The organism is Streptomyces bathyalis, assembly GCF_015910445.1.
In the GTDB taxonomy this organism is placed as follows: domain Bacteria; phylum Actinomycetota; class Actinomycetes; order Streptomycetales; family Streptomycetaceae; genus Streptomyces; species Streptomyces bathyalis.
In genome coordinates this window covers 4,349,892-4,406,301 of sequence record NZ_CP048882.1, presented here as the reverse complement: position 1 = coordinate 4,406,301, position 56,410 = coordinate 4,349,892, and the positions used below count along the sequence as shown (strand labels likewise).

Here is a 56,410-nt window from a genome sequence, read left to right as displayed (position 1 = left end):
ACCTTCCGCCCCGTCACGGGCGCTCCCCGGGACGAGAGCTCCGCGGCCGGCGGCGGTGACACACCCACCGACGAATCGGGCCGCCCGGTGCGGCTCGGCGGCACCGCCATGACGGGTGACGAGGTCAAGTCCGCGGAAGCAGCCGTCGACCCGCAGCGCGGCTCAGGCTGGTTCGTCGACCTCGGCTTCCGCGACAAGGGCAAGGAGCGCTGGGCGGACCTGACCGGCAAGGCCGCGTGCCATCCGGCCGGCGACCCTCAGCGCCGCGTCGCGATCGTGCTCGACAAGAAGGTCATCTCGTCGCCGCAGGTGGATCCGTCCGTCTCCTGCGGTCACGGCATCGCCGGCGGAAACACCCAGATCACAGGGGACTTCAGCGAGGCCGAGGCGAAGGAGCTGGCCACGCTGGTCGAGGGCGGAGCCCTCCCCGTCCCGGTCGAGGTGATCGAGCACCATACGGTCGGTCCCACGCTGGGCGCCGAGGCGATCGAGGCCAGCGCCTGGGCCGCCGCGATCGGAGTGCTGCTCACCTCCGGTTTCATCGTCTGCGTCTACCGGCTCCTCGGCGCGCTCACCGCCGTCGGCCTGCTCTGCTACGGACTGATCGCCTACTCCGCTCTGCTGGCGTTCGGAGCCACGCTCACGCTGCCGGGGCTCGCGGGCTTCGTCCTCGCCATCGGCATGGCCGTCGACGCGAACGTCCTCGTCTTCGAACGGGCCCGCGAGGAATACGCGTACGGGCGCGGAAAAAGCCTGCGCACCGCCTCGGCCAAGGGCTTCCGCGGCGCGTTCGGCGCCATCGTGGACTCCAACGTCACGACCCTTCTCGCCGCCCTGCTGCTGTTCACGCTCGCCTCGGGGCCGGTGCGCGGCTTCGGCGTGACGCTCTCCATCGGTGTGCTGGCCTCGATGGTCAGCGCGCTGGTCGTCACGAGGGTGCTGGTGGACTTCGCCGTGGAACGCCGTACCGTGCGCGCCCGACCGCGGATCACCGGTCTCGCGGACCTGGGCCGCGTACGGACCCGGCTGACGAAGCGGAATCCGGACTGGATGCGCCACGGCAGGAGGCTGCTCGCGGTCTCGGCCGCGGCGGTCCTCCTCGCGGTGGGCGGACTGGCCCTGCGCGGGCTGGACTTCGGCGTCGAATTCACCGGCGGTCGCCTGGTGGAGTACTCGACGAGCCGAGCCGTCGATCCGGAGGCCGCCCGCACGGCGCTCGCCGACGCGGGCCTGCCGGAGACCGTCGTGCAGAGTTCCGGGTCCGGGAGCGGCGGCGGGGGTCACGAGATCACCATCCGGTCGGAGCAGCTCACCGCGGGCCAGGAGGACACGGTCCGCTCCACCCTGGACGGCCTCGGCGGTGACGCCGAGAAGGTACGCGACGAACTGTTCGGGCCGAGCCTCGGCGACGAGCTGCGGCGGCACGCGCTGATCGCCCTCGGGATCGCGCTCAGCGCCCAGTTGCTCTACCTGGCCTTCCGGTTCAGGTGGACGTTCGGTGCGTCGGCGGTGCTCGCGCTCGCTCATGACGCGGTGATCCTCGTCGGTGCCTTCGCCTGGCTCGGGAAACCCGTCGACGGGGTGTTCCTGGCCGCACTGCTGACCGTCATCGGCTACTCGGTGAACGACTCCGTCGTCATCTTCGACAGGGTCCGCTCGGAATGGCAGGGGCAGGCGCCCGGTGCGAGAGAGGGGCAGGGGCAGGAACAGGTGCTGGCTCGTGGAGACGGCGGACGGAGGAAATCGTTCCGGAGCGTGGTCAACAGCGCGGTCGTCCAGACGGTGCCGCGCACCCTCAACACCGGGATGGGCGCGCTGTTCATCATCGCCGCGCTCGCGGTGCTGGGCGGCGACTCGCTCGGGGACTTCGCCCTGGCACTGCTGATCGGCATCGCGGTGGGCTCGTACTCGTCGCTGTTCGTCGGTGCGCCGCTCGCCGTCGAACTCGAGGCCCGTACACACGGTTCGGCCCGCCCGGGAGGCGGGCCGAAGCCCGCGGCGGCCAGGGCGCGCCGTGCGCCGCACGACAACGGAGCGCGCGTCTGAGGAAGCGCCCCCACGGCGCCGAACCGGTGCCGGACCGGTGCCGGACGCACGCCGAGGGCGGCACCCCAACCGGGATGCCGCCCTCGGTCCGTTCCGTGCCGGGAGGCCACGGCTTCCGATCGCTGCGCGATCAGAAGTCCATGCCACCGCCCATGCCACCGGTCGGGTCGCCGCCACCTGCGGCGGCCTTCTCCGGCTTGTCGGCGATGACGGCTTCCGTCGTCAGGAAGAGCGCCGCGATGGAGGCGGCGTTCTGCAGAGCGGAACGGGTCACCTTCGCCGGGTCGTTGATGCCCTCGGCGAGCATGTCCACGTACTCCCCGGTGGCGGCGTTGAGGCCGTGACCCGGCTTCAGGTTGCGCACCTTCTCCGTCACGACGCCGCCCTCGAGACCGGCGTTGATCGCGATCTGCTTGAGCGGTGCCTCCAGCGCGAGCTTGACGGCCTGGGCGCCCGTCGCCTCGTCGCCTTCCAGCTCCAGCTTCTCGAAGACGCTGGACGCCTGGAGCAGAGCCACGCCACCACCGGCGACGATGCCCTCCTCGACGGCGGCCTTGGCGTTGCGCACCGCGTCCTCGATGCGGTGCTTGCGCTCCTTCAGCTCCACCTCGGTGGCGGCACCCGCCTTGATGACGGCGACGCCGCCGGCGAGCTTGGCCAGACGCTCCTGGAGCTTCTCGCGGTCGTAGTCCGAGTCCGAGTTCTCGATCTCGGCGCGGATCTGCGAGACGCGGCCGGCGACCTGGTCGCTGTCGCCCGCACCGTCGACGATCGTGGTCTCGTCCTTGGTGATGACGACCTTGCGAGCGCGGCCCAGCAGCTCCAGACCGGCGTTCTCCAGCTTGAGGCCGACCTCTTCGGAGATGACGGTGCCGCCGGTGAGGATGGCGATGTCACCGAGCATCGCCTTGCGGCGGTCGCCGAAGCCCGGAGCCTTGACGGCGACGGACTTGAAGGTGCCGCGGATCTTGTTCACGACGAGCGTGGACAGGGCCTCGCCCTCGACGTCCTCGGCGATGATCAGCAGCGGCTTGCCCGACTGCATGACCTTCTCGAGCAGCGGAAGGAGGTCCTTCACGCTGCCGATCTTGGAGTTGACGATGAGGATGTAGGGGTCCTCGAGCTCCGCCTCCATGCGCTCCATGTCGGTGGCGAAGTACGCGGAGATGTAGCCCTTGTCGAAGCGCATGCCCTCGGTGAGCTCCAGCTCGAGCCCGAAGGTCTGCGACTCCTCGACGGTGATGACGCCTTCCTTGCCGACCTTGTCCATCGCCTCGGCGATGAGCTCGCCGATCTGCGGGTCGCCGGCGGAGATGGAGGCCGTGGAGGCGATCTGCTCCTTGGTCTCCACGTCCTTCGCCTGCTCGAGCAGGGCGGCGGAGACGGCCTCGGTGGCACGCTCGATGCCGCGCTTGAGCGCCATCGGGTTGGCACCGGCGGCGACGTTGCGCAGGCCTTCCTTGACGAGCGCCTGGGCGAGGACGGTCGCGGTCGTCGTGCCGTCACCGGCGACGTCGTCCGTCTTCTTCGCGACCTCCTTGACCAGCTCGGCGCCGATCTTCTCGTAGGAGTCCTCGAGCTCGATCTCCTTGGCGATGGAGACACCGTCGTTGGTGATCGTGGGGGCGCCCCACTTCTTCTCCAGCACGACGTTCCGGCCCTTGGGGCCGAGCGTGACCTTGACGGCGTCGGCGAGCTGGTTCATCCCGCGCTCGAGGCCGCGCCGTGCCTCCTCGTCGAACGCGATGATCTTGGCCATGTGAAGTGGTCCCTCCCGGACTGGGGATCCCCCTGCACAACCAGGGGACGGGTATACCGGACCGCGCTGGCGCCCGCGACGGACGGCCCTTCGGCCGCGTGGTTCCTTGCTCCACCCGGCGAACGAGCCTCACCGACCCGGTCCTTGTCTGTCACTCTCACTCGGAGAGTGCTAACGCAATGATTAGCACTCGACCCCTGCGAGTGCAAGCGCCCCCAGGACATCACACCGGGCCGGGGCCGACGCAACCGATCGGTCCGGGAACGTCCCGCGGTGCACCGCCGGGCACGCGCCCGGCCGGGCCGGCCGCGGGAGGAGAAGTCCGAACAGCGAAGAGGGGCCGCACCTCTTCACGAGGTACGGCCCCTCTTACGGCTGTTGCTACGGCTGTTGCAGCTCTGCGCAGTGTTGCGGGTGCTCAGGCAGTCACACGGACCATGTCCGCCTGCGGCCCCTTCTGACCCTGCGAGATCTCGAACTCGACCCGCTGTCCTTCGTCCAGGGTGCGGTAGCCGTCCATCTGGATCGCGCTGTAGTGCACGAACACGTCCGCACCACCGTCGACCGCGATGAAGCCGTATCCCTTCTCCGCGTTGAACCACTTGACGGTGCCCTGAGCCATCCCTAACTCCCCTATTACTGGCCCTTGCACGAGCCCGCACTTCGCGGACCCGGGTCAGACCTCACCTCCGGTACGGCCCCGCAGATGTGCGGAGGCTTACACCGGAAGGCGTCGACCGCGGCTGAATGTATCTGCACGGACGCCCTCTGCAACAGGTCGCGAAGACGAGAAATCTGAGCACCGACCGAGGGCCCAAAAGCCCGCAATATGCGGAGAAGCGGGGCAAGCATGGCCGGGCATAGCGTGCCAACACGACAATTGCCGCCCCGAATTCGGGCACAACTTGTCGCGTTCTCACATGCTCCCGGCACATGCCGGGTGAGTCTCTGGGGTGGGATTGGGCGCAACCCTATCGCGTCCCCACACGCGGAACCGCCCCCTCCGTTTCGTTCGGCGTTCCCGGAGAAGGCGGTTCGACAGTAGGGGAATCGGAGCCCGGCTCAGGGGGCCTTCACCGACCTCTCACGAGACCTCAGCAGCCCCCCGCAACCGCGGGAATGATGGACACACCGGCACCGTCCGGCGTCGGCGTCTGAAGGCCCTGCTCGAAGCGGACGTCGTCGTCGTTCACGTAGACGTTGACGAATCGGCGCAGGTTGCCCGAGTCGTCGAGCACCCGCGCACCGATGCCGGTGTGGTTGTTCTCAAGATCGGTCAGCACCTCGGAGAGGGTCGCACCCTCGGCGCTCACCTCCGCCTGCCCGCCGGTGTAAGTGCGCAGGATGGTCGGGATACGGACGTTCACGCTCATGATGCGAGACCAGCCTCTCGGAAGGAATCCAGGTTGGGACGGATGACGGCGGTCGGCCCGGTGGTGGGAGCCACCGCATCCAGGGTCTTCAGGCCGTCGCCCGTGTTGAGGACGACGGTGGTGAGGGACGGGTCGAGCCGGCCCTCCTCGATCAGTTTCCTCGTGACGCCGACGGTTACGCCGCCCGCGGTCTCGGCGAAGATCCCCTCGGTCCGCGCGAGGAGCTTGATCGCGTCGACGATCCGCTGGTCGTCGACGTCCTCCACCGCACCGCCGGTACGGCGCGCGATGTCCAGCACGTAGGGGCCGTCGGCGGGGTTGCCGATGGCCAGCGACTTGGCGATCGTCTCCGGGCGGACCGGGCGCACGACGTCGTGCCCGTCCTTGAACGCGCGGGAGACCGGGGAGCAGCCCTCCGCCTGCGCACCGAAGATCTTGTACGGCTTGTCCTCGACGAGGCCGAGGGCGATCAGCTCCTTGAGGCCCTTGTCGATCTTCGTGAGCTGCGAGCCGGAGGCGATGGGAACCACGAGCTGGTCCGGCAGCCGCCAGCCCAGCTGCTCGCAGATCTCGTACGCGAGGGTCTTGGAGCCCTCGGCGTAGTACGGGCGCAGATTGACGTTGACGAAGCCCCAGCCCTCGCCCGCGGGGTCGCCGATCAGCTCGGAGCAGAAACGGTTCACGTCGTCGTAGTTGCCCTCGATGCCGACCAGTTCGCCACCGTAGACCGCCGCCATGACGACCTTCCCCTGCTCCAGGTCGTGCGGGATGAACACGCACGAGCGAAGGCCCGCACGGGCTGCCGCGGCACCGACGGCGCCCGCGAGGTTGCCGGTCGAGGAGCAGGAGAGGGTGGTGAAGCCGAAGGCACGGGCGGCCTCCACGGCGATGGCCACGACGCGGTCCTTGAACGAGTGCGTCGGGTTGCCGGAGTCGTCCTTGATGTGCAGGGAGCCCGTGACGCCGAGCTCGCGGGCGAGCCTGTCGGCCTTGACGAGCTTGGTGAAGCCGGGGTTGATGTTGGGCTTCGTGGCGACGTCGGCGGGCACCGGCAGCAGCGGCGCGTACCGCCAGATGTTGTCCGGACCGGCCTCGATGCGTTCACGAAGCGCCGCTGGGTCGCCGCCGGGGAACTCGTATGCGATCTCCAGCGGCCCGAAACACGCCTCACAGGCGAAGACCGGACCGAGCGGGATGCGCTCCCCGCACTCGCGGCAGGAAAGTGCAGCTGCGGGGCCGAGCGAGGCGCCGGCTCCGGCCTTGTCGGCGGTCGTGCTGGCGGCAGCTTGAACAGCCATGATTCGGCGAGGCCCTTTCTCCTCATCTTCCCCGTGACGTATCTCGCCACGAGACGGAATTGGCACCTTCCCGAGCCGGGAGCCTCGCGATGTCATTACTCGTGCTGCGAGACCGGCTGGAGGGTTGCCGGGGCTTCAACGGGCCGTTCCCTCTGCCCCTCTGGATGAGCGGTGTGAAGTTGTCGGCGGTGGCCGAGAGCGCCGGGCCGGGACCCGGCATGCGATCGCCGTCCGCGTTGTTCAAGACTGTAACCGACAGGCCTGGTGGTTGAGACAGGCGTCCGTACCGCGAGATGGATCACAGGGAGTGGCCGCGTGCTGGAGGAAGTCGAACAGTGGCTGGCGCGCCGGTCGTACTCGTGCGCCGACCGTCCCATGACGGAGCTGCTGGCGGCGAAGCGGGCCACCGGCTCGCGGGTGAGCGTCGTGCTGCCCGCGCTGAACGAGGAGCGGACCGTCGGCCGCATCGTGTCGGTGATCCGGCGCGAGCTGATGGCCGGGGCCCCGTCGCTCGTGGACGAGCTGGTGGTGCTGGACTCCGGTTCCACGGACCGTACGGCAGAGGTCGCCGCCGACGCCGGCGCGCGGGTCGTGCACAGGGACGAGGTGCTCCCGAGGCTGCCCGCGCTGCCCGGCAAGGGTGAGGTGCTGTGGCGTTCGCTGCTGGTGACGAGCGGCGACATCGTCTGCTTCGCGGACGCCGACCTGGAGAACTTCTCCGCCGACTTCGTCTCCGGCGTCGTGGGGCCGCTGCTCACCGACCCCCGGCTGCGGCTGGTCAAGGCGATGTACGACCGGCCGCTCGGCGACGACCCGGCGGGTGGCGGACGGGTCACCGAGCTCGTCGCACGCCCGCTGCTGAATCTCCACTGGCCGCGGCTCGCGGGGTTCGTGCAGCCGCTCGGCGGAGAGTACGCGGCGCGGCGCACGCTGCTGGAACAGCTGCCCTTCCCCGTCGGCTACGGCGTCGAACTGGGCCTGCTCATCGATTCGTTGCACACGGTGGGCCTCGACGCACTCGCGCAGGTCGACGTCGGCGTGCGGCGGCACCGGAACCAGGACGGGCAGGCGCTCGGCCGCATGGCCGCCGCGATCCACCACACCGCACAGCTCCGTCTGGCGCGTGGCAGCCACCTCGTCAGGCCGACGCTGACGCAGTTCGAGCGGGGCGAAGCGGGCCCCGGCGGGTTCGCCCCGCGCAGCCACGCGGTCGACACGGTGGAGCGTCCACCGATGCGTGAGATCGCGGAGTACACGGAGCGGCGGGCCGCGTAGGCGGGGCCGCCGGGAGCGCGCAGCGCGTCACGTTTGCGTGGATCCGGCCGCGGCTAGGCTCGGGCCATGGTCGTCGAACGCGCACCCCAGCAGGCCCTGGCGGACGTACTGGTCGCGTCGAACAGGGGTCCCGTCTCATATTCCGTCACCGGGGGCACCACCCAGGCCGGAGGCTCTGGGGGAGGAGTGCTCTCCGCGAAGCGCGGCGGAGGCGGACTCGTCTCGGGACTCTCGGCCATCGCGACGGAAGGCGCCGGCGGCTCAGGCGGCAACGCCGTCTGGGTGTGCGCCGCTCTCGGTGAGGGCGACAGGGAGGCGGTGCGCCGCTCGGGCGGCAGGCCCGACCCGGCCGACACCGGTGGTCAGACCGTACGGATGCTGGACATCCCCGAGGACACCTTCACCGACGCCTACAACGGCATCGCCAACTCCGTGCTCTGGTTCGTCCACCACATGCTCTACCAGACGCCTCTGGAGCCGTCCTTCGGCGCGGAGTTCGAGCGGCAGTGGGCGTCGTACGAGCGCTACAACGCGGCCTTCGCCGACGCCCTTGCGGAGGAGGCGGCGGAGGGCGCGACGGTGCTGGTGCAGGACTACCACCTGACGCTGGTGCCCGGGCTGCTCCGCGAGCGCCGCCCCGATCTGCGCATCGGGCACTTCTCGCACACGCCGTGGGCGCCGCCGGACTACTACCGGATGCTGCCCGACGCCGTCGCGCGGCAGGTCCTGCGCGGAATCCTGGGCACCGACCGCGCCGCGTTCCTCACACGGCGGTGGGCGCGCGGATTCGCCGACTGCTGCGTGGACGTGCTGGGCGCGGCGGTCGGGGAGGACGAGTCGACGGGCGAGCTCGAGGTCGTCTGCGACGGCCGGACCACCCGCCTCGGGGTGCACGGGCTCGGCGCGGACGCGGAGTTCCTGCGGGCGCGCGCGGGGCGGGACGACGTCGAGGAACGGATCGCCATGCTGCGCGAGGAGATCGGCAGCGACGAGGACGGGCGGCCGCGCCGCGCGATCGTACGGGTCGACCGCACCGAGCTGTCCAAGAACATCGTGCGCGGACTGCACGCCTACGGCCGTCTGCTCGCGGACCGTCCCGAGTGGCACGGGCGCGTCGTGCACCTCGCTCTGGCCTACCCGTCGCGTCAGGACCTGGCCGTCTACCGCGACTACATGAGCGAGGTCTCGCGCGTCGCGGACGAGATCAACTCCACGTACGGGACGCCGGGCTGGACGCCGGTCGTGCTCTTCCTCAAGGACGACTTCGCGCGCTCGCTGGCGGCGTACCGGCTGGCCGACGTCGCCCTGGTCAACCCGATCCGCGACGGCATGAACCTGGTCGCCAAGGAGGTGCCGGTCGTCTCCGACGACGGATGCGCCCTGGTCCTCTCGCGCGAGGCGGGCGCGTACGCGGAGCTCGGCGAGGACTCCTTCGTCGTCAATCCGTACGACATCGCGGACACGGCCCGCGCGCTGCACGAGGCGCTGACGCTGGACCACGGCCGGCGGGCGGAGCGCACCAAGCGGCTCGCGGCGGCGGCGACAGCGACGCCACCGACCCGCTGGTTCCTCGACCAACTGCACGCGCTGCGGGGCGAGTAGCACCCGCTCCGGGCCTAGCTGTATTGATCACGAGCGTTGTTGACGTTCGTGGGTCTTGATCATGGCGAAGACCTCCGGTGTGGTGGAGGTGTCTAGGCTTCACCGCACAACGGAGGTCTTCGTGTCCCACCGTAATGCCCGGCTGACCGTGCACGGCAGGCGGTTGCTGGTCGAACGTGTCCGCTCGGGGTTTCCGGTAGCGCATGTGGCTGCCCAGATGGGCGTTTCTCGCACCACCGCACACAAGTGGATGCGGCGATTCGCTGCAGAAGGCGATACCGGTCTGGCCGATCGTTCCAGCCGCCCGCACCGGCTGCCGAACCGCACTCCGCCGGACGTGGAGATGCGCGTTTGCGTTCTTCGCACCGAACACAAACTCGGGCCGGCCCGGATCGGACCGATCCTGGGCCTGCCGCCCTCCACGGTCCACCGTGTCCTGACCCGCAACCGGCTGAACCGTCTGTGCTTCCTTGACCGGCCCACCGGCCAAGTCATCCGCCGCTACGAACGTGACCGACCCGGCGAACTCCTCCACGTCGATGTGAAGAAACTCGGCCGTATCCCCGACGGGGGAGGCCACAAAGTCCTCGGTCGCCAAGCTTCCCGTGCGACCAAGACCGGAGTCGGCTACGACTACATCCACTCCGCCGTCGATGATCACACTCGCCTCGCCTACAGCGAGATCCACCCCGATGAGAAGGCCACCACCTGCGCCGACTTCCTCCGCCGAGCAGCAGTCCACTTCGCCCGCCTGGGCATCGACCGCATCGAACGCGTCATCACCGACAACGCCTTCGCCTACCGCCACAGCACCGCCTGGAAGCAAGCCCTCAGCCATCTGGGCGCCACCGGCAAACGCACCCGCCCCTACCGGCCGCAGACCAACGGGAAAGTAGAGCGCTTCAACCGCACCCTGCTCGACGAATGGGCCTACCTGCGGCCCTACACCAGCAACGCCCAACGCACCGCAGCCCTGACAGACTTCCTCCATAGCTACAACTACCACCGCTGCCACACCGCTCTCGGAAGCCAGCCACCCATCAGCCGCGTGAACAACGCATCAGGTCAATACACCTAGCGGCCCGGCTCTTCGAGGGAGTCGGCGAGGCCGCGCAGCAGCCGGACGACTCCGGCCGGTCCGTCGACGACGACGTCCGCCCGGTCGGCGATCTCCGGCACCGACTCGCCGGTGTCGCCGCCTCCGCTGCACACGAGGAGACCGGGCACGCCCTCGCCGCGGAGCTTCTCCACGGCCGCGAACGCGGCCAGGTCGCCCAGGTCGTCGCCCGCGTACAGCACGGATCCGGCGCCCACCTCCCGCAGGTACTCGGTCAGCGCCGCGCCCTTGTCGACGCCGGGTGCGCGCAACTCCAGGACCATGCGCCCCGGTTCGACGACGAGGCCGTGCCGGTCGGCGAGTTCGTGGAGCGGGGCGCGCAGCAGCTCGAAGGCAGCTGCCGGATCGTCCGTACGCCGCGTGTGCACCGCGACGGCGCGCCCCTTGTCCTCCGTCCAGGTGCCGGGCGGAACGCCCAAGTCGTCCAGGATCGCGGGCAGTTCGGCCCGCACGGCCTCGACGCCGGGGGGCGGCGGCGCGGTGCTCAGCCGGCCCGTGGCGGCGTCCCAGCGCTCCGCGCCGTACGCGCCGAGCACGGTGAGGTTTCCCAGAAAGTGCTCCCCCTCGCTGCGCTGGGGGGACCCCCACCCGGCGGAGCCAGGGGGGCCCTCGGCCCCTCCGAGGCCGCTCTGCCGGACGGCGGCCTCGGCCGGGCGCCCCGTCACCACGGCCACCGCGCACAGGCGCGGAGCGAGGCGGGAGAGCACCGGCACGGCGCCAGGGTCCGCGCGGGCGTCTGCGGGGTCGGCGACGATCGGGGCGAGCGTGCCGTCGAAGTCGAGGGCCACGACGGCGCGTCGGGGCTCCGAGACGATCGCGGCGAGCGCTTCCCGGCCTGCTTCGGTACGGGGGGTGGGAACGTCGGCCATGCCGCGACCCTACCCGCCGACCGGCGGCAGCTCGCGCGGCTCGATGCGCTCCTCGACGGCCGAATCGCCCTCCCGGACGACGGTGTACGCGGCCTTGCCCGGGACCTCCGTGACGGCCTCGGCCAGCCGGGTGCCGCGGTAGACGAGCCCCACCCCGTCGTCGGTGCAGTGCGAGGTGGGGAGGGTCCCTCCCCCAGAGCCTCCGGCCTGGGAGGTGCCCCCACGCGACCAGCCGGTGCACGAGGGGACGGCGGCCCGGGTCGCTGTCGTAGTGGACTCCGTTGCCGTACGGAAGGAAGCCCAACGCGTCGGTGAGCGGGCGCAGTTCGGGGCCGAACGAGTCGGTGACGCCGCCCTGGAACCAGCAGATCGACCCGGCGCTGACGCCGCTGAGCACCACGCCCGCCTCCCATGCGCGGCGCAGCACCTGACCGAGGCCGTGCACGCGCCAGACGGCCAGCAGGTTCGCGACCGAGCCGCCCATGACCCATACGACGTCCTGCCCGAGGACCGTGCCCTCGACGTCCTCGACGTTGGGCATGGGGAAGAGGTTCAGCGGGGTCAGGTCGAATCCGGCCACCCGTGCGGCCTCGGCCATTCGCGCGGCGAAGTGCTCGGCGTCGCCGATCGCCGTTCCGATGTACATGACGCGGGGACGGCGGCCGTGCACGCCGGACAGGTCGACCGCGTGGTGCACCAGCGCGTCGAAGAGCACCCGGCTGCGGTCGCCGGTGCGGTGCCCGCCGGAGGTGGCCAGAATGGTCGGTTCCGAAGCCGTCACCGCTCCGGCCCCCGCTGCAGGCGTGCTCCGGTGACGACGCCGACTCCCCTCATCGGCGGGCCCGTTGGGCCTCGCGGCGGCGGCGCAGCCGGTTGACCGTCACCGGGTCGTGGGCGAGGGCACGCGGGTCGTCGAGGAGCGCGTTGAGGAGCTGGTAGTAGCGCGTGGGCGACATCTCCAGCTGCTCGCGTATGGCCCGTTCCTTCATGCCGGGCCCGGACCAGCCGCGGCGTTCCACGGCGAGTACGGACAGATCGCGCTCGGAGAGGCCGGACTGCCGCGGCCCGCCGTCCCTCTGCGCCGGAACGTGCGGGCCGGCCCCGGCCCGCTCCTGGTCCTCGGCCTCGCCGTCCCCGGCCTCGTGGCTCATGCGTCCAACCTAACGCCGGTGTCCGACACTCAGCGCGCCCGAGCCTCCGAATCCCGCGCCTCCGCGCGGCGCTGGATGGCGCCGAGCACGCCGACCGGGCCGGTGTCCGGGGCCACGGCCTTGCCGATGCTCCTCTTGACGTCTGCGCTCACCTTCGCCCAGGAGACCTTGCCGACGGGATAGAACTCGGCGTTCATGAGCTCGTCCTGGAAGCGCCGCATCGGCTTGTGCTCGCGGCCCTCGCGCATCCTGTCGTTCGCGGAGGTCGTCACCGGGAGCAGGTCGTAGCGGTCGGCGAATCCGTAGTGGTTCCTCTCTCCGAAGAGGAAGTCGAGGAAGCGGCCCGCCTCTTCGCGTCTGCCGTTCTCCTTGAAGGCCATCACCCAGTCCGCCACGCCGAGGGTGGAGCCCGAGGGGCCGTCGGCTCCCGGCGGCACCGCGGTGCCGTACTTCACACCGCTGCGCCGCACCTGCTTCATCAGCGTCGGATGGCCGTTGAGCATGCCCACCTCGCCGCGCGCGAAGGCGTCGAAGAGCTCCTTGCGGTCGGTGCCGCCGGGATCGTGGTTGGTCAGCTTCGGCCGTACGAGCCTGTCCCGCAGCCAGTTGAAGGTCTTGATGTTCGCCGCGGCGTCGATCGTGTAGTTGCCGACCTTGTCGGTGTACGCGCCGCCGCCGCTGAGCATCCACATCAGGGCCTCGGCGGGCGCCTCCTCGGGGCCGAGCGGCAGCCCGTACGGGATCTTCACCCCCTTGGCCTTCAACCGCTCGGCGGCGCGCGCCAGTTGGTCCCAGGTCCTGGGCGGCGCGTCCGGGTCGAGCCCGGCACGTGCGAAGAGGGTCCGGTTGTAGAAGAGCAGCCGGGTGCTGGCGACGAACGGCATCCCGTACTGCACCCGCCGGACCTCGCCGGCCTCCGCGAGCGGCGGCAGGAAGTCGGCCTGCACGGGTATGGAGAGCAGCTCACCCGCCCTGTAGAGCAGGCCCTTCGCGGCGAAGTCGGCGTACGCGCCGATCTGCGCGATGTCCGGCGGGCGGCCCGCGGCCACCATCGCGGCGACCTTCCTGTCGACGTCCTTCCAGCCGTACACCTCGACGTCCACGGCGATGCCGGGATGCCTGTTGTGAAAGGAGCGGACGAGACTGTCCCAGTACCCCTGGGAGCTGTCGCCACGGCCCGGTTCGCCGTAGTCCGCCGCCACCACCTTCAATGCCGCGCTCTGTGTTCCCGTCCCGGTGCCGCATCCGGCGGCCGTGAAGGCCCCGCCTGCCGCCGCACCGGTCGCCGCTGCCAGACCGAGGAACTTGCGACGCTCCACAGCTTCTACCCCTCAACCCACGGGCACGGCACGCGCCGTGCTCCCCTCCCACCCCCGGCGTCCGGCCCGGCCGGACGTGTACGGAACGAGAGTCTCCACGGGCAGCCGTCTAAGGTCTAGGCCACCGGTGATATCACTTTCGCAACAGCCTCTCCCGTTTCATCCGGTACATGGGGCGAAGTGCGAGGACGCGGCAGATTTCCGTACCAGACCCGGACACTCCGCCGCCGCTCCACGGCGGGAAACCCGAACGGATGGCAAGAGTGGACTAGACCTGTTGCGGGGTGGCACGGGAGACTGGGCCCGTGAGTACGAGCCCACGGAAACCGGAGTACGTCGTCGCCCTCGACGTGGGCGGCACCGGCATGAAGGCAGCCCTCATCGGCCCAGCGGGCGGCGGCAGCGAGCTGCTGTACCAGACGCGCCGCGGCACCGGCCGCGAGGACGGACCGGACGCCGTCGTCGGGAACATCCTCGACCTCGCGAGTGCTCTGCGGGCCCACGGCGTCGAGCAGTTCGGCACGGAGCCGCTGGCCGCCGGCGTCGCGGTGCCCGGCATCCTCGACGAGGCCGCCGGCACGGCCGTGTACGCCGCCAACCTCGGCTGGCGCGACGTGCCGCTGCGCGCGCTGCTCACCGAGCGGCTCGGCGGAATCCCCGTCGCGCTCGGGCACGACGTCCGTACGGGAGGCCTCGCAGAAGGACGCATCGGCGCCGGGGAAGGCGTCGACAGATTCTTCTTCGTCGCGCTCGGCACGGGCATCGCGGGCGCCGTCGGAGCGGACGGAAGAGTGGAGCCCGGCGCACACGGCGGCGCGGGCGAGATCGGGCACGTCGTGGTGCGGCCCGACGGGCCGGAGTGCGGGTGCGGACAGCGCGGCTGCCTGGAGGCGCTCGCCTCGGCGTCCGCCGTGGGACGGGCCTGGGCCGCGGCGAGCGGCGACACCTCGGCCACGGCGGCGGACGCCGCCAAGGCGGTCGAGTCCGGGGACGAGCGCGCTATCGCCGTCTGGCGGGACGCCGTGGACGCCCTCGCCGCGGGCCTCGTCACCGCCGTCACGCTCCTCGACCCCCGCACGGTGATCATCGGCGGCGGGCTGGCCGAGGCGGGCGACATCCTCTTCGTACCGCTGCGGGACGCGGTGCGCGCACGCGTCACCTTCCAGCAGCTGCCCACCATCGTCCCGGCGGCGCTGGGGGACGCCGCGGGCTGCCTGGGCGCGGGACTTCTCGCCCGGGACCTACTCTCCGCGGAGGTTGCGAGCCGATGAGCCCCACGAGCCCGAAGAGTGAGCGCACAGTGCTGACCGGTGCCCGGGTTGTGCTGCCGGACGGCGTGGCAGAGGGCGCCACTCTGACCGTCGAGGGACGGCTGGTCGCCGCGAACGTGCACGGGGAGATGCCCACGCTCGATCTGAGCGGCCACTGGATCGTGCCCGGGTTCGTCGACATGCACGTGCACGGCGGCGGCGGCGCGTCGTTCTCCGCGGGAACGGCCGAGGAGGCCCTGACCGTCATCGGCACCCACAGGCGGCACGGCACGACCACCATGGTCGCCTCCACCGTCACCGGCGAACTCGCCGATCTGGCCCAACAGGCGGGCGCGCTCAGCGAGTTGGTCGAGCAGGGCGACCTGGCCGGCGTCCACTTCGAGGGCCCGTTCATCTCCCCCGGGCGCTGCGGCGCGCACGACCCGGCGCTGCTGCGCGACCCCGACCCGACGGAGGTGCGCAAGCTCGTCGACGCCGCGCGCGGCACGGCGAGGATGATGACCCTCGCGCCCGAACTCCCGGGCGGAATGGACTCGGTGAGGATCCTCGCGGACAGCGGCGTCATCGCCGCAGTCGGCCACACCGACTCGACATACGAAGCCACCGTGGAAGCCGTCGAGGCGGGCGCCAGTGTCGCGACCCACCTCTTCAACGCCATGCCCGCCCTCGGCCACCGCGCCCCCGGACCCGTCGCCGCGCTGCTGGAGGACGAGCGGGTCACCGTCGAGCTGATCAACGACGGCACTCATCTGCACCCCGCCGCCCTGGAGTTGGCCTTCCACCGTGCGGGCGCGGGCCGCGTCGCCTTCATCACCGACGCGATGGGAGCCGCGGGGATGGGCGACGGTCGCTACCCCCTCGGGCCGCTCGAGGTGGAGGTGCGGGACGGAGTGGCACGCCTGACGGAGGGCGGCTCGATCGCGGGCTCGACGCTCACCCTGGACGAGGCGTTCCGACGGGCCGTCAGGGTCGACGGGCTCCCGGTGGAGGACGCGGTGCGCGCCCTGTCGCTCAATCCCGCGCGGCTGCTCAGCGTGGCGGACCGCACGGGCTCCCTGGAGGAGGGCAAGTACGCGGACCTGGTCGTACTCGACGACGCGTTCGAGGTGGCGGGCGTGATGCGCCAGGGAGAGTGGGCGGTACGGCCTGACGTGCGGTGACTTCCGGTACGTCCGGCGAGCCGTCACATGCCGTCCCGCCCGGCCCGCAGGGGTCGCGACGCCGGGGGCCAAATGGCATGATCGCTCGGGCGGTTGCCGTCCCCAACGCCTGCGCGCGTACGCGTCCCCGCCTCTTCCCCCCAGGAGTGGTCCCCCGTGATCCTTTCGGTCACGCTCAACACCGCACTCGACCTCACCTACCGGGTGCCGCGTTTCCACGTGCACGACTCGCACCAGGTGCGGGAGGTGGTGCAGCGCCCGGGCGGCAAGGGTCTCAACGTGGCACGCGTGCTCGCCGCGCTCGGCCACGCGTCCGTCGTCACCGGCTTCGCCGGCGGACTCACCGGCTCGGAGCTGCGCGAACTGCTGGCCGGGGAACGGAACATCACGGACGAGCTCGTACCGACGGCGGGCAGCACGCGGCGCACCGTGGGCGTCGTCGACGAGTCGGGGGGCAGCTCCACGCAGTTCAACGAGCCCGGACCGCACATCTCCCCGGACGAGTGGTCCGCGTTCCAGGAGAGATACGCACGGCTGCTCGGCAACGGCCGCGTCGAGGCTGTCGCGCTGTGCGGGAGCCTCCCGCCGGGGGTTCCGGTGGGCGCGTACGCGCAGTTGACGAGGGAGGCGCACGCCGCCGGCGTGCCCGTCGTGCTCGACACCAGCGGCGAACCGCTGCGCCGGGGGCTCGCCGCACGCCCCGACCTCGTCAAGCCCAACGCCGTGGAGCTCGCCGGGATCACCGGTACGACCGAGCCGCTGCGCGCAGCGCGGGCGGCGCAGCGGCGCGGAGCGCACTCGGTGGCCGCCTCGCTCGGCCCCGAGGGGATGCTGCTGGTGACGCCGGACGGCACATGGCAAGCGGGGCCGCCCCGCTCCCTCGCGGGCAACCCCACCGGGGCGGGTGACTCCGCGGTGGCGGGCCTGCTGTCGGGGATGGTCGAGGGGCTGCCGTGGCCGGAGAGACTGGCACGCGCCGTCGCACTGTCGGCGGCGACCGTACGGGCGCCCACAGCAGGGGAGTTCGACGAGCAGGTCCACGCGGACCTGCTGTCACAGGTGACGGTCGAGGAGAGCAGCGAAGCCGCACCCGGATGAGGCCGGGGCCCGGCGGGCGGGCAGGCGGACGGGGACCTCAGCCCACCTTGCCGGCCCTCAGCCAGACCTGGTCGAGGTTGAAGTCGCAGTTGTTGCCCTGCTCGCAGGAGATCTTGAAGTTGTTGCTGCCCGGCTTCAGTACGACGTAGGCGTAGGTCCGGGTCCAGCCCTTCTCCCAGTCGCCCGGCTTGGCATTGCCGAAGTTCGACATGTTCAGCGGCTGCGAGGCCGGCTGCCCGTTGACCGACAGCGTCGCGTTCGCGTCCTTGCCCGGCACGCCGTACCGGACGTAGAGGGTGTAGGCGCCGCCCTTGGGCACGTCCGCGGACCACGTCGCCGAGGCACCGGTGACGTTCATGGACCCGACGTACGAGCCGTCCTTGCTCTCGGCGCCCGGGATGTCGCTGGCCGCGGCCGCCCCGCCCGCGAGCTGGAACCCGGAGGCGTCCTGCTTCTCGCCGATCGCCTTGCCCTTGCGCGGCTTGCCGGCGCCGGGCTTCTGCTCCTGGCCCTTGCCCCCGCCGGCACCGGCGGTGGCGCCGGCGTTCTGGCCCTCTTCGCTGCCGGAGTTGAAGTAGATGGCCGCGCTGATGCCGATCACGACGGCGGCGACGACGGAAAGTGCCCCGATGAGCAGGCCGTTGCGGCTGCGCCCGCCCGGGCCGCCGTGTCCGTTGCCCCCGCCGGGGCCGCCGGGGAACTGCTGAGTGACCGCCCGCCCGCCGGGCATCGTCTCGGGGGCGGCGTAGTGCGCGTTGGGCTGCTGGCCGTAAGCAGCGGTCTGCTGGGCGCCGGGAGCACCGCCGTACTGACTGCCGTACTGGCTGCCGTATCCGCCGTACTGGCGCTCGCCGACCGCGCGGACCTGGTTGTACGAGCGCCTGGGAGCACCGCTCTGAGGCGCCGGAGAGCCCTCACCGCCTTCCTGGCGGTACAGGTAGGCGAACGGGTCGTCGCCTTCCGGCGTCGCACCGGTGCCGTCGTTCTCGGCGGTCATCCCCTGTCACTCCCAACTGCGTCACGTATCCGGCCGAGCCTACCTCTACAGGGTGATGGCTACGCCAACGCTGAATGATCGCGCAATGGACGGGAGGGGTGAATCATCTCCGCCCTCCCCGCCGGCTTCCGCACGCGGTCAGCCGGCCCGGCGCTGCCCCTTCGAGCGGGAGCGCTTCTCGACGTACATCCGCTGATCAGCCGACTGCAGGACCTCTTCCGCGGTCATCCCGCAGCCCGCCCAGCCGATGCCGAAGCTGGCTCCCACACGCACCGCTCTGCCGTCGACGCGGATCGGGGGGATGATCGCGTTGCGCAGCCGGACGGCCAGGTCCTGCGCCTCCGCCGGGCCCACACCGTCCGTGAGCACCACGAATTCGTCGCCGCCCATGCGGGCCACCGTGTCGTTGTCACGCACACCGGCGGAGAGCCGGCGGGCGACCTCGACGAGGACGGCGTCGCCGCAGTTGTGCCCGAAGCGGTCGTTGATCGACTTGAAACCGTCCAGATCGCAGAAGAGGACTGCGAGACCCTTCTCACCCTGCACGGTCCCGGTCGGCGGCACGGCGTGCGTGTGGTGCGGGTCGTACATGCCCGTGGACGCCAGAACGCCCGAGCCCGCGTCCTCGAACTGCATCCCGGAGGCCAGCCCGCTGCTGCCGTTCCCGTTGAGGTCCGGCTGCATGACGCCGGAGATCGACGGTGCCGGGCGGGCACAGAGCCGCCCGTTCAGGCGGGTGCGCAGCTCGGCGCTGTTGGGCAGGCCGGTGAGGGAGTCGTGGCTCGCGCGGTGGGCCAGCTGCAGCTCGTGCCGCTTGCGGTCCTCGATGTCCTCGACGTGGGTCAGCAGGAAGCGCGGCCCGTCGGCGGTGTCGGCGACCACGGAGTTGCGCAGCGAGACCCACACGTACGAGCCGTCACGCCGGGCCAGGCGCAGCTCGGCCCGGCCGCCCTCCGCGGACGTGCGCAGCAGGGTGCCGATGTCCTCGGGGTGGACGATGTCGGAGAAGGAGTAGCGGCGCATCGCGGAGGCGGGCCGACCGAGGAGCCTGCACAGCGCGTCGTTGATGCGGATGAGACGGCCGTGCTGGTCGCCGCCCATCTCGGCGACGGCCATCCCGCTCGGTGCGTACTCGAAGGCCTGCCGGAAGCTCTCCTCGCTGGCGCGCAGCGCCGACTGCTCCCGCTCCAGGCGGACGAGCGCGCGCTGCATGTTGGAGCGCAGCCGTGCGTTGCTGAGGGCGATCGCGGCCTGTGACGAGTAGAGCTGAAGCGCCTCGCGGCCCCAGGCGCCGGGCCGCCGCCCGTTGCGGGGTCTGTCGACGGACAGGACGCCGAGCAGTTCGCTGTCCGAGGCGTACAGCGGGGCGAAGAGGCGGTCCATGGGGTGCCAGTCGTCGGGCGACTGGGGTGCGGGGCCGGTGGAGTGCCACTGCGGGACATCGTCGTCGTCGAGGACCCAGCCCTCCGTGTAGGGGACGAACCGCAGGTTGCCCCAGGCCTCCCCCATCGACAGCCGGCGGTCCCAGGAGGCGCGCGAGCCGACCCGGCCCGCCATCATCGCCTCGGCTCCCTGGCTGCCGGCCACGGCGGCGACCACGAGGTCGCCCTCCGGACGTACGAGATTGACCGCGGCTATCTCGAATCCCAGTCCGTCGACCACTCCGTCGGCGATGGTCTGCAGGGTGTCGGCAAGGCTGCGGGCGGTACTCAGCTGCGCCACGACGAGGTGCAGCTGACGCAGGCTGGCAAGGCGGACGTAGGGCTCCGACTCGGTATCCATCGCCCTCCCCCTGAGCCTCGTTCGTCAACTCCAGGTGTCCGCGGGACGTCATTGTCCGACTGCCACGGCCACTGAATCACAGCGAGCTGTGCTCCAGGTACACAGGGTCAACAATTATTGCCCGCTGTGACTCAAGTCACAACTGTACGCAGCCTGTTGACTCCTCTCCGTATGAGGCTGCCATGCATCGGGGCCTCGGCCGATGCTCTCGACCGAATGACCGGTCCAGTGACAGTACGGCCTTACCGGAGCGTAGAGCGTGGAATGCGCCCCTTTTCACGCCCCCTCTTTGCAACCTTCGCGCGCCCCAACTTCCGTGTCCGCAACGGACTCTGACCTCCCGGCAGGCTCCCGCCCTGGTCACGTCCCCGTTACCGCGAAGCCTTGTTGCGTACACACAAGGAACACAATTCGGTCACAGAGCCGCCCGGGTGCCGTTATGGATCATGGGTCTGAGGTCCTGGTCCCGGGGTCCGATGCGTCCGGCGCAGGCCAGCAGTTAGCGTTTTTGACGTGTCACACGCAGTGCAGCAGCAGACGAGCCCGGCGCCGGACCACCCGATGCCCCATGCTGATGGGGTGAGCGAGGACGAGTTCCGGGCGGCCATGGCGAGACTGGCAGCCGGCGTGGTGCTGGTGACGGCCTTCGACCCCGATGACGGCCCGGAAGGCGCGGACGTCGGCATGACCGCCACCGCCTTCATGTCCGTCTCGCTCGAACCGCCGCTCGTCATGGTCAGCGTCCGCGACGGGTCACGCATGGACGAACTGCTGGAGCGCCGGCCCCTCTGGGCCGCGTCCCTGCTCACCGAGAGCCAGCGCCAGACGGCCGGCCGCTTCGCGATGAAGGGACGTCTCAGCGACAGGCTCCTCTTCCGCGAGCTCCCCCACACCCGTGGCGAGGCCTCCGAGGCGCCGCTGGTGGACGGTTCGCTGGCCACCGTCGAGTGCTGCACCGAGCAGCGCGTACGGGCGGGCGACCACACCCTCGTCATCGGGCGGGTGCTGAGCACAAGGCTGCCGCACGCCCCGGACGCGGGACCCCTCCTCTACTTCAGGGGGCGCTACCACTCGCTGACCAAGGGCGGTTCCTGACCGGCGGCCCGGCCGCGCGCCGGGGCCGCGGTGGAGCCGTGCGGTCCGCGGAACGTCACGACCAGTCGCGTCCCGAGCGCCCGCGCTTGATGTCACCGCGCTGCTTCTTCTGGCGGAGCCGCCGCTCGTTCACCCCGCGCGGCACCTTCTTCTTGCGGCGCATCCGCGGCGGGGGTGCCGTCGCCTCCGCGAGCAGGGCCGCCATCCGCCTGCCGGCCGCCTCACGGTTCCGCCACTGGGACCGGTGCTCGCTCGCCCGTACGACCACGACGCCCTCGCCGACGAGTCTGCCCGTGCCCGCCAGCCGTTCCAGGGCGCGCTCCTTCCACACCTCGGGCAGCGCGTCACTGCCCGCGAGGTCGAACCGCAGCTCGACCTGGGTGTCGCTCGTGTTGACGTGCTGCCCGCCCGGCCCCGAGGAGCGCGTGAAACGCCACACCAGCTCGGCCTCGGGCAACGAAACCGATCCGCGGATGACATAAGGGGGCGTGGACATGTCTCCCATGGTCGCTCCCCGCCCATATCCGAGTCACCGCCTTTTTCCACCCTGGACCTGGAACCCGGTCACGTACGGGTTGCGTTGTGCAGGGGTAAGGAATGAGCTCCCGAGCGACTTCCGCCGACCGGCCGACCGGCCGGTTCCACATCGGATCTCACCAAACGGAAGGGCATCCCCATGGCTGTAAGCCTGTCCAAGGGCGGCAACGTCTCCCTCACCAAGGAGGCACCGGGCCTGACCGCCGTCACGGTCGGCCTCGGCTGGGACGTCCGCACCACCACGGGTACCGACTTCGACCTGGACGCCAGCGCCATCGCGGTGAACACGACCGGCAAGGTCTACTCCGACCAGCACTTCGTCTTCTTCAACAACAAGTCGACGCCGGACCAGAGCATCGTGCACACCGGTGACAACGTCACCGGTGAGGGCGAGGGCGACGACGAGCAGATCAACGTCAACCTGGCCGGCCTGCCCGGCGATGTAGAGAAGATCGTCTTCCCGGTCTCGATCTACGACGCCGAGAGCCGCAGCCAGAACTTCGGCCAGGTACGGAACGCCTTCATCCGCATCGTCAACCAGGCCAACCAGTCCGAGATCGCTCGCTACGACCTGAGCGAGGACGCGGCCACCGAGACCGCCATGGTCTTCGGCGAGCTGTACCGCAACGGCGCGGAGTGGAAGTTCCGCGCGGTCGGCCAGGGCTACGCCTCCGGTCTGGTCGGGATCGCGCAGGACTTCGGCGTCAACGTCTGACGCGATTCCCGCGTGCGTGCGTCCCTTCCCGGGAGTACGGAGCGAGGGCGGTGCTTCCCCGCCGGGGGGTACCGCCCTCGCCGTGCCTGCGGGCACGTCACCGACCTCGCCGTGTCCCCGGGCGCCTGCCCGCGGCGCGAGCGCGACGCCCGGCCCGTGACACGATCGCCCCCGTGCTCGACATCGGCTACTCCCTCTCCCGGCGCTTCCCCGACCCACCGCAGACGGACTACCGCACCGCGGACGTACGGGCTCTGCGCCACGACCTGTTCTGCGGGGACGTATATCTCGCCGACACGGATACGGACCGCGAACTGTCCACAGCCTGGGGATGGTTGCCCGTCCTGGACTTCGCCTGGGCGCTGTGCGACACGGTCGAGCTGATCGACGCCGATCCTCCCCCGACCTCCGGCCGGGTGGGGGTCCCCCCAGCGGAGCCAGGGGGAGTGCCCCCAGGCAGCCGCGCCGCGGGACCGCAGCACGCAGAGGTGGACTTCACCGAGAGCACCGAACGGATGCGCTTCGAGCGGCGGTTCGGCTGGGTGGACATCACCGCCGACTGGTCCGAGGCCGGCACCCCTCCGCTCACCTTCCAGCACACGGTGCTGCGCCGGGAGGCCCGCGACTTCCTCCACGATCTCCTCGCGGACCTGACGGACATGCACGAGGGCCTGGCGGACAACCCGACGGTGTGGACGCTGCGCGCCCGCTTTCCCCGCGTGTGAGGTGACCCGGGTCCAGGGACCGCCGCCGTCGCGCAGCCGGAAGAGCTCAGCCCACGACCCGCACTCCCAGTTCCGCCGCGAACGCCGGTGCCAGATCCATCAGTTGGGCGGAGTTGATCGCCGACCCTCCCAACTGCCCGATGCCGCCTGCGATGTCCAGCTCCGCCGCGTCCCGCAGATCGACGTCCGTGAGCTGCGCGCCGCTGAACTCGACGCCGCGCAGCACACATCCGGGGAACGCGACCCGTTCGAGCGTGGCCCCGCCGAAGTCCGGCTCCACGAGCACGCAGTTCTCGAAGGTGACGTCCAGCAGCCGGCTCTGGCGGAGATTGAGGAAGTCGATCTTCCCTCCGCGCACCAGCACCCTGGACAGCCGCGCCCCGTGCACCTGCACGCCGCCCAGCCGGGCGTCCAGCAGCTCGACGTCACGCAACTCCGCTCCGGCAAGGTCCGTACCCGCTCCCGTCACGGCCTCCAGCACGCTGTCGAGCAGCCGTGCGCGTTCCCATCTCGCCTCGTCCAGCGAGCAGTTGCGGATGCCGCACTCCAGGAAGCGGGCCCCCGAGGCGTCGGTGCGGCTCAGGTCCGCGCCCTCGAACTCCACGCCGTCGTAGTCCCCGTCCGGGGCCGGCGCCTCAGCACTGGCCCGCAGCTCCGGAAGGTTCACCTCCGGCCTGCGCGGGGCTCTGACCGCTCCCCCCGGCTTCTTCGTCGACCTCGATCTCATGCTCGCCATCACGACATCGTGCACCGGGCCACTGACAGGCCCGCGCATCACCGCCGCACACGAGGGCCGCGGACGACGCCATGTCCCGGCTTGCACGCCGCCCGCGACCCCGTTCTGGTGGTTCCTGCCGTCGTTCCCGGGACGGTCACCGGCATCCCGGAACGCGCTGGACTTCCGGTCGCGTCAGCCCTTCGCGTACTCGGTGGCCATCTGACCTGCGAAGTCGTACATGATGACCGGCTCGTCGCTGACGACCCATGCGTCATGGCCGGGCGGTGCGACGAACACGTCCCCGGGGCCGACCTCGGTCTCGGTGCCGTCGTCCATCCTCACTCGCATTCGCCCCTGCACCATGAATCCGTTGTGGTGCACCTGGCAGGTATCGGTGCCCGCTATCGGACGCAGCGATTCCGTCCAGCGCCAGCCGGGCTCGAAAGTGGCCACTGCGAAATCCAGGCCCGTGAGATGCAGGGCTTCTATGTGCCCGCGTGGGAAGTCGCGCCGTTCGTCTGCCTTGTCGACCGTCTTGACTTCGATCATGAGGTTTCCCTCCAATCAACCCCCTGCTCATTCCATGGTGCGTCGGCGGCAGCGAGAGCGGCGAACGTCCCGAGCGGCAATTTCCCGGCAGCCTTCGTGAGCCCCGCGGGATCCCGGCGGACCGGCGCAAACAAAGGAAAGGCGGCCCCCCGGTGGTGCTCCGGGGGGCCGCCGGCAGAGGTGAGTGGACACTCACCCCGTGGCGAGCACCTTGAGCCGCTCGTACGAGCCGTTGAAGCGGTCGTGGTCGCCGACGGTCTTACCGGTCGACGTGTACTGCCAGAACGTGTGGAACGGCCACCCGCCCGGGAGGCGGCCGACCGACTTGCCCCAGCTGGGGATCCACAGCGGGTTGGTCTTGCTGAACTTCGTGGAGTTCCCGGTGCACGTCTTCCACCAGGTGGCGGAGGTGTAGATGACGGCGTCACGGCCGGTACGCGTCTTGTACGTCCGCACGAAGTCGCTGATCCAGTCGACCATGCCCTTCTGTGACTTGCCGTAGCAGGCCGAGCCGTACGGGTTGTACTCCACGTCGAGGGCGCCCGGCAGCGTCTTGCCGTCCTTGCTCCAGCCCCCGCCGTGCGAGGCGAAGTAGTTCGCCTGAGCGGCGCCGCTGGAGTTCGAGGGCAGGGCGAAGTGGTAGGAGCCCCGGATCATGCCGCTCTTGTACGAGCCGTTGTATTGCTGCGCGAAGTTGGGGTTGCGGTAGCTGGTGCCCTCCGTGGCCTTCACGTACGCGAAGCGGGACCCGGCCTTCTTGAGCGTGGACCACGCGACGTTGCCGTTGTGGCTGGAGACGTCCACGCCTTCGACGGACGCGGCGAGGGTCCGTGACGAGGCCGGTGAGGCCGGTGCACGTCCTTCGTGGGCCTTGAGGGTGGAGCCCATCCAGTCCTTCTCTGGGTGAGCCAGTCGTTCATCGTCACCTTGGGCCTCGGCGATCCCGGGCAGTACGAACAGCAAAGTGAGGGCGGTGAGGAGAACGGCGGGCGTCCTCACCGAGCCGGTGGCGGCACGGCGTGACGGGCCGGACCTGGGCAGGGGCATGCGTGCCTCCGTAGATGTCGATGAGTCGCGGAGCAGCAGTCTCGAATGTATCGGGACAAAAACGTATTAAATGGTTGGCTCGCCGAGCGTGGAGCCTCGCGACGGGATCGCGCACGGACAGCCGACGGCGAGAGTGGACCGGGGGCGCGGCACGGATCGCCGCCGGGGCCGGACGAGATGGGCGGGGCTTTAGAGGTCGTCCGGTTCGTCTTCGAGACCGTGGCGCAGTACGGCACCCTCGCTGTGGCGATCGCGACCTGGCGCAAGGCGCACACCCCACCTGACGGCAAGTATCTGTTCGCGGGCATGGAGGGCGCCCTGCTCGGCGACGAGGACGTGCACGGACGTCACCAGGTACGCATCAAGCGCTACAAGGGCAGCCCGGGCGGTGAAAGCGGCCACGGTGATCGCGTCCGCACCCCGGGCAGGTCACGGCCTCGGCAGCCCCGCCGTCTCCGCTCCGCGGCGCAGGGCGTCGCGGAGCATCTCGGGGGTCACCGTGCGCGTGGACATGTTGCGCCGGCTCGGGTGGTAGCAGCCGACCAGCCGCAGCTCGCCCTCGCCCCGCTCGTCGCCGAGCAGCACCTCTGTGCCGTGCCCGAACGCCGGGCGGGGGCGTGGCAACCGCCAGCCCGCGTCGGCGAGCACGGGAAGCAGCGCCTGCCAGCCGAAGCCGCCGAGCACGACGACGGTGCGCAGAGTGGGGCGCAGAAGCTCCAGCTCGCGGGCGAGCCAGGGGCGGCACGTGTCGCGCTCGGTGGTGCTGGGCCGGTTGTCGGGCGGTGCGCAGTGCACGGGCATGGTGATCCGTACGCCGTACAGCTCCATGCCGTCGCCGCGGTGAGTGGCGGTGGACTGCGAGGCGAGACCGACGTCGTGCAGGGCGGCGAAGAGCGCGTCGCCGGAGGGGTCACCGGTGAAGACACGGCCGGTGCGGTTGCCACCGTGTGCGGCCGGTGCGAGTCCGACGATCGCCAGCGGGGCGTCCGGCGGGCCGAATCCGGGGACCGGGCGGGCCCAGTACTCCCAGTCGAGGAAAGCCTTCCGCTTCGTACGGGCCGCCTCCTCGCGCCAGGCCACCAGCCGCGGGCAGGCACGGCAGGTGGGCACCGCCGCGTCGAGTTCGGCGGTGCTCACCGCGCGAGGGGCGGTGGCCGCGGGGAAGCCGGGGGCCTCCTCGGGCCGTGCGGAAGCTGACGACGCCGGCACCACGTCCTCCTCGTCCTCCTCGTCCGGGCTCGTCGGCTGGTCTCTGTGGCCCGGTTCTCAGCGGGTCTCATCGGCCGGGCCTTGACCGGTCTGGTCGTATTCGACCGGCTCCTCGACCGGTCTTCGACCGGCCTTCGCCGGTCCTTCGGCTCTCCGTCGGGCGGAGGTCCGCGGCTCGCTGGCACACTCGGTCCCATGCGAATGCTCTCGTCGGACACGCGCCCACGGGAACTCCTCGAGCGTGACACCGCCATGCCCGCCGTGCTGCCGATGCCCAACCGGATCCGGTGACCGAGGCCGCCCCGCTGGTGACCTTCGGCCACGGCCTCGCCACCCGCGATGAGATCACCGCTCTTCTCCGGGGAGCGGGCGTCGCCGCCGTCGTCGATGTGCGTACGGCGCCGGGAAGCCGCCGCAACCCCGACGCCCGGCGGGAGCTGATGGCGCAGTGGATGCCGGCCGCGGGGCTGGAGTACCGGTGGGAGAAGCGGCTGGGCGGCTTCCGCAAAGCGGCGCCGGGCTCCGAGGACATCTTCTGGGAGCACGCCCAGTTCCGCGGCTACGCCGGCTACACGCGGGACCCGGGATTCCTCGCGGCCATGGACGAGTTGCTGCGGCAGGCTTCCCGGACGGAACGCACGGCGGTGATGTGCGCGGAGTCGCTGTGGTGGCGCTGCCACAGGCGGATCATCGCGGACTTCGCGGTCCTGGCACGCGGCACGCCCGTGCTGCACCTGGCGCACGACGGGCGGCTCACCGAGCACCCCCCGGCCCAGGGCGCGCGGCTGCGCGACGACGGTCTTCTCGTGTACGACCGGCTGTGAGGCGTGGCGTGCCTCGCCTCGGGCGCACGGCTCGTACGGGGCGCCGCCACCGCCACCCACCAGGAGACGCCCGCCGGTGGACGCCCCGGCGCCCTGGGAACGGCCCGCGGGGGACCGCCCGGCTCAGCCGCTCAGTTCGGGCTCCCCGAACATCGCCGCGTAGCCGGAGGGCAGCTGGGTGAGGAGCTGGTTGAACTCCCCTCCCGAAACCGCTTCGGCGAGTGTGGAGAGGACAGCACCGGCGTCCCATTCGGCCGTCCTGGGCCGGGCTCCCGTCAGCTCGGCGACCCGGCGGAGGAACTCGTTGACGCCGAACGACTCGGCCGCCTCGGTGGTCCCCTTCAGTAGTGCCGCGTCCAGTGGCGCGGGCAGCTGGGACGCCAGGTCCTTCGCCTCTCCCCCGGTGATCCGGGAGCTGAGCACGCCGAGGACCGCTTCGCTGATCCGCAGAGCCTCTGCGTGGTCGTGGTACTCGCCGCGCTCGCGGACCCGGGCAAGGAATGCGTCGCGTTTCATCACGGACCCCTCTCTCTTCCCGATCACACAGCTCGTGAGAGCTCCCGTCAGTGCCGGCGCCCGGTGGCAACTCCGTCCGTGCCCATCGCACTCACGCCGCCCTGGCGAGGGAGTCGTCGCCGCCCCGGGCCCCGGCCTCCGGCGACTCGTAGGTGACGGACAGTTCCCCGTCGGCCGCGTCGACGAGGACCGACGCGCCGTCCTCGACGGCGCCCCGCAGCAGGGCGCGGCCGACGATCGTCTCGACCTCGTGCGAGATGTAGCGGCGCAGCGGCCGGGCCCCGTACACGGGGTCGTACCCCTGGCGTGCGATCAGCCGGCGTGCCTCCTCGGTCAGTTCGACGCTGATCCTGCGTTCCGCAAGACGGGAGCGCAGTTCGTCGAACTGGAGCTCGACGATCTGCTCGATCTGCTCCTGGCCGAGCGGGCTGAAGAGCACGACGTCGTCGACGCGGTTGAGGAACTCGGGCCGGAAGTGGCCGCGCAGCTCGTCCATGACGCGGCTGCGGGCATCCGCCTTGATCTGCCCCTCGGCGGTGACGCCGTCGAGCAGGTGCACCGAGCCGATGTTGGACGTCAGGATGACGACGGTGTTGCGGAAGTTGACGGTGCGCCCCTGCGCGTCCGTGATCCTTCCGTCGTCGAGGATCTGGAGGAGGGTGTTGAAGACGTCGGCGTGCGCCTTCTCGATCTCGTCGAAGAGCACGACGGAGTAGGGCTTGCGCCGCACCGCCTCGGTCAGCTGACCGCCCTCCTCGTAGCCGATGTATCCAGGAGGTGCGCCGACGAGACGGCTGACGGTGTGCCGCTCCTGGTACTCGCTCATGTCGAGCCGCACGATGCTCTCCTCGGAGTCGAAGAGCGCGGCCGCGAGGGCCTTCGCCAGCTCCGTCTTCCCGACGCCCGTGGGCCCGAGGAAGATGAAGGACCCGATGGGCCGCCGGGGGTCGCGGATGCCCGACCGGGACCGGATGACGGCATCGGCGACCAGGCTCACGGCCTCGTCCTGCCCGACGACCCGCTCCCGCAGGATGTCGTCGAGCCGCAACAGCTTCTCCCGCTCGCCCTCCTGGAGACGTGTCACCGGGATACCGGTCCAGGCCGCGACGATCTCGGCGATCTCGTCCTCGGTGACCACCTCGCGCAGCAGCCGCGACTCGCCCTGCTTGGCTTCCAGTTGCTCCTCCTCCGTGCCCAGCTTGCGTTCGAGCTCGGTGAGCTTGCCGTAACGCAGTTCGGCCGCCCGGTTCAGGTCGTAGGAGCGCTCGGCCTCTTCCGCCTCCTGGCGCATCCGTTCCAGTTCCTCGCGCAGCTCCTGCACCCTGCGGATCGCCTGGCGTTCGGCCTCCCACTGGGCCTGCCCGGCGTCCGCCTCGGCCCGCAGATCGGCCAGCTCCCGCCGCAGCTCCTCCAGCCTCGCGGTGCTGGCCGGGTCCGACTCCTTGGAGAGCGCGGCCTCTTCGATCTCCAGGCGTGTGACGCGGCGGGTCAGCCCGTCCAGCTCAGCGGGCATCGAGTCCATCTCCGTACGCAGGCGGGCACACGCCTCGTCGACGAGGTCGATGGCCTTGTCGGGGAGGAACCTGTCGGAGATGTACCGGTGGCTGAGCGTGGCCGCGGCGACCAGTGCTGTGTCCTGGATGCTGACGCCGTGGAAGATCTCCAGCCGTTCGCGCAGCCCGCGCAGGATCGAGACGGTGTCCTCGACCGACGGCTCGTCCACCACGACCTGCTGGAACCTGCGCTCCAGTGCGGCGTCCGACTCGACGCGCTTGCGGTACTCGGCCAGCGTCGTCGCACCGATCATGTGCAGCTCGCCGCGCGCGAGCATCGGCTTGAACATGTTGCCCGCGTCCACCGCGCCCTCCGATCCGCCCGCACCGACGACGTTGTGCAGCTCGTCGACGAAGAGCAGGATGCTGCCCTCGGCGGCCTTCACCTCGGCGAGCACGGCCTGGAGCCGTTCCTCGAACTCGCCGCGGTACTTGGCTCCGGCGACGAGCGCGCTGATGTCCAGGGAGAAGATCGTCTTGTCCCGCAGACCCTCGGGAACGTCCCCGCTGACGATGCGCTGCGCCAGACCTTCGACGACGGCGGTCTTGCCGACGCCCGGGTCCCCGATCAGCACCGGGTTGTTCTTCGTCTTCCGGCTGAGGATCTGGGTCACGCGGCGGATCTCCGCGTCCCGGCCGATGACCGGGTCGAGGGTCCCGCCCCGTGCCTCGTCGACGAGGTCGCGGCCGTACTTCTCCAGCGCCTCGTACGCCCCTTCGGGGGTCGCGGATGTGACGCGCTGGTTGCCGCGGACCCGGGTGAGGCTGTCGAGGAAGGCGTCACGGGTGACGCCGTGTTCCTTGAGGGTCCGTCCCGCTCCGGTCGCGGAGCCCTCGTCCGTCATCGCGAGCAGCAGATGCTCGACCGAGACGTACTCGTCCTTGAGCCTGCGGGCCTCCTGGTCGGCGGCCTCCAGCAGGTTCGCCAGTCCGCGCGTCACATACACCTGGCCGGAGGCGGCTCCGGCGCCGGCACCGGTCTGGCTGGGTTTGCGGGCCAGTTCGCTCTCCACGTCCTCCCTCAGCGCCGGGACGTCGACGCCGGCCTGTTCCAGGAGGCGCGGTATGAGGCCGTCGCCCGCACCGAGGAGGGCCGACAGCAGGTGCTCGCCGTCGACCTCGCTCTGCCCCAGCCGTGTCGCCGTCGACTGGGCTTCCTGGAGCGCTTCCTGTGACTTCTGGGTCAGGCGATTCATGTCCATGGCGAGTCATCACTCCTCACGCCGCTGCGGCGCAGCCGGGCCTCGAGCTCGGCGATGCGGTCGAGCAGTTCCAGGACCAGCCCCAGCGAGGCGTAGTTCAGACAGAAACCGGCTCGCAGCCGCTGGATGCGGGCAAGAATCAGGGGCGCCGACGCGGGGAACCACAGACGGCCCTCGGCGTCGCGGTGCACGTCGTCGAGCAGGCCGAGCGCGACGAACCGCCGCACAAGTTCCGGGTGCAGCCCCGAGCGGCGCGCGACGGTCTCCAGGCTGAGCCGGTGCACGGGGGCCAGTACGTAGGACGGCCGTTCGGCACCGCTGCCGGCGCGGGGCGCGGTGAACCTCGACCGTGGCGTCGTCATGACTGCCTCCTCGGGTCGAAGTCGGAGGTGGCGGCGAGCTCTTCGAACAGCTCGCGTTCGCGGCGGTCCGGTTCGGGCGGCACCATGACGCGCAGCTCGGCGTAGAGGTCGCCGGGGGTCCCGCCGGGGTCGGGCATGCCTTCGCCGCGCAACCGGAGACGTCTGCCGCTGGAGGATCCGCCGGGGACGGTGACCTTCGCCGGCCCGTCGGGAGTGGGCACCGGGACGGTCGCGCCGAGCGCCGCCTCCCATGGCGTGACGGGCAGCTGGACGTGGATGTCGCGGCCATCGAGCCGGAAGCGGCGGTCCGGGGTGATCCGCACCCGCAGAAACAGGTCGCCGGCCGGGGCGTCCTGACTGCCCCTGCCGCCCTCGCCCGCGAGCCGGATGCGCTGACCTTCGACGACGCCGCGGGGGATGTTCACCTCGTAGGTGCGGGCTCCTTCCACCCCGCTGAGGGTGATGCTCCGGCGTCCCCCTCGGTAGGCGTCCTCGACGCTCAGCGGTATCTCCGCCTCCTGGTCCGCGCCTCGAACGGGTCCGCGGGCGCCGCCCGCGCCGAACATCGAACCGAAGAGGTCCTCGAAGTCGACCCCGACGTCCTGGAACGGCCCGAAACCGTCGCCGAGGTCCTCCGAGACCCGCACACGCGGGCCGCGGCCCCGCCGTCCACCGGCCCAGCCGGCCCCGGCTCCCGCGCCTGCACCCGCGCCCGCGCCGGCTCCCGCGGCCACACGCTCGTCGTAGTCCTCGGGGATCTGACGGAACGCCGGTCCGTAACGGTCGTACCGCGTGCGGCTCTTGGGGTCGGAGAGAACGCTGTAGGCCTCGTTGAGCTCCTTGAAGCGCTCCTCCGCCGCCGGCTCCGTGTTGACGTCGGGGTGGTAGTTCCTGGCCAGTTGCCGGTAGGCCTGCTGGATCTCGTCGGCGCTCGCGTCGCGGGACACGCCGAGCACGTCGTAGTAGTCCTGAGCCATGGCAGGTCACTCCTGCCGCGCGGTGACGGTGACGGCCGCGGGACGCAGCTGGCTCGGGCCGTCGCCGTATCCGGGGCGCAGGACCTCGCTGACGACACCGGGCCCGGACCCGTCGTCCTCGACGGTGCTCACCGCCTCGTGACGGGCCGGGTCGAAGGGCACGCCGGTCTCCTCGTGGCGGACGAATCCCAGCTTCTCGAAGGTGCCGACGGCCTGGTCCCGTACGGCCCTGACACCTTCGATCACGGACGACGGCTCGGACTCGGCGTGTTCGAGGGCCATCTCCAGGTGGTCGATGACGGGCAGCAGCGCGGCCGCCGTACGGGCACGCTCCGCAGCACGTTCGCGCTCGAGTTCGCGGACGTGGCGCTTGCGCAGGTTGTCCGCGTCGGCCAGGGCCCTGTGCCAGCGGTCGCGGAGCTCCTCCACGATCTCCGCCTGTGGCTCGGCCTCGGCCTCGGTTCCCGGCTCGGCCCGTGCCTCCGGCTCGGTCCGTGCCTCGGGCTCCCCGGCGGCCTGCTGCGCGCCGCCGTCGCCCTCGCGGGGAACGTCGGGCTCGTGGGCCCTGTCCCCTTCGTCCAGCGGGAACTCCGCTTCCGTGGGGTCGTTGTCCTTCGGCATGGCACCGCCTCAGCCCTTGTCGAACTCGGCGTCCACGACGTCGTCGTCGCCCGAGGTGCCCTCGCCGGGCCTGCCCTCCGGGGACGATCCGTCGGTCGAGGCCGCTCCGGATGCGGGCGCCGCTCCACGGGCTCCCAGCGCGTGGAAGAGCTGCTGCAGCTCCGAGGTGAGCGAACGGACGCCCTCGATCTCCTCCCCCTGCTCAACGGCCCTCCGGGCGTCGGCGACGAGCATCTCCGCACGGGCCTTCTCGTGCTGGGGTGCGTCGTCGCCCAGCTCCGCAAGGCGGCGTTCCACCTGGTACGCGACGGTGTCCAACTCGTTGCGGGCGTCCACGGCCTGGCGGAGAGCCTGGTCCTCGCTGCGGTTGCGCTCGGCCTCGGTGACCATCTTCTCGACCTCGCCGCGGTCGAGATTCGAGCTCTCGCTGATGGTGATGCCCTGCTCGGCGCCGGTGTCCCGGTCGCGCGCGGTGACGTTGAGGATGCCGTTGGCGTCGATGTCGAAGATGACCTCGATCTGGGGCTCGCCACGTGGCGCGGGCCGGATGTCGGTGAGCTGGAACCGGCCCAGCACCCGGTTGTCGGCGGCGTTCTCCCGTTCGCCCTGGAGCACCACGACGTCCACGGCCGGCTGGTTGTCCTCGGCCGTCGAGAAGGTCTCGGAGCGCCGGACGGGAATGGTGGTGTTCCGCTCGATGATCTTCGTCATCACGCCGCCGCGCGTCTCCACGCCGAGCGAGAGCGGAGTGACGTCCAGCAGCAGGACGTCCTTGACCTCGCCCTTCAGCACACCTGCCTGGATGCCGGCACCCACGGCGACGACCTCGTCGGGGTTGACGCTCATGTTCGGGTCCATGCCGCCGGTGAGGCGGCGGACGAGCGCCTGCACCGCGGGCATCCGCGTGGAGCCGCCCACGAGGATGACCTCGTCGATGTCGCTGTCGGTGATCTTCGCGTCGGCCATGGCCTGCTTCACGGGATCCAGGCAGCGCTCGACGAGGTCGGCGGTGATCTGCTCGAACGTGGAGCGCATCACCGTCTCCGTCAGATGCTTCGGGCCTGCGGCGTCCGCCGTGATGAAGGGCAGGCTGACCTGCGTCTGCGTGACCGAGCTGAGCTCCGTCTTGGCCTTCTCCGCCGCCTCGAAGAGCCGCTGGAGCGCCTGCGGGTCGTTGCGCAGGTCGATGCCGTTGTCCCGCTGGAACGCGTCCGCGAGGTGATCGACGAGCCGCCGGTCGAAGTCGTCGCCTCCGAGGTGGCCGTCTCCGGCGGTCGACCGGACCTCCACGACGCCGTCGCCGACGTCCAGGATGCTGACGTCGAACGTTCCGCCGCCGAGGTCGAAGACGAGCACGCTCTCGTGCTCCTTCTTGTCCATGCCGTAGGCGAGGGCGGCGGCGGTGGGTTCGTTGATGATCCGCAGGACTTCCAGCCCGGCGATGCGGCCCGCGTCCTTCGTGGCCGTGCGCTGCGAGTCGTTGAAGTACGCCGGGACGGTGATCACCGCTTCGGTCACCTTCTCGCCGAAGGCCTTCCCCGCGTCGTCCGCGAGCTTGCGCAGGACCTGCGCGCTGATCTCCTCCGGCGCGTACTGCTTCCCCCGTACCTCGAAGCGCGCGACACCGCCTTCGCCCTCGACGACGTCGTACGCGACGGCCTTGGCCTCGTCCGGGACCTCTTCGTAGTTGCGGCCGATGAAGCGCTTGGCCGAGTAGATCGTGCCCTTGGGGTTGAGAATCGCCTGACGTCGCGCCAGCTGCCCGACCAGCCGCTCCCCTGTGTCGGTGTAGGCGACCACGGACGGCGTCGTACGGGTCCCCTCCGCGTTCGGGACGACCGACGCTTCCCCGCCCTCCCAATAGGCGATGACCGAGTTCGTGGTGCCGAGGTCTATGCCCACTGCCCTGCCCATGAGGTGCCTCCTCCTCCAGCGGTCATTTACCGGCCGGAAGCCGTCACTCACGCGGCGGCATCTGCGAGGGCTCCCCTGGTCCTCCCAGGCGGGCCCGCCGCCACCGCCTTCGGCCCGCGCGATGCCGGCGCTCGCCATCAACGGTGCGGGACGGGAAAAGGCGGCGCTTGGGCCTCCCCGGGCAAAGAGACGGCCGGCGGGTCGCCCTGGCGGGGGCAGCGCCGCCGCTGCCACGAACAGGCGGACGGCTCGCGCCTTGACTAGCCTGAAAGGCGGGAAGGGGCGAAGCGGCACGAGGAGACATGGGGGCCACCCATGAGCGTCGACCCCACGAAGCAGCGGCAGAGCCTTCCCGCCCCCGCCACGTGGGGCACGGAGGGCCCGAACGGTCTTCGGGACCTCATCCTGCTCTCGATCGCGATGTTCGAGGGACGCGACGAGGAGGACGTCCTGCACCTGGCCATGGCCGCCGTGGCCTCCCTCGCACCATGCACCGCTGAAGCCGGCTATCTGCGCGGCGAGGACGGGTGGGTGCGCGCTCCTGACGAACGGGACGGAGCGCCCGGCACGGACCTGGACGACCAGGTGGCTGCTCTCGGCGCCGAAGACGGGATCGTGCGGGTGCCGGGCCGCAACTGGTGCGAAGCCATCGCGCTGCGCCCGGCGGGGACCACGATCGGATATCTCGTGGTCAGCGCGGCCACCCGGATCTCCGACGAGGAGCATTTCCTGATCCGGGCACTGGCGCAGCAGACCTCGGCGGCCCTCGGCAACGCCGCGGGCCGCAGGGCGGAGCGGGAGCACGCCTCGGCGCTGCGCCGCGCCCACCACGACCGCGGCAAGGCGATCGCCCAGCTGCGCGAGTCGGTGGCGGAGCTGGAGTTCCAGAAGTCCGTCCACGAAGGCCTCAGCCAGGCCTCAGCCGAGAGCGAGGAAGGCATCGCGGACATGGTCCGCGCCTTCACCGGCCTCCCCGTGGCCATCGAGGACCCCTTCGGGAACCTGCGGGTCTGGTCGGGCCCCGGCCGCCCGGACCCGTACCCGGAGCCCGGGCTCGTGCGGCACGAGCAGGAAGTGCACAGCGGCATGCGGCGCGCCGGCCCCGTACGTGCGGGAAGCCGCCTCACCTGCATCGCCCAGCACCGCGGCAAGGTGTTCGGAACGATCTCGCTCATCGACCCCGGCAGGACCGCCGGGGCACACGAGGAGTTCGTGCTCGACCACGCCTGCGTCGCGCTGGCCCTGGAGATGTCCCACCAGCGGCGTCTGGCGGAGACGGAGCTGCGGCTGCGCCGCGAGCTCGTCGAGGACCTGATCATCGGGACGGACGACGCCGGGGCTTACGCACGCTCCGAAGCCGTCGGGCACGACCTGCACGGACCGCACCGCGTCGTGGTCGTGCAGTGGGAGGACAAGCCGACGGACGCCGTCGCCGACGCCGTCGGGCGCTCGGCCACCGGCCTCGGCCTGAAATTCCTGCTCGGCCGCCGCTCGGGGACCACGGTGCTGGCCGTACAGGGCGCGGCTGCGCCGCACGCCCTGCACGAAGCCGTGGCGGAGGCACTGGACTCCGGGGCCGGAAGCGTCGGCATCGGCGGGCGGGCCGACTCTCCGGCGGCCTTCCCCCGCTCCTACGAGGAAGCGGTGCGCGCGTCGGAGTTCCGGCGTCACTCCAGCACCCCCGAGGGCGCCACCGCATACGACGAGCTGGGGTTCTACCGCATCCTCGCCTCCGGTGAGGATCAGCGGAAGGCCGAGGAGTTCGTACGCGAATGGCTCGGCCCGCTGCAGGACTACGACGCGGAGCACCACACCGACCTGGTGAGGACCCTGTCCCTCTACTTCGACTGCGGCGGCAACTACGACACCGCCGCCGCCGTGCTGATGATCCACCGCAGCACCCTGCGCTACCGGCTCGGCCGCATACGGGAGGTCAGCGGCCACGACCTCTCTGAGCCCGACACACGCCTCAACCTCCACGTCGCGACCAGGATCTGGCAGGTCGTGGACGCCTCGGCCTGAACGGGCCGGGAGCCGGAGCGCGATGTGCGCCGCCGGGTGTGCGCGGTGACCGCAGCGGGCAACGGGCGGTCACATGTCGTACCGGCGTGGCAGGGTGGACGCATGTGCGGCAGATACGCCTCGACCCGCAGTCCGGAAGACCTGGCCGGTCTCTTCGACGTCGACCAGTGGGACCGCGAGTCGGCCCTGGATCCGAACTACAACGTCGCTCCCACCGACCACGTGTGGGCCGTCCTGGAGAAGGCCGACCGTGAGACGGGGGCGGTGGAGCGGCAACTGCGTCCGCTGCGCTGGGGCCTGGTGCCGTTCTGGGCGAAGAACCCGGCCGTCGGCGCGAAGATGATCAACGCCCGGATGGAGACCGTCCACGAGAAGCGGGCCTACCGCCGCGCGTTCGCCAAGCGCCGCTGTCTGCTGCCCGCCGACGGCTTCTACGAGTGGCAGTCCGTCCCGGCGACCGAGACCCACAAGGCGTACAAGCAGCCCTACTTCATCCACCCCCACGACGGGCAGGTGATGGCGCTGGCGGGGCTGTACGAGATCTGGCGGGACCCCGATCGCGACAAGGACGACCCACAGGCCTGGTGGAGGACCTGCACGATCATCACCACCGAGGCCACCGACGCGGCAGGCAGGGTCCATCCGAGGATGCCCCTGGCCATCGACCCCGCCGACCAGGCCGCCTGGCTCGACCCCGCGCACGAGGACCCGGACGAGCTCCGCGGACTCCTGACCTCCCCCGCCGGGGGCGAACTGGACGCCCGCCCGGTGTCCACGGCGGTCAACAACGTCCGCAACAACAATCCCCACTTGCTGGACCCGGCCGACACGGGTGACCAGGACGAGGGCCCGGATCGCTCGTCCTGAGCCCTCGTCCTGAGCCCTCGACCCGAGCCCTCCGGCCTAGCGAGCGCCCGACTGTCCGCTGGGGATCACGCAGTTCTTCGGCTGCTCCTTGCCGGCCGGCCAGCCGAGGCCGACGAACTTCAGCTTGCCGCGGCCCTCCCGGCCCGGGTCCAGCTCGACCACCGCGGCCGGCTTGTCGTACGAATTGCCGCCGCTGGTGAGGCAGATCAGGCCGCTCGTGCCCGGCACCCGGTGCCGGGAGTGGAACAGCGACCACTGCCCGCCGACGTCCTCACGCCCGGGCACCGCCTCGGCGCCGCCCTTCTGCGCCTGGTGCAGCGCCTTGCCGATGGTGACGAGCCCGTCGTAGACGAGCATCGTCCGGGAGTCCTCCAGGTCCGGGACGGAGCCGATCCGGACGCCCTCGTCGCGCGTGCTGCGTATCCGCTGCTCAAGGTCTTCCAGGGCCGCTCCGGGCTCGGTGAGGTACTGGGGCAGCTCGTCCTTGGCGGGCTGCCGGTCGTGGTCCTCGTCCCACTTCTTCTTCCAGTCGGCCATCTCGGAACGCCAGGCGTCCGGGTGCGCGGGAGCGGCGTACTGCACCGTCACCTTCGGCTTCCCGTCCTCGCCCCGCAGCCGCGCCCACTTCTCCTCCGTCATGCCCAGCCGCAGCGACGCGGCGTCGGAGCCGCTGACGATGGTGTAGTGCCGGTGCTTGCACTCCACTTGGGCGAGCTTCAGCGCGAAGATCCGCAGATGCAGGGTGCGCCCCGCGAAGTAGACGGTGTCGGCGCCGGAGTCGCAGATGTTGTTGGCGGTCTGCGTGAACTGGTTGCCGGTCGAGCCCGGCTCGTCGATGGCCGGGGACTCGAAGGGCATCGCGGCGGGGCCGGGCGGGCCCTTCTCGTCGATCCCGCTGAACGCCTTCGCCAGCGACTCGTTGTAGCCGTCGCTGCGCTTGTCGTAGACCAGGACCGTCTTGCGGTCCTCCCGGCCCCGTTCGCCGTTGAAGTTGGCAAGGGCCTGAGCGGCGTCGTGGTTGGTGGGGATGATCCGCGCGAGGCCGGGGAACCGCAGCTTCGCCGTCCCGTCCTTCCGGTCCTCGTTGGCGATACGGTCCCCGCTGATCCGGGAGGCGAGCACCGGGACCTTGTGCTTCGTCAGACGCTCGATGGCCGCCTCGGTCTCGTCGAGGCTGAGGTTGAACCCCGTGACGGCGCGCAGCCGGTCCTTCTCCGAGTCGGCCATCCGCAGCAGGGTGCCCACGACCTTGTCCTGGTGCCCGTAGTACAGCCCGGGGTTGGCCAGAACCAGCCGGATCTTCGGCGGCTCCCCCTCGCCCTCGTTGGCCTCCCGCTGGCCCAGATACGCGCCCTGGAGATCGCTGCGCATCTGCCGGCGCAGCGTCGCCTGGTCCGACTGGAGCGGCAGCATCACCGCGACCGTGACGTGCGGCTGGCCGTCGATCTTCTTGTTCTCGCGTGCGATGGCCCGGGACACCTCGCGTATCTCAGGCGTGCCGAAGTCGTATCCCTCGCCGTTGACGCCGACGCACTCGTCGCCGATCCGCTCGACGCCCTCGAAGCACATCTCCGGCTTCTGGAGGAAGGACAGACCGAACCAGACCAACACCGTCGCCGCCCCCACGCCCAGCAGCGCGTAGAGGATCTTCTTCCAGTTGGGCATCCCCCGTCATCTCCTTCGCCCCAGCTGTTCGGTACAGGTGCAGCGCAGCAACGGCTGCTCGTTCGCGGCCAGTTCACTCCAGTGCGTGGCCGTCTTGCGGAGCTGTCCCGCGCCCTCGAAGTCCATGCGCGAGAGGCTGGAGAAGAGCTCGGTCAGCGTGCGGGCCGTCTCCGGTCCGGTCGGCCTGGTCCGCTCCTCGCAGAGCCACACCGCGTGCAGCAGCTCGTCGACGGTGCGGCGCAGCGCCGGTCCGCCCATGTCGGCAAGGCCCAGGGCGCGCTCCCGCCGGTTGTCCGTGCCGCCCGGGTACGGCGCCTGGGCGATGTCCAGCAGCTCCGCGCACCACTCACGTGGACGTCCGGGAAGCGTGTCGGCCAGATGGCCGACCACGTCGTCCACACCGCCGGACACCAGGTGGTGGTTCATCCGATGCGCCGTGACCGTACGGAACGCCCGCTCCTCCGGCGCCCGTTCGTCCCGTGCCTCCTCGTCCGCCGCCGCCCGTCCCGCGTAGTGGTCCCGCAGCAAGTGGTGGTCGGCGTACCAGGCGGCTCCGCCGGGACGCAGACCGTACAGCCGGTGCACCAGCAGCTGACGCAGACCGAAGTCCCCGATGAAATGGCGTTCGCAGCTGGACCAGCCGGTGTCCACGAGCAGCGCCGACACGTCATGCGCCGTCAAGTCGTGTACGTGGCCCGCCTGATGGTGGCGGAGCAGGACGTCCGCGCACTCCTCGTCGTGCGCGACCGACAGGTGGGTGAGCAGATCGAGCCAGTGTGGGAGGTGCTCACTCCGCAGCCTCACCGGCAGCTGGTCCTGGACCAGCTCCTTGAGCAGTACGTCGGCGACGGGCCGATCGGAGGCGTCGTCGCCGGGAAGCCGGAACGGGGCGTCCAGCAGGTCCCGGTCGTTGGCGTCCGCGGGCATGCGGAAGGCGGCGGCAGCGGCAGCCAGCCGGATCACCGTGTGGGGCCGTCCACCGCTCAGCCGCTCCACGGCGCTGTCGATGCGGAGGCGGTTCGCGCTGCCTTCCGGCTCGGAGGGCGCTTGCCGGCTCTCGGTCTCCCGGCGTTGCTCGTCCCCCGTGAGGAAGGGCATTCGCAGCAGCAGCACGCCGTCGGCCAGAGGCGCCGTGGCGGACCCTCTGTCCTTACGGACCCATTGCTCCGGAGGGCCGTCGGCGGGACGGAAGCTCGCCGGTGGCCGCACGGAGTCCGGTGGCAGGCCGCCGTGCAGGAAGGTGCCGCCGTCCGCTCTGCGCGCCGTGCCCACGATCACCACCCGGTCGCGCTGCCCGTCCCGGCGGTCGGTGAGCACGGATCTCAGCAGGAGCTCCCCGAGCGGCGACTCGGAGTGGTCCAGCAGCAGCGCCGGGCGCCCGACCCGGCGCAGCCAGCCGGACGCAGTCGGGTAGGCACCCTCCAAGTCCTCGCGCAGAGCCCGGAAGAGAAAGCCCTCCGCAAGCTTCCGCGTCTGTCCGCCGGCCCGGAAATCGGCCGCGAGATCCCTCAGCCCGTGCCTGGGCTGGCCGGCGGCGCCGGTGTAGGAGCCGTAGATCCGCGCCAGCTCCACCCTGCCCCGCGGAGCAAGCGGCTCGAAGAGGGCGTCGAGCAGCGCGCTGGTCACGGCAGCGGAGTACGGGTCGAGCTGCTGGCCGGCCAGGGCCGTCAGCAGGTTCCGTGCGACTCCGCGGGTCACGCCCTTCCAGAAGTCACCCGTACCCAGGCTGCGCAGACGCCCCCTCTGGGGCAGTTCCGCGTACCGTTCGACCTCGGTCGCGACCGCCGCGGGGGTGCCGTCCGTGGCTCCGGTCGCGATGACTGCGAGACCCGCGAAGAGCCGGGGAAACGCGAAAGAGCCGCCGGGCCCCTGCCACGTGCACAAACGCTCGGCAACCTCGAGCAGCGCCTCAGTCACCGCTGAGCGGGCGTCCGGCTGACGAGCCGCCCGTGCCTCGTACACCGGTGAGGCGCAGTCCAGATGGATCACCGGCACCTTGCTGGCGAAGCTGTCCCGCACCGCGCGCAGCAGCCGGCCCTTGCCCATGCCGGGGCCGCCGGTGAGCAGCACCACCGGGAGGTCGGGGCCGTACAGCGGCTCCCGGCCGGCACCGGACGGTGACCGCCCTAAGAGATGCGCGAAGAAGCCCTCATCCTTGAGCAGCTTCTCGAACCCAAGGTCTTCATGCACGAACTCCCCCCGTGGAGTGCTCTCCGCCCGGTAGCGGGTGACTGGTGATCGATGTTCCAGGCACGTCAGTGGAACATCAACCCATTCTTCGGGCGAACAGCGTTGATATGGAAGGGAGTTGACGTGCAATCAGTGAAGTGCCGACCCGTTTCGGAACGATTTCGCCACCGGTCCGGTCGTCGGCCGGTCGCCGCACCCTCGGCACAGCGGGGGGATCGCCGGTGGCAGGCCCGGTCGTCAGTCCGGGGCGCCGGGCCGCGGCATCACGCCGAGCTGCTGGAGCTGCGTCGCGGCGTCGAAGTACACCCGCTCGTTCATGAGCCGGTCCCCCTCGAATTCGAAGACGCAGGCAGCACGGAACCGCACCCGTCTGCCCGTCGCCGGTACGCCCATGAACGGACCCTCGTGCGTCCCGGTGATCTCGACCTCGAGGAAGACGACGTCGTCGGCGTGGTGCGTGGAGAGGACCTCGACGTGGAAGTCCGGGAAGGCCGCGAACTGTTCGTGCCACAGATCGCGGACCGCCTGTTCGCTGTCGGTCGGTTCGCCCAGCGCGACGAGCTCGTAGTGGGGCCGGTGGAATGTGTCGATGATGCCCTGCACGTCGTGGTCGTTCTCGACGGCGACGTGCCGCTCGACCAACCGGGCCCGGCGCTCCCGCAGTTGCGAGGCCCCGGTCCCGGGCAACCTGTCCCCGGGAGCCTGCGGCAGGCCGGATGCGGCGGTGTTCACAGGAACAGCCGCTCGTTGACGGGGAGTCCCTTCGCCTTGCAGTGGCTCTTGTAGTGGTCGATGAACCAGAAGACGTCGACCGTCTCCATGATGTGGTCGTCCTCGTCGAGGAATTCGAGGGCGCCGTTGAGCCAGAACATCGTCTTCATGCCCTCGTCGGACACGAGCGTGTGGCAGCGGCCGGGGCTCTCCCGTACGAAGTCGCCGGGGCCCGCGATCCAGTCGTACTCCAGATAGCGCCAACTGCCCTCGATCACATAGCCGGACACCGGTCCACGGTGGCGGTGACGGCCCAGGGTGCCGCCGGACTCGACCCACAGCACGTTCGCCGCGGAGTTGTTGCGGATGTCGAAGGTCAGATGGCGGATCCAGACGTTCTCCACGAACGGGACCCACGGCGAGACGTCCTCGGACGAGCCCACGTACCCCTCCTGGAGCGCGAACTCGTCGCGCACCCGGTCGAGTCGCCGCTCCGTCGCCAGATATGCCGGCTCGGACTGCTCGGTGACGCTCACGGTCTTCTCCCTTCGTCGGCCTCGCTGCCAGGCGCTGGGGCGTGTCCGGAAAGTCCCTCCCCCGGACTCCGTCCGGGAGGTGCTCCCAGGCCCGCAGGGTCTGGCACGCACGCTAGGGACGGGAGCACCGGACCGCTTGACACCGGCTGCACGGATACTTGACTGTGAGCGCACTCCACCGCCGGACTCCACGCAACGCGTATCGAGGCGGCAGCCATGGACATGAGCTATTCCACCAGTGCCGTCGACGAGGATTCCCAGCTCGACTACTGGCAGCGGCTCGTCTGCGACACCTTCCTCCAACTCGAATTCGAGCGCCCGGCCCGGCCGGCCGCCGGCTTCCACGGGGAACTCGCCGCGGCAGCCGGTCTCGACGTCATGCGCGTGGCAACGGTGACCTCGGACCCGCACGCCGTCTCCCGGTCCCGGGAGCTGATCCGCCGGTCCCTCGAGGACGACCTGCTGGTGAACGTCGTGGTGCGAGGACGGGTCGCGGTGGAGCAGGACGGACGCCGTGCCGATCTCCTCGCCGGTGACTTCACGCTCTACGACAGCGCGCGGCCCTGCCGGATCGCCTGCCCCGACCCGTTCCGGATGGTCGTCCTCCAGATCCCCCGGGACGCCTTCGCCGAGAACGGTCTGCCCCGGCCCGCCGCCGGGGCGACCGCGACCGCCGTACGCGGCGACCGCGGCGTGGGCGGCCTGGTCTCACCCTTCCTCCGGGCGCTCGCTGACCGCGGCGCGGCACTGACGCCGCGGACGGCGCACCGGATCGCGATCAACGCGCTCGGGCTGCTGACCACCGCGCTGTCGGACGACGCCGGCACGCGCACCCGGCCGCCCGCACTCACCCGGGCCTCCCAACTGGCCCGCGCGCGGCGCTACATCGCCGACCATCTCGACGATCCGCTGCTGACGCCGGCGGACGTGGCGGAGGGGCTGGGGCTGTCCGTCCGCTATCTCCACTCCCTCTTCCGCGCGGAGGGGGCGTCACCGTTGCGCTGGATCGTCGCTCAGCGGCTGGAGCAGTCGGCCCGGCTGCTCGCCGACCCCTTCCAGGGGCACCTGAGCATCACGGACATCGCCTTCGCCGTGGGCTTCAAGGACGCGTCGCACTTCAGCCGCAGCTTCAGGGGCTGCTACGGCGTCAGCCCGCGCGCCTACCGGACCCGCCACGCCCGCCCGCCGCCGGCCCGGGCCGTGCCCTGACCGTGCCCCGACCGGGGCAAGGGCGGACCACCGGGAAGAAGGCAACTTCACGCGAGGTCACTCGCGCTCACGCACGTCACGCGAGGGCGAGCGCCACGGCGCCGCGCAGCGCCGCGTCGTGGCTGTAGCGGGCCTGCCGCAGGTCCACGGGGAAGGGGGCCGCGTCCGCGAGCTGCGTACGCAGGACCGGCAGGATCACGTCGGCGGCGTGCATCATCCCGCCCCCGACCACGACGCGTTCCGGATCGATAGCCACGGCGAGGTTGGTGACGTGCACGGCCAGCTGCTCCAGGGCGTCGCGGACGAACGAGCGCACCCTCTCGTCGTCTTGGCGGGCGAAGAGATCGGCCGCCGTGACGGGACGGCCGAGCAGCTTCCCGCCCCGGTCCGCCAGTGCCCGTCCGGAGACGTGCTCCTCCAGGGGCGCGTGTCCCGCCGCCACGGCCGGCTCGCCGAAGCTCCGCACGTTGTAGCCGATCTCGCCCGCCGTCCCGTGCGCGCCGTCCAGGACGCGGCCACCGACGACCAGCCCGCAGGCCAGCCCGGTGCCGAGGTTGACGTAGATGCCGGTGTCCGCACCGGCGAGCTCTCCCCAGCGAAGCTCCGCCGCCGTCGCGGCCTTCACGTCGTTGGCCACCCGTACCGACCCCTCGGCCAGACCGGCCGGCTCGGCCAGGCCCTCCCGCAGCAGCGTCGGCAGGGCCAGCTCGTGCCAGCCGGGCACGTTCGGGGCGAGCAGGACACGGTCGGCGAGCGTCACGCCGAAACTCGCCACCCCGACGGCGGTGAGCTTCCCGCCGGTCGCCCCGGCGGTTCGGTCCGCGAGGTCGCGTCCGGCCGCCACGGCCCGGCGGACGACCTCCCGGGCCCCGTCCACCGCCCTTGTGTCGAGCCTGAGTTGATCGAGGACGCGGCCGTCGGCGTCCGCCGTCGCCAGTGCGACCTTGGTGGCGCCGAAGTCGATGGCCAGCACGTGGCCGGCGGCTGTGCCGTCCGCGGTGCCGTCCGAGGCGCCGTCCGCCGTCATGAGGACGGTGACGCTTCGGCGCCCTGCTCCGCCAGGTACTTCTCGCGGATCTCCTTCGGCCCGAACGGCCAGGTCCGCTCGACGCGCGCCCAGACGAGGAACGCCAGTACGCCGAAGGCGATCCAGGCAAGCGACAGCCAGATCGCCGAGGCACCGGCGGCGTAGTAGACATAGACCCAGCCGGCCACCGCGAGCAGGCTCGGCACGGGATACAGCCACTGCCGGTACGGACGCTTCAGGCCGGGCTGGCGGCGGCGCAGCACGGTCAGCGCGGCGACCTGCGCCAGGGACTGCACGAGTACAGCGACCGCCGTGAACATCTGGAGCACGGTCTCCAGCTCGAAGAACGAACCGGCCGCCGTGATCGCACCCATGACCAGCAGGGCGACGTGGGGGAAGTTCAGCCTGGGGTGCAGGCGCCCGAACACCGGCAGGAACAGGCGGTCGCGGGCCGCGTTGAAGGGCACACGTGAACCCCCGAGGAGTCCGGCGAACACCGAGGCGAAGGCCGTCACGACGACGAGAGCGGTGATGACCTGGGCGGCGCCCTTGCCCCAGGTGTGCTCCATCACCAGGGAGGCTATGGACTCGGACTCGGCGACTTCCTTCCACGGCAGCACACCCATGACGCCGATGTTCAGGGCCAGGTAGATCACCATGATGCCGGTGATCGACCAGACGATCGCCCGCGGCATGACCCGCCCCGGCTCGCGCAGTTCCTCTCCCATGTAGGCGACGGTGAAGTAGCCGAGGTAGTCGTACACCGCGATCAGCAGGCCGCCGCCGAGCCCCGCGAAGAAGGCGCCGTTCAGCTCGAAGGCGCCGGAGGGGAAGTCGAAGGCGAGCGCCGGGTCGAAGTTGGTCAGCGTCGCGACGATGATCGTGCCGACGCAGATCAGCATCACGCCCCAGAGCACGGCGGTGAGCCGCGCGATCGACTCGATGCGCCGGTAGAGGGCGGCGACCACCAGAACGACGACGCCGACACCGACCAGGTGCTGGACGGCCCAGCTCAGTGCGGGAAGTAGTAGCCCAGGTACTCGACGATGCCGATCGCGCCCGTGGACATGATGAGCGGAATGCTCAGCATCGCGGTCCAGATGAACAGGAACGGCATGAGCCGGCCCGTGCGGTACTGGAAGGCCTCGCGCAGATAGACGTAGGTGCCGCCCGCGCCCGGCATGGCGGCGCCGAGTTCCGCCCACACCAGGCCGTCGGCCATCGCCAGCAGCGCGCCGACGACCCAGCCGAGCAGTGCCTGGGGGCCGCCCATCGTGGCCACCATGACGGGGATCGTGATGAACGGCCCGATACCGCACATCTGCGTCATGTTGACCGAGATCGCGGGGAAGAGGCCGAGGGACCGCTTGAAGTGCCGTGCCTCGGGAGGAGCCTCGTCACCGGTGCGGTTCTTGGGCGGGGTCGCATCGGGAGTGCTCATGGCGGGCCCTTCGACGTCCAGACGCGCGGCCCCGCTGGTCGCACGTGCGGGCGAATGTATGGGCCACGCACTGACGGGATCAAGCCTCCGTGACCGGGAGATGGCGTGTATTCGCTGTCACGTACTGCCCCGCCCACGCTCACACGTCGAGCACTCGACCGCCGGTCCGCGAGGTGGCACGATTTCGCACGTGACCAGCACGCCCGCGACGGCACAGCACCTGCGCGACCTCGCGCGGCTGCGCCGCGTCCGCGACCGGATCGACCGGGAGTACGCGCAGCCGCTGGACGTCGAGGCACTCGCCCGAGGCGCGCACATGTCGGCGGGGCATCTCAGCCGCGAGTTCCGCCGTGCCTACGGCGAGTCCCCGTACGGCTATCTGATGACGAGGCGCATCGAGCGGGCGATGGCTCTGCTCCGCCGTGGCGACATGAGCGTCACCGAGGTCTGTTTCACCGTGGGCTGCTCGTCGCTGGGCACCTTCAGCACCCGCTTCACCGAACTGGTCGGGGTGCCGCCCAGCGTCTACCGGCGCGAGGCGGCACGTGCGACGGCGGGGATGCCGTCGTGCGTGGCGAAACAGGTGACCAGACCGGTCAGGAATCGAGAAGCGCGGGTGACGAAGCCACATCTAGCCTGACCGGCATGGACATCACCATTCATGCGAGTTTCCTCCCCCAGGACGACCCGGACGCGGCCCTGGCCTTCTACCGCGACACCCTCGGCTTCGAGGTGCGCAACGACGTCGGATACAACGGGATGCGCTGGATCACGGTCGGCCCTCCCGACCAGCCGAGCACGTCCGTCGTCCTGTATCCGCCGGCCGCCGACACGGGCGTCACCGACGACGAGCGCCGCACCGTCGCCGAAATGATGGCCAAGGGCACCTACGCCATGATCGTTCTGGCCACCAAGGACCTCACCGCCACCTTCGACCGGCTCCAGGCGAGCGGCGCCGAGGTCGTCCAGGAGCCGACCGACCAGCCGTACGGCGTCCGCGACTGCGCCGTACGCGACCCCGCGGGCAACATGCTCCGCGTCCAGGAAGTGCGCTGAGCCGTCCGGCCACCACGGCCTGACCCGCACACTCGGCACCGTGCGTACACGGCACCATGCGGAAGGGGCTCCGTGCGTACACGGCACCATGCACACTCGGCAGCGCACGGACACCCTGCGACCCCCGCCTGCCGGACGGATGGAGACCCGGCCGTTGCCGCGGCGGGGCTGGACGAAGTACAACCATACGGAGTAACAAGACGTACTGCCCGAAACCGATCGGATCGGGCAAGCGATGCTCGGCGACCGCGAGGAAGACGGCCCGCCTCACAGATGGAGACACGATGACCATGGACTCGAGGACGGACTCGCAGTCGCCCGCGTCGCACGCCGCCGACGCCCACGACCTGATCCGCGTGCACGGCGCACGCGTGAACAACCTCAAGGACGTCAGCGTCGAACTCCCCAAGCGCCGGCTGACGGTGTTCACCGGAGTCTCCGGCTCGGGCAAGAGCTCACTCGTGTTCGGCACCGTCGCGGCCGAATCCCAGCGGCTGATCAACGAGACCTACAGCGCGTTCGTGCAGGGCTTCATGCCGACGCTGGCCCGGCCCGAGGTCGACGTCCTGGACGGGCTGACCACCGCGATCATCGTCGACCAGGAGCGGATGGGCGCCGACCCCCGCTCCACGGTCGGCACCGCCACCGACGCCAACGCGATGCTGCGCATCCTCTTCAGCCGCCTCGGCAAGCCGCACATCGGCTCGCCGCAGGCGTTCTCGTTCAACGTCGCGTCGATCAGCGGCGCGGGCGCCGTCACCATGGAGCGTGCCGGGCAGAAGGTGAAGGAGCGCCGCAGCTTCAGCATCACCGGCGGCATGTGCCCGCGCTGCGAGGGGCGGGGCTCGGTCAACGACATCGACCTGACGCAGCTCTACGACGACTCCAAGTCGATCGCCGAGGGCGCGTTCACCATCCCGGGCTGGAAGTCGGACAGCTGGTGGACCGTGGGGATCTACGCCGAGTCGGGCTTCCTCGACCCGAACAAGCCGATCCGCAAGTTCACCAAGAAGGAGATGCAGGACTTCCTCTACCGCGAGCCGACCAAGGTGAAGGTCAACGGCGTCAATCTCACCTACGAGGGGCTGATCCCCAAGATCCAGAAGTCGTTCCTGTCCAAGGACAAGGAGGCGATGCAGCCGCACATCCGGGCCTTCGTGGAGCGGGCGGTCACCTTCACCACCTGCCCCGAGTGCGACGGCACGCGGCTGAGCCCGGAGGCCCGGTCGTCGAAGATCGACGGGGTGAGCATCGGCGACGCCTGCGCCATGCAGATCAGCGACCTCGCGCAGTGGGTGAGGGGCCTGGACGAACCTTCCGTAGCGCCGCTGCTGACGGCGCTGGGACGCACCCTCGACTCGTTCGTCGAGATCGGGCTCGGCTACCTCTCGCTGGACAGGCCGTCGGGCACGCTCTCGGGCGGCGAGGCCCAGCGCACGAAGATGATCCGCCACCTCGGGTCGTCGCTCACCGACGTCACCTACGTCTTCGACGAACCGACGATCGGCCTGCACCCCCACGACATCCAGCGCATGAACGACCTGTTGCGGCAGCTGCGGGACAAGGGCAACACGGTGCTGGTCGTCGAGCACAAGCCCGAGGCGATCGCGGTCGCCGACCACGTCGTCGACCTCGGCCCGGGCGCCGGCACCGAGGGCGGGCAGGTCGTGTTCGAGGGAACGGTCGAGGGGCTGCGGAGCAGCGACACCCTCACCGGGCGGCACCTGGACGACCGGGCCACGCTCAAGCCTTCGGTACGCAAGCCGTCCGGAAAGCTGGAGGTCCGCGGCGCCGGCACGCACAACCTGCGGGACGTGGACGTCGACATCCCGCTCGGCGCGCTGGTCGTGGTGACCGGGGTGGCGGGCTCAGGCAAGAGCTCGCTGATCCACGGTTCGGTGGCCGGACGCGAGGGAGTGGTGGCCGTCGACCAGACCGCGATCCGCGGCTCGCGGCGCAGCAACCCGGCGACGTACACGGGGCTGCTCGACCCGATCCGCAAGGCCTTCGCGAAGGCCAACGGCGTCAAGCCCGGGCTGTTCAGCGCCAATTCGGAGGGCGCCTGTCCCAACTGCAAGGGTGCGGGCGTCATCTACACGGACCTGGCGATGATGGCCGGCGTCGCCGTCCCCTGCGAGGTGTGTGACGGGAAGCGGTTCCAGGCCGCGGTGCTCGACTACGAGTTCGGCGGCCGCGACATCAGCGAGGTGCTCACGATGTCGGTGGCCGAGGCCGAGGAGTTCTTCGCCGCCGGCGACGCGAAGACCCCCGCCGCGCACAAGATCCTTGAGCGGCTCGCCGACGTCGGACTCGGCTACCTCACCCTGGGCCAGCCGCTCACCACGCTCTCCGGCGGCGAGCGGCAGCGGCTCAAGCTGGCCACACACATGGGAGAGAAGGGCGGGGTCTACATCCTCGACGAGCCGACCACGGGCCTCCATCTCGCCGACGTCGAGCAGCTGCTCGGGCTGCTCGACCGGCTCGTCGACTCCGGCAAGTCGGTCATCGTCATCGAGCACCACCAGGCCGTCATGGCGCACGCCGACTGGATCATCGACCTCGGTCCCGGCGCGGGCCACGACGGCGGCCGGATCGTCTTCGAGGGGACGCCCGCCGACCTCGTCGCCGACCGCTCCACCCTCACCGGCGAGCACCTCGCGGCGTACGTCGGCGGCTGACGGCGCACGCCCGGCAGCTGAACGGCGGCCGGCGCGGCGCCCGGCAGCACCGAGAGCGCCGGGTGCGTCACTTGCCGCCCAGTCCGGCAAGGCCCGCGACGATCCAGCGGCGGGCGAGGACGTACGCGATGAAGACCGGGGCGGCGGAGAGCAGGACAGCCATCATCAGTCCGGGGATGTTCACGCCGAACTCGGTCTGGAAGTTCCAGAGGTTGAGGGTGAGGATCTGCTGCTCCTCGGACTGGGTGAGGATCAGCGGGAACAGGAAGCCGTTCCACGCCTGGAGCGCCGCGTAGATGCCGACGGCGACGATGCTGCCGCGCGACATGGGTACGACGAGGGACCACAGCGTGCGCATCGGGCCGGCGCCGTCGAGCGTCATGGCCTCGTAGTTCTCGGCGGGCACGTCGCGCAGCGAACCGGCCAGGATGAGGACGGCGAAGGGCAGCCCGAAGGCGACCGTGGGCAGGATGATCGCGGCCTTGGTGTCGTACAGACCCATCCGGACGATCATCAAGTAGACGGGGATGATGACCGCCTGAGCCGGGATGGCGAGCCCCAGCAGAAAAACGGAGAAGGCACCGGCGACGAAGCGGCTCGTGGAGCGCACGACCGCGTACGCGGCGGGTACGGCGCACACGAGGGTCAGGGCGACGCTCACGACCGTGACGATCGCGGTGTTGACGAACGCCCTGGTGAATCCGCCCTCCAGCACCGTCTGCAGATTGACCGACGTCAGCTCGCGGGGCAGGCTCAGCGGCCCGCTGTCGAGGAAGCCGTCGCGGCTCTGCACGCTCCAGCTGAGCATGCACCACAGCGGGACGAGGACGATCGCCAGCCAGATCAGGGAGGCAGCGCCGCCCGGGATGTTGGCGCGGGAGAACAACGGGCGGCGCACGGCGGCCCGTTGCCTGCCCCCGCGACCGCCCGCGGGCCCGGGCCCCGGCCCGGACGACGGAGTGCGGGTCTGTCCTGCTGCGGCAGCCGGGGCGGTGGCCATCAGATCCCCTCCAGGGTGGAGCGCATCCTGCTGAAGCCGCTGAACCGGACGATCAGCAGGGACAGCGCGGTGCCGAACAGTACGAGCACGGTGGCCAGCGCGGAGGCGGGCCCCATCTCGAAGCTCTTGAAGGCCTGTTGGTACATCCGGAACGGCATGGACTGCGTGGCCGCGCCGGGCCCGCCGTCGGTGAGGATCAGGATCGTCTCGAAGGTGGTCATCGAGCCGACGATCATCAGGGTGGAGGACGTGACGACGGTGTTCCGCAGCTGGGGAAGCGTGACCGACCAGAACTGGCGTACGCGGCCGGCGCCGTCGATGGTGGCGGCCTCGTAGAGGTGTGCGGGGACGTTACGGGCCGCCGCCTGGTACATCAGCATGTGGAAGGGCACGTACTGCCAGGCACCGACGGCGATGATGGCCAGCAGGGCGCCGCCGGAAGTGCCGAGCACGTTGCCGCTGGGCACGCCGATCCACGGGCCGATGACGCGGGCGACGCCGAAGTTGGGGTCGAGCAGCGCCTTCCAGACCAGAGCGGTCGCCGCGCCCGAGAGCAGCAGCGGCAGGAAGATGAGCGCCGAGGCCAGTGCACGTCCGCGCTGCGCGCCCGCGGCCCACACTCCGAGGAGCATCGCGAGCGGCGTCTGCACGGCCCACCCGGCGACGGTGAGGACGGCGGTGATCCGCAGGGAGTGGAGCAGGCCCGGATCGGTGATCAGGTCACGCCAGTTGGCGAGTCCCGTCCAGCGGGGATCGCCGAGGCCGTTCCACGTCGTGAAGGAGAGCCAGCAGACGAGGACGAGCGGTACGAGCGCGAACACACCGAAGACGAGCACGGCCGGAACGGCGTAGAGCGCGCCGGGGCGTGCGGCGTTGTCGGAGTGCGGGGCGGCGCGCATGCGGCCGCGGAGCGCGGGGCGGGCGGGCGCCGGTGCGGGGGCGGTCACTGGATGACCTCCATGGCGTCGACGAACTGCCTCGGCGAGAGCTTCTCCAGGAAGATCTGCTGGAGGCTGGAGAGCATGGCCTCCTTCACGGCGGGGAGCATCGCCTGGTCCCAGGAGAGGGTGAAGTCGGGGGCGCCGGAGACGATTCGGTAGACGTACAGCGCGAAGTCCGGGTCGGGGGCGAGGTCGCGCAAGCGGTCCTCGATGCCGACGGCGGCGGGAACGTCACCCGCCTTGATGAGGGCGTCGATGAAGGGGCGCGCGGCGAGTTGGGTGCCGACCAGGTCGATACCCGCGTCGATGTCGGAGCTTCTGGTGTTGACGGACAGGTAGTTGGTGTTGTTTCCGACCAGGGCGCGGGGATCGCCCGTGCCGCCGGGGATCTCCGGAAAGGACACCCAGCTCAGACCGTCCTCGGTGAAACGCCTGTGGTCGTTGCGCAGGTTGGAGTACTCCCAGGAACCCATGAGGTGCATGGCGGCACGGCCCTTGGCGAAGAGTGCGCTGGCCGCGCCCGAGCCGTAGCTGACGGATCCGAATGCCCGGCCGAAGGCGCCGCGGCGGACCAGCTTCTGTATCCGGACCAGGGCTTCCTCGATGGCAGGGTGCCGCCAGCCGCCACGCTCCCCCGCGAAGATCTTCCGCAGGGGTCCGGTGCCGGTGAGCCGCCCGGTGATGCATTCCAGCCACATCAGCTCGCACCAGCTTTCCGCCCCGGCGAGCGCGACGGGTAGGACGTCCGCGTCGACGAAGGCGTCGACGACGTCGAGCAGTTCGTCCCAGGTACGGGGCGGGCGAAGGTCGTGCTCGTCGAAGAGGGTCTGGTTGCAGAAGAGGATGACCGGCTGCATACCGCGCACGGGCAGCCCGAGAGGTTCGCGGCCGTCGACGCGGGCGGCCTGGAGGGCCGCGGGCAGGAACGCGTCGCGCCACCGGGTGTCGCCGCCGAAGCGGTCCGCCAGGTCGACCACCAGCCCGGCCTCCTGGTACGGGCGCAGCGACTCACCGCCCCAGCTCCAGAACACATCCGGCCCGTCCGAAGTGCCCATGGCGATGCGGAGCTTCTGCGTGTAGCCGGTGTTGGGGAACGGCGTGAGCTTGGCACGCGAGGCGTGGCTGCGCTTGAGGCGGGCGAGGGCGGCGCGCTGGATCTTGTTCTGCACGGGGTCGGTGAGGGTCCACACGTCCAGGCCGCGGCTGTCTCTGCCCGCTGCGAACCCGACGGCCGAACAGCCGGTGAGGGCGGCTCCCATGCCGGCGGCTCCGATACCGGTGAGGCCGGTCAGGAAGCGACGCCGGCTGGGGGCCGTCCGCATCGCGGTGGATACCATGACACCTCCACTCCAGAAACTTTCGGCGAAACCCGAAATCAAGAGGTTGGCGTGGAACCTAGAGCGAGAGTCGTAGGGCCGTCAATAGCCGTGCAGAGTTGAGCTGTACGACCATTGACCTGTGGCAGCGTAGAGGCCAGACCCATAGAAAGTTTCCGAAATCATCGAGTAGCATCCCGCCCATCCCGCTCCACTCGACGAGGTGACGATGCAACAGGACGCGCATCACTCGGACCGCACGGACGGCAGCGACGGCGCCGCGCCGTGGCGCGACGGACGGCTGACGCCCGACGTGCGCGTCGCCGATCTGATCTCCCGGATGACCCTCGACGAGAAGCTCGCCCAGCTGGTCGGGGTGTGGGTGGGCGCCACCCACGACGGCCGGGGAGTCGCCCCGCACCAGGACGACCTCGCCGGTGAATCCCCGTCCTGGGAGGAGCTGATCAGGGACGGCCTCGGCCAGCTCACCCGCGTCTTCGGCACGCGCCCCGTCACACCGGCGGCCGGTGCGAAGGCACTTGCCGCGAGTCAGCGGGAGATCATGGCGGCCAACCGGTTCGGCATCCCCGCCGTCGCTCACGAGGAATGCCTCGCCGGGTTCACCACTTGGGGCGCGACCGTCTTCCCCGTACCGCTCGCCTGGGGAGCCACCTTCGACACGGCACTGGTGCGGCGGACGGCCGAGGCCATCGGGTTGAGCATGCGCGCGGTCGGCGTGCACCAGGGCCTGGCGCCGGTGCTGGACGTCGTACGGGACGCGCGCTGGGGCCGGGTGGAGGAGACCATCGGGGAGGACCCGTATCTCGTCGCCGAGATCGGCTCCGCGTATGTGGCGGGGCTCGAGTCGACGGGGATCATCGCCACGCTCAAGCACTTCGCGGGCTACTCGGCCGGGCGGGCGGGGCGCAATCTGGCGCCGGTGAGCATGGGGCCGCGTGAACTGGCCGACGTGATGCTGCCGCCGTTCGAGACCGCGCTACGCGAGGCGGGCGCCCGCTCGGTGATGCACGCCTACACGGACACCGACGGCGTCCCCGCGGCTGCGGACGAGCGGCTCCTGACCGGGGTGCTGCGCGACGAGTGGGGTTTCGAAGGGACCGTCGTCGCCGACTACTTCGGGGTCTCGTTCCTCGAACTGCTGCACCGCACCGCGGGCAGTCCGGGCGAGGCCGCCGTCCAGGCGCTGACGGCCGGTGTGGATGTCGAGCTCCCCACGGCACGCTGCTACCGGCGGCCGCTCGCCGAGCAGGTGCGCGAGGGCAAGGTGCACGAGGCTCTGGTGGACCGTGCGTTGACGCGCGTACTGCGGCAGAAGTGCGAACTGGGCCTGCTCGACCCGGAGTGGAGCCCCGAGCCGCCGGTGCGCGAGCCGGATCTCGACCCGCCCGAACACCGGGAGCTGGCACGGCAGTTGGCCCGTGAGTCCGTCGTGCTGCTGGCCGACGACGCCGAGTTGCTGCCCCTCGACGCCCCCGGAAGGGTTGCGGTGGTCGGGCCGCTCGCCGATGACGCCCTCGGGTTGCAGGGCTGCTATTCGTTCCCCGCGCATGTGGGCGTGCGTCACCCGGAGTGGGACATGGGCGTCGCCGTGCCGAGCGTGCTTGAAGGCTTGCGGGAAGGGCTGGGCGCGCGCCGGCTCACCCACGAGCGGGGCTGCCCCGTCCAGGAGGCGGACCGGTCGGGGTTCGCCGGGGCGGTGGCTGCCGCACGGGAGGCCGACGTCTGTCTGGCGGTGCTGGGCGACAGGGCAGGGCTCTTCGGACGCGGCACCTCAGGTGAGGGATGCGACGTGCCCGACCTGTCGCTGCCCGGGGTGCAGTCCGAACTGCTGGAGGAGCTGCTCGATACCGGCACCCCGGTGGTGCTGATCGTCGTCAGCGGACGTCCGTACGCGCTGGGTGCGGCGGCCGGGCGCGCGGCGGCGATCGTGCAGACCTTCTTCCCCGGCGAGGAGGGCGCGGCGGCGCTGACGGATGTGCTGACCGGCCGCGCGGACCCGTCGGGCCGGCTCCCGGTCGGCGTGCCGCGCTCGCCGGGCGGACAGCCCTCCACCTATCTGACAGCGCCGCTGGGGCTCGCCAGCGAGGTGAGCGCACAGGACCCGACGCCGCTGTTCCCCTTCGGGCACGGGCTGTCCTACACGCGGTTCGCCTACGAGGAGTTGACGTTGAGCGGCGAGGAGGTGCCTGCCGACGGCGAGTTGGAGATTTCCTGCACGGTCACCAACACCGGCGAGCGGACCGGCACCGAGGTCGTGCAGCTCTATCTCACCGACCCTGTCGCCCAAGTGACGCGGCCCTGGCGCGAGTTGGCCGGGTTCGCACGTCTGGAGCTCGCTCCGGGCGAGCGACGCCGGGTCACCTTCCTCCTGCACACGGACCGCACCGCCTTCACCGGCCGGGACGGGCGGCGCGTGGTGGAGCCGGGGGTGATCGAGGTACGGATCGGACGGTCGAGCACGGACACTCCGCTGGAGGGCGCGTTCCGCATCACCGGTACGGCACCGCGCGCGGCCGGACACGACCGGGTGCTGCGGACTCCGGTGCGAGTGACGAAGTCCCGTTGAACGGGGTCGAGTTGACCGGCCCCCGGTGACCGTGGCCCGGCCGGCGGGGTACGGGTGCCCCCGGCGTCCGGTCAGCGCCGTCGCGGAGGAGCCGTGCTGTCACGTACGACCAGTTCCGTGGACAGCTCCAGCCGGCGCGTCTCGAAGGAGCCGGTCTCCAGATAGCGCAGCAGCATCCGCATCGCCTGCGCCGCCATCTGCGCCACGGGCTGCCGGATGGTGGTCAGCGGCGGTGAGGACAGGCCCGCGGCGGGCAGGTCGTCGAACCCGACCACGCTCAGGTCGTCCGGGACGCGCAGCCCGAGCTGCCCGGCCGTCCGGTACACGCCCAGAGCCTGCTGGTCGTTGCCCGCGAAGATCGCGGTGGGCGGGTGCGGCAGGGAGAGCAGTTCGCGTGCCGCCTGCTCGCCGCGCGGTGCGTAGAAGTCGCCCTCGGCGATGAGCGCGTCGTCGACCGGCAGGCCCGCCGACTGCATCGCCGAG

49 protein-coding genes, 2 pseudogenes and 1 riboswitch (2 of these 52 only partly in view) are annotated in these 56,410 nt (G+C 70.8%); of the genes and pseudogenes, 19 read left to right on the top strand and 32 right to left on the bottom strand.

What is annotated here, in order from left to right:
• Positions 1-2,046, top strand: partial view of a protein translocase subunit SecD gene (gene secD / locus G4Z16_RS19195; RefSeq protein WP_197351962.1) — the 3' portion only. It extends 327 nt beyond the left edge of the window; the window shows 2,046 of its 2,373 coding nt (coding positions 328-2,373); the start codon falls outside the window, past its left edge; it ends in the stop codon at positions 2,044-2,046.
• Positions 2,047-2,176: 130 nt separating this feature from the next.
• On the opposite strand, the gene groL is transcribed toward secD, so the two are convergent.
• From groL to thrC, 4 genes are all read right to left on the bottom strand, one after another.
• Positions 2,177-3,805: a chaperonin GroEL gene (groL, locus tag G4Z16_RS19190; RefSeq protein WP_028436749.1), complete on the bottom strand. Its 1,629-nt coding sequence runs from the start codon at positions 3,803-3,805 to the stop codon at positions 2,177-2,179.
• Positions 3,806-4,223: 418 nt separating this feature from the next.
• A complete protein-coding gene (locus G4Z16_RS19185) occupies positions 4,224-4,427 on the bottom strand; it encodes a cold-shock protein (RefSeq protein WP_028429801.1) in 204 nt (67 codons plus the stop codon).
• A 472-nt stretch (positions 4,428-4,899) separates the two neighbouring features.
• The gene (locus G4Z16_RS19180; RefSeq protein ID WP_197351961.1) at positions 4,900-5,178 is read right to left on the bottom strand and encodes a MoaD/ThiS family protein; all 279 of its coding nucleotides are present in this window, start codon (positions 5,176-5,178) and stop codon (positions 4,900-4,902) included.
• Complete coding sequence (gene thrC / locus G4Z16_RS19175; protein WP_197351960.1) at positions 5,175-6,476, bottom strand: threonine synthase; 1,302 nt, start codon at positions 6,474-6,476, stop codon at positions 5,175-5,177. The genes G4Z16_RS19180 and thrC overlap by 4 nt, the downstream gene beginning before the upstream one ends.
• A gap of 19 nt (positions 6,477-6,495) precedes the next feature.
• A riboswitch (SAM riboswitch) is annotated at positions 6,496-6,647 on the bottom strand.
• A 144-nt stretch (positions 6,648-6,791) separates the two neighbouring features.
• On the opposite strand from thrC, the gene G4Z16_RS19170 reads away from it, so the two are divergent.
• From G4Z16_RS19170 to G4Z16_RS19160, 3 genes are all read left to right on the top strand, one after another.
• Positions 6,792-7,751, top strand: a complete 960-nt coding sequence (locus G4Z16_RS19170; RefSeq protein ID WP_197351959.1) for a glucosyl-3-phosphoglycerate synthase — start codon at positions 6,792-6,794, stop codon at positions 7,749-7,751.
• 66 nt (positions 7,752-7,817) lie between these two features.
• On the top strand, positions 7,818-9,353 hold the full coding sequence (locus G4Z16_RS19165; RefSeq protein WP_197351958.1) for an alpha,alpha-trehalose-phosphate synthase (UDP-forming): 1,536 nt from the start codon (positions 7,818-7,820) through the stop codon (positions 9,351-9,353).
• Positions 9,354-9,474: 121 nt separating this feature from the next.
• Entirely contained in the window at positions 9,475-10,431 is a 957-nt protein-coding gene (locus tag G4Z16_RS19160) for an IS481 family transposase (RefSeq protein ID WP_197354751.1), read from the top strand.
• On the opposite strand, the gene G4Z16_RS19155 is transcribed toward G4Z16_RS19160, so the two are convergent.
• The 4 genes and pseudogenes from G4Z16_RS19155 to G4Z16_RS19140 all read right to left on the bottom strand — a co-directional run bounded on the left by G4Z16_RS19155 (position 10,428) and on the right by G4Z16_RS19140 (position 13,809).
• The gene (locus G4Z16_RS19155; RefSeq protein WP_197351957.1) at positions 10,428-11,339 is read right to left on the bottom strand and encodes a trehalose-phosphatase; all 912 of its coding nucleotides are present in this window, start codon (positions 11,337-11,339) and stop codon (positions 10,428-10,430) included. The two genes, G4Z16_RS19160 and G4Z16_RS19155, sit on opposite strands and share 4 nt — an antisense overlap.
• Before the next feature lie 9 nt (positions 11,340-11,348).
• Positions 11,349-12,120: pseudogene (locus tag G4Z16_RS19150) on the bottom strand (Type 1 glutamine amidotransferase-like domain-containing protein).
• 49 nt (positions 12,121-12,169) lie between these two features.
• A complete protein-coding gene (locus G4Z16_RS19145; RefSeq protein ID WP_197351956.1) occupies positions 12,170-12,490 on the bottom strand; it encodes a DUF3263 domain-containing protein in 321 nt (106 codons plus the stop codon).
• A gap of 29 nt (positions 12,491-12,519) precedes the next feature.
• Complete coding sequence (locus tag G4Z16_RS19140; RefSeq protein ID WP_197351955.1) at positions 12,520-13,809, bottom strand: extracellular solute-binding protein; 1,290 nt, start codon at positions 13,807-13,809, stop codon at positions 12,520-12,522.
• Between the two features lie 365 nt (positions 13,810-14,174).
• Here G4Z16_RS19140 and G4Z16_RS19135 point away from each other — a divergent pair, with 365 nt between their 5' ends.
• The 3 genes from G4Z16_RS19135 to G4Z16_RS19125 all read left to right on the top strand — a co-directional run bounded on the left by G4Z16_RS19135 (position 14,175) and on the right by G4Z16_RS19125 (position 17,338).
• Positions 14,175-15,080, top strand: coding sequence for an ROK family protein (locus G4Z16_RS19135; protein ID WP_197354750.1), 906 nt, complete (start codon positions 14,175-14,177; stop codon positions 15,078-15,080).
• Entirely contained in the window at positions 15,077-16,240 is a 1,164-nt protein-coding gene (gene nagA / locus G4Z16_RS19130; protein WP_197351954.1) for an N-acetylglucosamine-6-phosphate deacetylase, read from the top strand. Before G4Z16_RS19135 ends, nagA begins: the two co-directional genes overlap by 4 nt.
• Positions 16,241-16,396: 156 nt before the next feature.
• A complete protein-coding gene (locus G4Z16_RS19125) occupies positions 16,397-17,338 on the top strand; it encodes a 1-phosphofructokinase family hexose kinase (protein WP_197351953.1) in 942 nt (313 codons plus the stop codon).
• A gap of 37 nt (positions 17,339-17,375) precedes the next feature.
• Here G4Z16_RS19125 and G4Z16_RS19120 read toward each other — a convergent pair whose 3' ends face one another.
• The gene (locus G4Z16_RS19120) at positions 17,376-18,335 is read right to left on the bottom strand and encodes a carbohydrate-binding protein (RefSeq protein ID WP_197351952.1); all 960 of its coding nucleotides are present in this window, start codon (positions 18,333-18,335) and stop codon (positions 17,376-17,378) included.
• A 138-nt stretch (positions 18,336-18,473) separates the two neighbouring features.
• A complete protein-coding gene (gene cdgB, locus G4Z16_RS19115; RefSeq protein WP_197351951.1) occupies positions 18,474-20,117 on the bottom strand; it encodes a diguanylate cyclase CdgB in 1,644 nt (547 codons plus the stop codon).
• A 561-nt stretch (positions 20,118-20,678) separates the two neighbouring features.
• On the opposite strand from cdgB, the gene G4Z16_RS19110 reads away from it, so the two are divergent.
• The gene (locus G4Z16_RS19110) at positions 20,679-21,212 is read left to right on the top strand and encodes a flavin reductase family protein (protein WP_197354749.1); all 534 of its coding nucleotides are present in this window, start codon (positions 20,679-20,681) and stop codon (positions 21,210-21,212) included.
• Positions 21,213-21,267: 55 nt separating this feature from the next.
• Here the strand turns inward: G4Z16_RS19110 and arfB are convergent, their stop codons facing one another.
• Positions 21,268-21,717, bottom strand: coding sequence for an alternative ribosome rescue aminoacyl-tRNA hydrolase ArfB (arfB, locus tag G4Z16_RS19105; protein WP_197351950.1), 450 nt, complete (start codon positions 21,715-21,717; stop codon positions 21,268-21,270).
• A 171-nt stretch (positions 21,718-21,888) separates the two neighbouring features.
• Here arfB and G4Z16_RS19100 point away from each other — a divergent pair, with 171 nt between their 5' ends.
• Both G4Z16_RS19100 and G4Z16_RS19095 read left to right on the top strand, forming a co-directional pair.
• Positions 21,889-22,464 carry a TerD family protein gene (locus G4Z16_RS19100; protein WP_197351949.1) on the top strand — a complete coding sequence of 192 codons (576 nt, stop codon included), beginning with the start codon at positions 21,889-21,891 and terminating at the stop codon, positions 22,462-22,464.
• A 173-nt stretch (positions 22,465-22,637) separates the two neighbouring features.
• Entirely contained in the window at positions 22,638-23,189 is a 552-nt protein-coding gene (locus G4Z16_RS19095; RefSeq protein ID WP_197351948.1) for a hypothetical protein, read from the top strand.
• A 46-nt stretch (positions 23,190-23,235) separates the two neighbouring features.
• Here G4Z16_RS19095 and G4Z16_RS19090 read toward each other — a convergent pair whose 3' ends face one another.
• From G4Z16_RS19090 to G4Z16_RS19080, 3 genes are all read right to left on the bottom strand, one after another.
• Positions 23,236-23,925 (bottom strand): pentapeptide repeat-containing protein, encoded by a 690-nt coding sequence (locus tag G4Z16_RS19090; protein ID WP_246530943.1) that lies wholly within the window; start codon positions 23,923-23,925, stop codon positions 23,236-23,238.
• 174 nt (positions 23,926-24,099) lie between these two features.
• Positions 24,100-24,456, bottom strand: a complete 357-nt coding sequence (locus tag G4Z16_RS19085; RefSeq protein WP_197351947.1) for a cupin domain-containing protein — start codon at positions 24,454-24,456, stop codon at positions 24,100-24,102.
• Positions 24,457-24,648: 192 nt separating this feature from the next.
• The gene (locus G4Z16_RS19080; RefSeq protein ID WP_197351946.1) at positions 24,649-25,503 is read right to left on the bottom strand and encodes a lysozyme; all 855 of its coding nucleotides are present in this window, start codon (positions 25,501-25,503) and stop codon (positions 24,649-24,651) included.
• Between the two features lie 45 nt (positions 25,504-25,548).
• Here G4Z16_RS19080 and G4Z16_RS33320 point away from each other — a divergent pair.
• Positions 25,549-25,767: pseudogene (locus G4Z16_RS33320) on the top strand (effector-associated constant component EACC1); the annotation flags it as partial.
• A 165-nt stretch (positions 25,768-25,932) separates the two neighbouring features.
• On the opposite strand, the gene G4Z16_RS19075 reads toward G4Z16_RS33320, so the two are convergent.
• Positions 25,933-26,712 (bottom strand): uracil-DNA glycosylase, encoded by a 780-nt coding sequence (locus G4Z16_RS19075; protein WP_197351945.1) that lies wholly within the window; start codon positions 26,710-26,712, stop codon positions 25,933-25,935.
• A 287-nt stretch (positions 26,713-26,999) separates the two neighbouring features.
• On the opposite strand from G4Z16_RS19075, the gene G4Z16_RS19070 reads away from it, so the two are divergent.
• A complete protein-coding gene (locus G4Z16_RS19070) occupies positions 27,000-27,536 on the top strand; it encodes a DUF488 domain-containing protein (RefSeq protein ID WP_197351944.1) in 537 nt (178 codons plus the stop codon).
• A 123-nt stretch (positions 27,537-27,659) separates the two neighbouring features.
• On the opposite strand, the gene G4Z16_RS19065 is transcribed toward G4Z16_RS19070, so the two are convergent.
• The 6 genes from G4Z16_RS19065 to dnaK all read right to left on the bottom strand — a co-directional run bounded on the left by G4Z16_RS19065 (position 27,660) and on the right by dnaK (position 34,681).
• Positions 27,660-28,052 carry a DUF2267 domain-containing protein gene (locus tag G4Z16_RS19065; protein ID WP_197351943.1) on the bottom strand — a complete coding sequence of 131 codons (393 nt, stop codon included), beginning with the start codon at positions 28,050-28,052 and terminating at the stop codon, positions 27,660-27,662.
• A 91-nt stretch (positions 28,053-28,143) separates the two neighbouring features.
• Positions 28,144-30,807 carry an ATP-dependent chaperone ClpB gene (gene clpB / locus G4Z16_RS19060; RefSeq protein ID WP_197351942.1) on the bottom strand — a complete coding sequence of 888 codons (2,664 nt, stop codon included), beginning with the start codon at positions 30,805-30,807 and terminating at the stop codon, positions 28,144-28,146.
• Positions 30,798-31,169, bottom strand: a complete 372-nt coding sequence (locus tag G4Z16_RS19055) for a chaperone modulator CbpM (RefSeq protein ID WP_246530942.1) — start codon at positions 31,167-31,169, stop codon at positions 30,798-30,800. Before G4Z16_RS19055 ends, clpB begins: the two co-directional genes overlap by 10 nt.
• Positions 31,166-32,146: a DnaJ C-terminal domain-containing protein gene (locus G4Z16_RS19050; protein WP_197351941.1), complete on the bottom strand. Its 981-nt coding sequence runs from the start codon at positions 32,144-32,146 to the stop codon at positions 31,166-31,168. The genes G4Z16_RS19055 and G4Z16_RS19050 overlap by 4 nt, the downstream gene beginning before the upstream one ends.
• Positions 32,147-32,152: 6 nt before the next feature.
• Positions 32,153-32,767 (bottom strand): nucleotide exchange factor GrpE, encoded by a 615-nt coding sequence (locus G4Z16_RS19045; protein ID WP_197351940.1) that lies wholly within the window; start codon positions 32,765-32,767, stop codon positions 32,153-32,155.
• A gap of 9 nt (positions 32,768-32,776) precedes the next feature.
• On the bottom strand, positions 32,777-34,681 hold the full coding sequence (gene dnaK / locus G4Z16_RS19040) for a molecular chaperone DnaK (RefSeq protein ID WP_197351939.1): 1,905 nt from the start codon (positions 34,679-34,681) through the stop codon (positions 32,777-32,779).
• Between the two features lie 315 nt (positions 34,682-34,996).
• Here dnaK and G4Z16_RS19035 point away from each other — a divergent pair, with 315 nt between their 5' ends.
• Together G4Z16_RS19035 and G4Z16_RS19030 are read left to right on the top strand one after the other, a co-directional pair.
• Complete coding sequence (locus G4Z16_RS19035) at positions 34,997-36,703, top strand: PucR family transcriptional regulator (RefSeq protein WP_197351938.1); 1,707 nt, start codon at positions 34,997-34,999, stop codon at positions 36,701-36,703.
• Between the two features lie 102 nt (positions 36,704-36,805).
• A complete protein-coding gene (locus tag G4Z16_RS19030; protein WP_197351937.1) occupies positions 36,806-37,570 on the top strand; it encodes an SOS response-associated peptidase in 765 nt (254 codons plus the stop codon).
• A 36-nt stretch (positions 37,571-37,606) separates the two neighbouring features.
• On the opposite strand, the gene G4Z16_RS19025 is transcribed toward G4Z16_RS19030, so the two are convergent.
• The 4 genes from G4Z16_RS19025 to G4Z16_RS19010 all read right to left on the bottom strand — a co-directional run bounded on the left by G4Z16_RS19025 (position 37,607) and on the right by G4Z16_RS19010 (position 42,672).
• Complete coding sequence (locus tag G4Z16_RS19025) at positions 37,607-39,235, bottom strand: ABC transporter substrate-binding protein (protein ID WP_197351936.1); 1,629 nt, start codon at positions 39,233-39,235, stop codon at positions 37,607-37,609.
• A 6-nt stretch (positions 39,236-39,241) separates the two neighbouring features.
• Positions 39,242-41,425: a DEAD/DEAH box helicase family protein gene (locus G4Z16_RS19020; RefSeq protein ID WP_197351935.1), complete on the bottom strand. Its 2,184-nt coding sequence runs from the start codon at positions 41,423-41,425 to the stop codon at positions 39,242-39,244.
• 237 nt (positions 41,426-41,662) lie between these two features.
• Positions 41,663-42,157: an ester cyclase gene (locus G4Z16_RS19015; protein WP_197351934.1), complete on the bottom strand. Its 495-nt coding sequence runs from the start codon at positions 42,155-42,157 to the stop codon at positions 41,663-41,665.
• A complete protein-coding gene (locus G4Z16_RS19010; RefSeq protein WP_197351933.1) occupies positions 42,154-42,672 on the bottom strand; it encodes a 2,4'-dihydroxyacetophenone dioxygenase family protein in 519 nt (172 codons plus the stop codon). Before G4Z16_RS19010 ends, G4Z16_RS19015 begins: the two co-directional genes overlap by 4 nt.
• Positions 42,673-42,888: 216 nt before the next feature.
• Between G4Z16_RS19010 and G4Z16_RS19005 the strand changes: the two genes are divergently transcribed.
• The gene (locus G4Z16_RS19005) at positions 42,889-43,881 is read left to right on the top strand and encodes an AraC-like ligand-binding domain-containing protein (RefSeq protein WP_197351932.1); all 993 of its coding nucleotides are present in this window, start codon (positions 42,889-42,891) and stop codon (positions 43,879-43,881) included.
• 76 nt (positions 43,882-43,957) lie between these two features.
• On the opposite strand, the gene G4Z16_RS19000 is transcribed toward G4Z16_RS19005, so the two are convergent.
• The 3 genes from G4Z16_RS19000 to G4Z16_RS33090 are packed head-to-tail and all read right to left on the bottom strand — an operon-like array spanning position 43,958 to position 46,349.
• A complete protein-coding gene (locus G4Z16_RS19000) occupies positions 43,958-44,908 on the bottom strand; it encodes an ROK family protein (protein ID WP_197351931.1) in 951 nt (316 codons plus the stop codon).
• A complete protein-coding gene (locus G4Z16_RS18995) occupies positions 44,905-45,876 on the bottom strand; it encodes an APC family permease (RefSeq protein ID WP_343070862.1) in 972 nt (323 codons plus the stop codon). Before G4Z16_RS18995 ends, G4Z16_RS19000 begins: the two co-directional genes overlap by 4 nt.
• A gap of 44 nt (positions 45,877-45,920) precedes the next feature.
• Positions 45,921-46,349, bottom strand: a complete 429-nt coding sequence (locus G4Z16_RS33090) for an APC family permease (protein ID WP_343070861.1) — start codon at positions 46,347-46,349, stop codon at positions 45,921-45,923.
• A gap of 190 nt (positions 46,350-46,539) precedes the next feature.
• On the opposite strand from G4Z16_RS33090, the gene G4Z16_RS18990 reads away from it, so the two are divergent.
• The 3 genes from G4Z16_RS18990 to G4Z16_RS18980 all read left to right on the top strand — a co-directional run bounded on the left by G4Z16_RS18990 (position 46,540) and on the right by G4Z16_RS18980 (position 50,083).
• Positions 46,540-46,989 (top strand): helix-turn-helix transcriptional regulator, encoded by a 450-nt coding sequence (locus tag G4Z16_RS18990; protein WP_197351930.1) that lies wholly within the window; start codon positions 46,540-46,542, stop codon positions 46,987-46,989.
• Between the two features lie 5 nt (positions 46,990-46,994).
• Positions 46,995-47,405, top strand: coding sequence for a VOC family protein (locus G4Z16_RS18985; protein ID WP_197351929.1), 411 nt, complete (start codon positions 46,995-46,997; stop codon positions 47,403-47,405).
• A gap of 284 nt (positions 47,406-47,689) precedes the next feature.
• A complete protein-coding gene (locus G4Z16_RS18980) occupies positions 47,690-50,083 on the top strand; it encodes an ATP-binding cassette domain-containing protein (RefSeq protein WP_197351928.1) in 2,394 nt (797 codons plus the stop codon).
• Positions 50,084-50,150: 67 nt separating this feature from the next.
• Here the strand turns inward: G4Z16_RS18980 and G4Z16_RS18975 are convergent, their stop codons facing one another.
• Genes G4Z16_RS18975 through G4Z16_RS18965 form a run of 3 tightly spaced genes read right to left on the bottom strand, consistent with a single transcriptional unit; the run spans position 50,151 to position 53,361 of the window.
• Positions 50,151-51,083 carry a carbohydrate ABC transporter permease gene (locus tag G4Z16_RS18975; protein WP_197351927.1) on the bottom strand — a complete coding sequence of 311 codons (933 nt, stop codon included), beginning with the start codon at positions 51,081-51,083 and terminating at the stop codon, positions 50,151-50,153.
• A complete protein-coding gene (locus G4Z16_RS18970) occupies positions 51,083-51,982 on the bottom strand; it encodes a carbohydrate ABC transporter permease (RefSeq protein WP_197354746.1) in 900 nt (299 codons plus the stop codon). The genes G4Z16_RS18975 and G4Z16_RS18970 overlap by 1 nt, the downstream gene beginning before the upstream one ends.
• A gap of 44 nt (positions 51,983-52,026) precedes the next feature.
• Complete coding sequence (locus G4Z16_RS18965; protein WP_197351926.1) at positions 52,027-53,361, bottom strand: ABC transporter substrate-binding protein; 1,335 nt, start codon at positions 53,359-53,361, stop codon at positions 52,027-52,029.
• A 208-nt stretch (positions 53,362-53,569) separates the two neighbouring features.
• Here G4Z16_RS18965 and G4Z16_RS18960 point away from each other — a divergent pair, with 208 nt between their 5' ends.
• Positions 53,570-55,927: a beta-xylosidase/alpha-l-arabinosidase gene (locus G4Z16_RS18960; protein ID WP_197354745.1), complete on the top strand. Its 2,358-nt coding sequence runs from the start codon at positions 53,570-53,572 to the stop codon at positions 55,925-55,927.
• A 71-nt stretch (positions 55,928-55,998) separates the two neighbouring features.
• Here G4Z16_RS18960 and G4Z16_RS18955 read toward each other — a convergent pair whose 3' ends face one another.
• On the bottom strand, positions 55,999-56,410 hold the 3' end of the coding sequence (locus tag G4Z16_RS18955; RefSeq protein ID WP_197351925.1) for a LacI family DNA-binding transcriptional regulator. 647 nt of this gene lie beyond the right edge of the window; the window shows 412 of its 1,059 coding nt (coding positions 648-1,059); the start codon falls outside the window, past its right edge; it ends in the stop codon at positions 55,999-56,001.

Coding starts and splice junctions, on each gene's coding strand:
- groL (WP_028436749.1), bottom strand. CDS start 3,805: ATGGCCAAGATCATCGCGTTCGACGAGGAGGCACGGCGCGGCCTCGAG.
- G4Z16_RS19185 (WP_028429801.1), bottom strand. CDS start 4,427: ATGGCTCAGGGCACCGTCAAGTGGTTCAACGCGGAGAAGGGATACGGC.
- G4Z16_RS19180 (WP_197351961.1), bottom strand. CDS start 5,178: ATGAGCGTGAACGTCCGTATCCCGACCATCCTGCGCACTTACACCGGC.
- thrC (WP_197351960.1), bottom strand. CDS start 6,476: ATGGCTGTTCAAGCTGCCGCCAGCACGACCGCCGACAAGGCCGGAGCC.
- G4Z16_RS19165 (WP_197351958.1), top strand. CDS start 7,818: ATGGTCGTCGAACGCGCACCCCAGCAGGCCCTGGCGGACGTACTGGTC.
- G4Z16_RS19155 (WP_197351957.1), bottom strand. CDS start 11,339: ATGGCCGACGTTCCCACCCCCCGTACCGAAGCAGGCCGGGAAGCGCTC.
- G4Z16_RS19145 (WP_197351956.1), bottom strand. CDS start 12,490: ATGAGCCACGAGGCCGGGGACGGCGAGGCCGAGGACCAGGAGCGGGCC.
- G4Z16_RS19135 (WP_197354750.1), top strand. CDS start 14,175: ATGAAGGCAGCCCTCATCGGCCCAGCGGGCGGCGGCAGCGAGCTGCTG.
- nagA (WP_197351954.1), top strand. CDS start 15,077: ATGAGCCCCACGAGCCCGAAGAGTGAGCGCACAGTGCTGACCGGTGCC.
- G4Z16_RS19120 (WP_197351952.1), bottom strand. CDS start 18,335: ATGACCGCCGAGAACGACGGCACCGGTGCGACGCCGGAAGGCGACGAC.
- cdgB (WP_197351951.1), bottom strand. CDS start 20,117: ATGGATACCGAGTCGGAGCCCTACGTCCGCCTTGCCAGCCTGCGTCAG.
- G4Z16_RS19110 (WP_197354749.1), top strand. CDS start 20,679: ATGCCCCATGCTGATGGGGTGAGCGAGGACGAGTTCCGGGCGGCCATG.
- arfB (WP_197351950.1), bottom strand. CDS start 21,717: ATGGGAGACATGTCCACGCCCCCTTATGTCATCCGCGGATCGGTTTCG.
- G4Z16_RS19100 (WP_197351949.1), top strand. CDS start 21,889: ATGGCTGTAAGCCTGTCCAAGGGCGGCAACGTCTCCCTCACCAAGGAG.
- G4Z16_RS19090 (WP_246530943.1), bottom strand. CDS start 23,925: ATGGCGAGCATGAGATCGAGGTCGACGAAGAAGCCGGGGGGAGCGGTC.
- G4Z16_RS19085 (WP_197351947.1), bottom strand. CDS start 24,456: ATGATCGAAGTCAAGACGGTCGACAAGGCAGACGAACGGCGCGACTTC.
- G4Z16_RS19080 (WP_197351946.1), bottom strand. CDS start 25,503: ATGCCCCTGCCCAGGTCCGGCCCGTCACGCCGTGCCGCCACCGGCTCG.
- G4Z16_RS19065 (WP_197351943.1), bottom strand. CDS start 28,052: ATGAAACGCGACGCATTCCTTGCCCGGGTCCGCGAGCGCGGCGAGTAC.
- clpB (WP_197351942.1), bottom strand. CDS start 30,807: ATGGACATGAATCGCCTGACCCAGAAGTCACAGGAAGCGCTCCAGGAA.
- G4Z16_RS19055 (WP_246530942.1), bottom strand. CDS start 31,169: ATGACGACGCCACGGTCGAGGTTCACCGCGCCCCGCGCCGGCAGCGGT.
- G4Z16_RS19050 (WP_197351941.1), bottom strand. CDS start 32,146: ATGGCTCAGGACTACTACGACGTGCTCGGCGTGTCCCGCGACGCGAGC.
- G4Z16_RS19045 (WP_197351940.1), bottom strand. CDS start 32,767: ATGCCGAAGGACAACGACCCCACGGAAGCGGAGTTCCCGCTGGACGAA.
- dnaK (WP_197351939.1), bottom strand. CDS start 34,681: ATGGGCAGGGCAGTGGGCATAGACCTCGGCACCACGAACTCGGTCATC.
- G4Z16_RS19035 (WP_197351938.1), top strand. CDS start 34,997: ATGAGCGTCGACCCCACGAAGCAGCGGCAGAGCCTTCCCGCCCCCGCC.
- G4Z16_RS19030 (WP_197351937.1), top strand. CDS start 36,806: ATGTGCGGCAGATACGCCTCGACCCGCAGTCCGGAAGACCTGGCCGGT.
- G4Z16_RS19025 (WP_197351936.1), bottom strand. CDS start 39,235: ATGCCCAACTGGAAGAAGATCCTCTACGCGCTGCTGGGCGTGGGGGCG.
- G4Z16_RS19005 (WP_197351932.1), top strand. CDS start 42,889: ATGGACATGAGCTATTCCACCAGTGCCGTCGACGAGGATTCCCAGCTC.
- G4Z16_RS19000 (WP_197351931.1), bottom strand. CDS start 44,908: ATGACGGCGGACGGCGCCTCGGACGGCACCGCGGACGGCACAGCCGCC.
- G4Z16_RS33090 (WP_343070861.1), bottom strand. CDS start 46,349: ATGAGCACTCCCGATGCGACCCCGCCCAAGAACCGCACCGGTGACGAG.
- G4Z16_RS18985 (WP_197351929.1), top strand. CDS start 46,995: ATGGACATCACCATTCATGCGAGTTTCCTCCCCCAGGACGACCCGGAC.
- G4Z16_RS18980 (WP_197351928.1), top strand. CDS start 47,690: ATGACCATGGACTCGAGGACGGACTCGCAGTCGCCCGCGTCGCACGCC.
- G4Z16_RS18975 (WP_197351927.1), bottom strand. CDS start 51,083: ATGGCCACCGCCCCGGCTGCCGCAGCAGGACAGACCCGCACTCCGTCG.
- G4Z16_RS18970 (WP_197354746.1), bottom strand. CDS start 51,982: ATGCGCGCCGCCCCGCACTCCGACAACGCCGCACGCCCCGGCGCGCTC.
- G4Z16_RS18965 (WP_197351926.1), bottom strand. CDS start 53,361: ATGGTATCCACCGCGATGCGGACGGCCCCCAGCCGGCGTCGCTTCCTG.
- G4Z16_RS18960 (WP_197354745.1), top strand. CDS start 53,570: ATGCAACAGGACGCGCATCACTCGGACCGCACGGACGGCAGCGACGGC.